General features: G+C 28.7%; 48 protein-coding genes and 1 tRNA gene (2 of these 49 running past the window's edge). All 49 read right to left on the bottom strand.

Annotated features, from left to right (window positions below; genetic code table 4):
• Nucleotides 1-97: the 5' end (the start) of a replication-associated recombination protein A gene (locus tag AAHM92_RS01870; RefSeq protein ID WP_500222873.1), read on the bottom strand. The gene continues 1142 nt to the left of window position 1, outside the view; only the first 97 of its 1239 coding nucleotides appear in the window; its start codon is at nt 95-97; its stop codon lies off the left edge, out of view.
• A gap of 64 nt (nt 98-161) precedes the next feature.
• Nucleotides 162-2543 (bottom strand): endopeptidase La, encoded by a 2382-nt coding sequence (gene lon, locus AAHM92_RS01865; protein WP_500222871.1) that lies wholly within the window; start codon nt 2541-2543, stop codon nt 162-164.
• A gap of 103 nt (nt 2544-2646) precedes the next feature.
• Nucleotides 2647-3936 carry a trigger factor gene (tig, locus tag AAHM92_RS01860; protein ID WP_500222869.1) on the bottom strand — a complete coding sequence of 430 codons (1290 nt, stop codon included), beginning with the start codon at nt 3934-3936 and terminating at the stop codon, nt 2647-2649.
• A gap of 54 nt (nt 3937-3990) precedes the next feature.
• Nucleotides 3991-4524, bottom strand: a complete 534-nt coding sequence (locus tag AAHM92_RS01855; RefSeq protein ID WP_041612578.1) for a hypothetical protein — start codon at nt 4522-4524, stop codon at nt 3991-3993.
• A gap of 131 nt (nt 4525-4655) precedes the next feature.
• The gene (locus tag AAHM92_RS01850) at nt 4656-6011 is read right to left on the bottom strand and encodes a hypothetical protein (protein WP_500222867.1); all 1356 of its coding nucleotides are present in this window, start codon (nt 6009-6011) and stop codon (nt 4656-4658) included.
• A gap of 88 nt (nt 6012-6099) precedes the next feature.
• On the bottom strand, nt 6100-7326 hold the full coding sequence (locus AAHM92_RS01845; protein WP_500222865.1) for a hypothetical protein: 1227 nt from the start codon (nt 7324-7326) through the stop codon (nt 6100-6102).
• 202 nt (nt 7327-7528) lie between these two features.
• A complete protein-coding gene (locus tag AAHM92_RS01840; RefSeq protein WP_500222864.1) occupies nt 7529-9337 on the bottom strand; it encodes a hypothetical protein in 1809 nt (602 codons plus the stop codon).
• Between the two features lie 207 nt (nt 9338-9544).
• Entirely contained in the window at nt 9545-11506 is a 1962-nt protein-coding gene (locus tag AAHM92_RS01835) for a hypothetical protein (RefSeq protein WP_500222862.1), read from the bottom strand.
• Nucleotides 11507-11515: 9 nt separating this feature from the next.
• A complete protein-coding gene (locus AAHM92_RS01830) occupies nt 11516-15952 on the bottom strand; it encodes an ABC transporter permease (RefSeq protein WP_500222860.1) in 4437 nt (1478 codons plus the stop codon).
• A gap of 1 nt (nt 15953) precedes the next feature.
• Complete coding sequence (locus tag AAHM92_RS01825) at nt 15954-18056, bottom strand: hypothetical protein (RefSeq protein ID WP_500222858.1); 2103 nt, start codon at nt 18054-18056, stop codon at nt 15954-15956.
• Nucleotides 18057-18342: 286 nt separating this feature from the next.
• Nucleotides 18343-18636: an MMB_0454 family protein gene (locus tag AAHM92_RS01820; RefSeq protein ID WP_500222856.1), complete on the bottom strand. Its 294-nt coding sequence runs from the start codon at nt 18634-18636 to the stop codon at nt 18343-18345.
• Between the two features lie 19 nt (nt 18637-18655).
• Nucleotides 18656-19213: an elongation factor P gene (gene efp, locus AAHM92_RS01815; protein WP_500222854.1), complete on the bottom strand. Its 558-nt coding sequence runs from the start codon at nt 19211-19213 to the stop codon at nt 18656-18658.
• 62 nt (nt 19214-19275) lie between these two features.
• Nucleotides 19276-20229, bottom strand: a complete 954-nt coding sequence (fmt, locus tag AAHM92_RS01810) for a methionyl-tRNA formyltransferase (protein WP_500222852.1) — start codon at nt 20227-20229, stop codon at nt 19276-19278.
• Nucleotides 20222-22312, bottom strand: a complete 2091-nt coding sequence (locus AAHM92_RS01805; RefSeq protein WP_500222850.1) for a DUF2779 domain-containing protein — start codon at nt 22310-22312, stop codon at nt 20222-20224. Before AAHM92_RS01805 ends, fmt begins: the two co-directional genes overlap by 8 nt.
• 61 nt (nt 22313-22373) lie before the next feature.
• Nucleotides 22374-23015 (bottom strand): hypothetical protein, encoded by a 642-nt coding sequence (locus AAHM92_RS01800; RefSeq protein ID WP_500222848.1) that lies wholly within the window; start codon nt 23013-23015, stop codon nt 22374-22376.
• Between the two features lie 58 nt (nt 23016-23073).
• Nucleotides 23074-24195, bottom strand: a complete 1122-nt coding sequence (gene mnmA, locus AAHM92_RS01795) for a tRNA 2-thiouridine(34) synthase MnmA (RefSeq protein ID WP_500222846.1) — start codon at nt 24193-24195, stop codon at nt 23074-23076.
• Nucleotide 24196: 1 nt separating this feature from the next.
• The gene (locus AAHM92_RS01790; protein ID WP_500222844.1) at nt 24197-25606 is read right to left on the bottom strand and encodes a hypothetical protein; all 1410 of its coding nucleotides are present in this window, start codon (nt 25604-25606) and stop codon (nt 24197-24199) included.
• Between the two features lie 194 nt (nt 25607-25800).
• The gene (locus AAHM92_RS01785) at nt 25801-26940 is read right to left on the bottom strand and encodes a DnaJ C-terminal domain-containing protein (RefSeq protein WP_500222842.1); all 1140 of its coding nucleotides are present in this window, start codon (nt 26938-26940) and stop codon (nt 25801-25803) included.
• A gap of 56 nt (nt 26941-26996) precedes the next feature.
• Entirely contained in the window at nt 26997-28775 is a 1779-nt protein-coding gene (dnaK, locus tag AAHM92_RS01780; protein ID WP_023789131.1) for a molecular chaperone DnaK, read from the bottom strand.
• A gap of 17 nt (nt 28776-28792) precedes the next feature.
• Complete coding sequence (locus AAHM92_RS01775; protein ID WP_023789130.1) at nt 28793-29368, bottom strand: nucleotide exchange factor GrpE; 576 nt, start codon at nt 29366-29368, stop codon at nt 28793-28795.
• A 4-nt stretch (nt 29369-29372) separates the two neighbouring features.
• The gene (hrcA, locus tag AAHM92_RS01770; protein ID WP_023789129.1) at nt 29373-30392 is read right to left on the bottom strand and encodes a heat-inducible transcriptional repressor HrcA; all 1020 of its coding nucleotides are present in this window, start codon (nt 30390-30392) and stop codon (nt 29373-29375) included.
• A gap of 58 nt (nt 30393-30450) precedes the next feature.
• Complete coding sequence (locus AAHM92_RS01765; protein WP_023789128.1) at nt 30451-32598, bottom strand: ATP-dependent Clp protease ATP-binding subunit; 2148 nt, start codon at nt 32596-32598, stop codon at nt 30451-30453.
• Nucleotides 32599-32819: 221 nt separating this feature from the next.
• Entirely contained in the window at nt 32820-34178 is a 1359-nt protein-coding gene (locus AAHM92_RS01760) for a M17 family metallopeptidase (protein ID WP_500222839.1), read from the bottom strand.
• Between the two features lie 126 nt (nt 34179-34304).
• Nucleotides 34305-35117: a MurR/RpiR family transcriptional regulator gene (locus AAHM92_RS01755; RefSeq protein ID WP_500222837.1), complete on the bottom strand. Its 813-nt coding sequence runs from the start codon at nt 35115-35117 to the stop codon at nt 34305-34307.
• Between the two features lie 99 nt (nt 35118-35216).
• Nucleotides 35217-35981: a hypothetical protein gene (locus AAHM92_RS01750; RefSeq protein ID WP_500222835.1), complete on the bottom strand. Its 765-nt coding sequence runs from the start codon at nt 35979-35981 to the stop codon at nt 35217-35219.
• 53 nt (nt 35982-36034) lie between these two features.
• Nucleotides 36035-36538 (bottom strand): isochorismatase family protein, encoded by a 504-nt coding sequence (locus tag AAHM92_RS01745; RefSeq protein ID WP_500222834.1) that lies wholly within the window; start codon nt 36536-36538, stop codon nt 36035-36037.
• Nucleotides 36538-37644, bottom strand: a complete 1107-nt coding sequence (gene hemW, locus AAHM92_RS01740) for a radical SAM family heme chaperone HemW (RefSeq protein ID WP_500222832.1) — start codon at nt 37642-37644, stop codon at nt 36538-36540. The genes AAHM92_RS01745 and hemW overlap by 1 nt, the downstream gene beginning before the upstream one ends.
• Nucleotides 37629-39221, bottom strand: a complete 1593-nt coding sequence (locus AAHM92_RS01735; protein WP_500222831.1) for an MSC_0882 family membrane protein — start codon at nt 39219-39221, stop codon at nt 37629-37631. The genes hemW and AAHM92_RS01735 overlap by 16 nt, the downstream gene beginning before the upstream one ends.
• Nucleotides 39222-39251: 30 nt before the next feature.
• Nucleotides 39252-39515, bottom strand: a complete 264-nt coding sequence (locus tag AAHM92_RS01730; protein WP_023789121.1) for a TIGR04561 family membrane protein — start codon at nt 39513-39515, stop codon at nt 39252-39254.
• Nucleotides 39516-39679: 164 nt separating this feature from the next.
• Nucleotides 39680-40171 carry a hypothetical protein gene (locus AAHM92_RS01725; RefSeq protein ID WP_023789120.1) on the bottom strand — a complete coding sequence of 164 codons (492 nt, stop codon included), beginning with the start codon at nt 40169-40171 and terminating at the stop codon, nt 39680-39682.
• An 85-nt stretch (nt 40172-40256) separates the two neighbouring features.
• Nucleotides 40257-40991, bottom strand: coding sequence for an NAD(+) synthase (gene nadE, locus AAHM92_RS01720; protein ID WP_500222828.1), 735 nt, complete (start codon nt 40989-40991; stop codon nt 40257-40259).
• Nucleotides 40992-40994: 3 nt separating this feature from the next.
• Nucleotides 40995-42287 (bottom strand): GTPase ObgE, encoded by a 1293-nt coding sequence (gene obgE / locus AAHM92_RS01715; protein ID WP_500222827.1) that lies wholly within the window; start codon nt 42285-42287, stop codon nt 40995-40997.
• 3 nt (nt 42288-42290) lie between these two features.
• Nucleotides 42291-42638 (bottom strand): hypothetical protein, encoded by a 348-nt coding sequence (locus AAHM92_RS01710; protein WP_500222825.1) that lies wholly within the window; start codon nt 42636-42638, stop codon nt 42291-42293.
• A 9-nt stretch (nt 42639-42647) separates the two neighbouring features.
• On the bottom strand, nt 42648-43397 hold the full coding sequence (locus AAHM92_RS01705) for a DUF3196 family protein (RefSeq protein WP_500222823.1): 750 nt from the start codon (nt 43395-43397) through the stop codon (nt 42648-42650).
• Nucleotides 43398-43498: 101 nt separating this feature from the next.
• Complete coding sequence (gene rplS, locus AAHM92_RS01700) at nt 43499-43900, bottom strand: 50S ribosomal protein L19 (protein WP_051372151.1); 402 nt, start codon at nt 43898-43900, stop codon at nt 43499-43501.
• 8 nt (nt 43901-43908) lie between these two features.
• Nucleotides 43909-44640 (bottom strand): tRNA (guanosine(37)-N1)-methyltransferase TrmD, encoded by a 732-nt coding sequence (gene trmD / locus AAHM92_RS01695; RefSeq protein WP_500222821.1) that lies wholly within the window; start codon nt 44638-44640, stop codon nt 43909-43911.
• Nucleotides 44641-45147, bottom strand: a complete 507-nt coding sequence (rimM, locus tag AAHM92_RS01690; RefSeq protein WP_500222820.1) for a ribosome maturation factor RimM — start codon at nt 45145-45147, stop codon at nt 44641-44643.
• Nucleotides 45140-45388, bottom strand: a complete 249-nt coding sequence (locus AAHM92_RS01685; RefSeq protein WP_500222818.1) for a hypothetical protein — start codon at nt 45386-45388, stop codon at nt 45140-45142. Before AAHM92_RS01685 ends, rimM begins: the two co-directional genes overlap by 8 nt.
• A complete protein-coding gene (rpsP, locus tag AAHM92_RS01680; RefSeq protein WP_023789111.1) occupies nt 45388-45732 on the bottom strand; it encodes a 30S ribosomal protein S16 in 345 nt (114 codons plus the stop codon). Before rpsP ends, AAHM92_RS01685 begins: the two co-directional genes overlap by 1 nt.
• 130 nt (nt 45733-45862) lie before the next feature.
• A tRNA-Arg gene (locus AAHM92_RS01675) sits at nt 45863-45939 on the bottom strand.
• Nucleotides 45940-45991: 52 nt separating this feature from the next.
• On the bottom strand, nt 45992-47587 hold the full coding sequence (locus AAHM92_RS01670) for a hypothetical protein (protein ID WP_500222816.1): 1596 nt from the start codon (nt 47585-47587) through the stop codon (nt 45992-45994).
• Nucleotides 47588-47684: 97 nt separating this feature from the next.
• Nucleotides 47685-49010: a methylenetetrahydrofolate--tRNA-(uracil(54)-C(5))-methyltransferase (FADH(2)-oxidizing) TrmFO gene (trmFO, locus tag AAHM92_RS01665; protein WP_500222814.1), complete on the bottom strand. Its 1326-nt coding sequence runs from the start codon at nt 49008-49010 to the stop codon at nt 47685-47687.
• 39 nt (nt 49011-49049) lie between these two features.
• Complete coding sequence (locus AAHM92_RS01660) at nt 49050-51068, bottom strand: ABC transporter ATP-binding protein (RefSeq protein WP_500222812.1); 2019 nt, start codon at nt 51066-51068, stop codon at nt 49050-49052.
• Nucleotides 51069-51301: 233 nt separating this feature from the next.
• Nucleotides 51302-52054, bottom strand: coding sequence for a DNA-processing protein DprA (locus AAHM92_RS01655; protein WP_500222811.1), 753 nt, complete (start codon nt 52052-52054; stop codon nt 51302-51304).
• On the bottom strand, nt 52055-52360 hold the full coding sequence (locus AAHM92_RS01650) for a single-stranded DNA-binding protein (RefSeq protein ID WP_023789106.1): 306 nt from the start codon (nt 52358-52360) through the stop codon (nt 52055-52057). It abuts the gene before it with no gap.
• A 142-nt stretch (nt 52361-52502) separates the two neighbouring features.
• A complete protein-coding gene (locus AAHM92_RS01645; RefSeq protein WP_500222809.1) occupies nt 52503-54236 on the bottom strand; it encodes a dicarboxylate/amino acid:cation symporter in 1734 nt (577 codons plus the stop codon).
• A gap of 1 nt (nt 54237) precedes the next feature.
• Nucleotides 54238-55569, bottom strand: a complete 1332-nt coding sequence (locus AAHM92_RS01640) for a CoA-disulfide reductase (RefSeq protein ID WP_500222807.1) — start codon at nt 55567-55569, stop codon at nt 54238-54240.
• Nucleotides 55570-55655: 86 nt separating this feature from the next.
• Entirely contained in the window at nt 55656-57335 is a 1680-nt protein-coding gene (locus AAHM92_RS01635; RefSeq protein ID WP_500222805.1) for a phospho-sugar mutase, read from the bottom strand.
• Nucleotides 57316-57671: the 3' portion of a ribonuclease HII gene (rnhB, locus tag AAHM92_RS01630; protein ID WP_500222803.1), read on the bottom strand. 286 nt of this gene lie beyond the right edge of the window; the window shows 356 of its 642 coding nt (coding positions 287-642); its start codon lies off the right edge, out of view; it ends in the stop codon at nt 57316-57318. Before rnhB ends, AAHM92_RS01635 begins: the two co-directional genes overlap by 20 nt.

Below are 57671 nucleotides of genomic sequence, written 5' to 3'. Positions count from 1 at the left end.
TATAAATTATTCCGTTTTTTTTATTTAATAAATGTGTCTGACCAACTATATTATCCAAAGAATTTGGTCTCAACAAGAAACTAAGCGACTTAACCATATTTACCTCCATACACTATATGTATCATACCAAAATAAAAAAACCAATTTCTTGGTTTTTCTAATTAATGTGATGCTTCATCTGGTTTGTTTGAAATTGTTGCAATTGGTAATTCAGTTGTGAACTCTTTTGCTTTTACACCAAAAACGTGTTCATAAACTTGCTCATATTTTTCAACAGGAACAATTTCTAATTCATTTCTAACTTCCTCTGGAATATCATCTATATCCTTAGTGTTTTTAAATGGTATCAATATTTTTTTCAAACCACTTCTATGAGCAGAAATTGATTTTTCTCTTAATCCTCCAATTGGGAAAACTAATCCTCTTAGAGTTATTTCACCAGTCATACCAATATCTTTTGGAACCGGTTTATTTGTTAAGGCTGACACAATTGCTGATGTTATTGTAATACCAGCACTTGGTCCATCTTTTGGAACAGCTCCTTCTGGAACGTGGATATGGATATCGTTTTCTGTGAAAACTTCTTTAGGGATATCAAAGGCTTTATAATTTGCCTTTACAAAGTCATAAGCAATTGTTGCAGATTCCTTCATAACATCACCTAATTTACCAGTTAAAATTAATCCACCTTTACCAGGGAAATGATTTACTTCAATTGGAAGAATATCTCCCCCGAATTGAGTATAAGCTAAACCAGTTACTACACCAACTTGTGGTTGTTTTTCTTTTTCAGTGTGCTCAAATATTCGTTTTTTCAATAGCTCGTTAACTACTTGAGGAGTTACTTCAAGTTTTTCTAGTTCTTTATTTAGCATTTTTACTACAAATTTTCTTGTAATAGAAGCAATTCATCTTTCCAATTGACGTACTCCTGCTTCACGAGTATAATGCTTGATTATTTCACTTAAACTTTCCTTAGTAAAGTTTAATTGCTCTTTTGTAACAGCATGATCATCTAATACTTTAGGTACCAAATATTCATCTGCTATTTTTAATTTTTCTATTTCTGTGTAACTAGATAACTCAATAATTTCCATTCTATCGTAAAGAGCTTCAGGAATATTATCAGGATAGTTTGCTGTTGCAATAAATACAACATCACTTAAATCATATTCTTCTTCTAAATAGTGATCAGAGAATTTTGAGTTTTGTTCAGGGTCTAAAACTTCTAACATTGCAGAAGCAGGGTCACCTCTATAATCACTAGCCATTTTATCAATTTCATCTAGTAAGAAAACTGGGTTTTTAACTCCTGCTTTTTTCATACCTTGAATGATTCTACCTGGCATAGCACCTATATAAGTTTTTCTGTGTCCTCTTATTTCTGATTCGTCTTTAATACCACCTAAAGCAATTTTTACAAAACCTCTACCCATTGATTCAGCAATTGATTTTGCTAAACTTGTTTTACCAACACCCGGAGGTCCAACTAGAGTAATGATTTGTCCTTTAACTTTATTTGTATTTTGTTTAACAGCAAGATATTCGATAATTCTTTCTTTTACTTTTTCTAAACCGTAGTGGTATTTATCAAGTATGTCTCTTGCAAACTTCAAATCAGTTTTTTCTTCTGATTTTTCTCATCATGGAGTTTGCATCATTCAATCAATATATGACCTAATTATGTTAGCTTCACTAGAAGCTGCGGGAAGTCCCTCATAACGATCAATTTCTTGTAAAATTCTTTTTTTAATGTTTTCAGGAAATGGTTCATTATCAAGGCGTGAGCGATATTTTTTCATATCATCTCCTTCACCATCCATATCTCCTAATTCGTCTTTAATAGCCTTTAATTTTTCTCTTAAATAAAATTCTCTTTGTTGTTCATCAACTCTTGATTTTATTTTCTTGCTAATAGAAGTCTCGATGTCAGCAGATTGACGTTTTTCATCTAAAAAGTCATTAATAATTGTAATTCTCTTAACTGGGTCCAATTCTTCTAATATAGCTTGTTTTTTTTCTATTGGCATGAAAGGCATTAAATGTGCTGCACTATCAACTAAATAACTCGGATTTATGTGTGGACCAGTGTCTTTTAGTATGTCTTCCATTTCAGAAGGAAATTCATCTTGAGAAGTAATCATAACTTTTATATATTTTGTTATTTTATCTAATGCAGTTTTATCTTCGTTTTTGTTTAATTCTTTTTCCTCGTATTTTGCAGTGTAATAATCATTTAATTCGATTGATTTAATTTCTGTTCTTGAAATTGCTTTAATATTAACAGTTAAAGTACCATCTTTTCATTCTTTTTTAACGCTAACCTTCGCTAATACTCCAAATGTGAATAAATCTTCAATTTTAGGATCATCTTCAAGTGGTTTTTTTTGCGATACGATTAGGATTAGTCCTTCGTGATTAGCTACAGCTTCTTTAACCGCCAAGGTAGTTTTATCTCTACCAATTTCCAAAACTTGTTCAAATGTTGGATATACATAACTTCCACGTGTTACAAGTAACGGTAATTTTTTACTATTATTCATCTTTCTTCCTCCTATTTCGGTACAAAATTATATTATCACAAATTTTAGCACTTGCAAGGTTTAAGTGCTAAAAAATAAAAAAAAATACATTAAAAAATGTATTTTATCCATTATTTTCATATAAGAAAGTAACTAATTTTTCTCTTATAATTTCTTCTTTAACTTGTTCTTCAGGTAAGATAACATTTTTGATGTAATCTAACTCAAGATTAAATTGACTTGCTAGCAATTGATACTTAGCATCTAGTTCTTCTTTGGTAGCTTCAAATTTTTCGGTATTACGCACTTTATCAGTTACTAAATAACTACAAATTTTACGTTTTGCATCATCAAATAATTCTTCTCTAATGTCAGCATCAGTTAAACCTGTTTGTTTTTTATAGTCTTTCATTGTAAGTTTTTGACTTAAAACTTTACTTTCAAACTCTTTAAATAAGTTATCAATTTCTTTGTCAACTACTGACTTTGGTAATTGAATGTTTGATTTTTCAATGATTTTATCAATGATTTTATTTACAAAAGTATTTTTTTGAATATTAGTTTTTTGTTCTAAAATTTGTTTTTTAATACTATCTTCTAACTCTTTGTAAGTTTTAATATTTGGTAGATTTAAATCCTTTGCCAACTCATCGTCTTTATTTGGTAGAATTCTTTCTTTGATAGATTTGATATTTAATTCAAATTCCGCTTCTTTACCAGATAATTCCTTTGTGTAGTCAACAGGGAAAGTTACTTTTATTTTTGTTTTACCTAACTTTTTACCAATCATAGCATCTTCAAAACCAGGAATCATATTACCAGAACCAATTATTAATTGGAAATCAGTACCTTTTCCACCTTTGAAACTTACTCCATCAATAAATCCTTCAAAGTCAAACTTTACATTGTCCCCTTTTTTGATTTTATCTTCTGGTCCTCTTTCTTTTTCCATAACAAATTTTTCTCTGTATTGATCGATTGCTTTTTCTAAGTCTTCGTTTGTTACTTCAATTTTCTCTTTAACTAGGTCTTTTGATTTTAAACCTTTGTATTCACTAATCTCTATTTCTGGTCTTAAATCAAATACAAATTCAAGTTCACAAGAAGTTTCAGATACTTTTTTTGGTGTTGGAACCGGTGAATTAAAAGGTTGAATGTCAGTTTTTTGCTCTTTAGCAAAGTCTCAAGCCTTTGATAAAACTGATTGAACTGCTGCATTTAAGTACTTAACTGGTGTTAAATATTGTTCAATTTTCTCTTTGGGTGCCTTCCCAACTCTGAAACCAGGTATTTGAATCTTTGCTGCTGCTTTATTTTTACCTTTAGCAACTGCCTGTTTTCATTCTTCTCCATCAATTGTTACAGTTCATATACCTTGCACATTTTGTGCAGATTTTTTCGCACTAAATTTCATATTATTATTCTCCTTTATAATATTGACAAAATTAATTATATCAAAATAATACGATTATATAATAGTTTTAGCACCTAAGTTTAGCTCCGTTTTGTGAAGGTTTTCCTCTATATCAATAAGTTTTTCCTTGGTAGTTGCAATATAACTTGCATTTTCATCAACTACGGTTGTACGTATAAATAGAACCGCAATGTCACCAATTAACTTAAATAAAAAAGATATTCAGTTTTGAAACTCTATGTGAATTTCTTTTTTGATTTCTTCTGGTCCAAAATCTATATATAAGTTAATTAGTTCTATTAAATATTCTCATTCATTTAACTGAGCTCTTATCTTAAATCCAAAATCATTATCAACTTCTCTCGCTAAATTTAGAGACCCTAAGTTTTTATCGATGGAGTTTAAATAGTTTTTTGATAATAATTTATTATAAGATTTTTGATTTATTTCCATATCCTTTGATAATTGTTTGAATAACTTTTTAATATATTTTCCATGCTCGTTGCTTTTTATTAGATCATTAATATATGTGTTTAATTTTTCTTCGTAATTTGTTGTTTTCTTAAAGTTTTGAATAATAGAATGCAAACAGCATCAACAACATAGTTCAATATCACATAAATCCGATAGAATCACGCAATTACAACTTTGAATATATTTTGTATCACAATTACAACATTCCATAATGCTCCTTTTAACTTTTCTTTGTTTGAAAGTTATTAACCTTTTATATTATAAAGAAAATTTAGTACTTGTAAAATATCTTCATCAGTATAATCGTGTAAGTTCGAGTTTATTTCTCTTAGTGTTTTGATTATTTCATTTTTATCATCAAATGTAAGGAGCTTTGATATTAGTGTCATATCAACCTCAGATAAAGTTTCTTTTGGTTTCATTAATAGATTATTTTCCAGTTCTTGTTGATAGTAAATTATCAATTTCGCTAGTTTATTGAAATATGTATAAAATATAGTCTCAAATAGCTCCAATTTAGTTTTTATTTGTGGTTTAGAATCCGTGTTATTCTTTTTTAGAATGACAAAGTATTCTTCTAATAAAGCATAGATTAAAATGGGTAAGTTCAGAACCAACTTTTTTTCATCCATAGGTATCATTTTATTAATTGTTTTATGATCTTGTGTTATTGCAATAAGCATATTTCTTAATGGTATCTTTCCAGTATCTATTTCCCATCCCCCATTTGATCTAATCATCTCTAATGTAGAACCTCAAATAGAAGTTGTTTCTGATTTAATAAACTTAAAAATAAGAGTTGTAAAAAACACTCTGATAAGAATGTCAATTGTAACACCAAAATTTCAATATCTTGCGTCGTCAGGTAGGAACTCTATGGAACTCACGATATTTTCATATTTTAAGTAAATATCTATTGGTTGGCCTTGTAATAATTTTTTTAGTGCTATTGTTTCTTTAAACTTTTCGTATTTAATTAAGTTATAAGTTGTTTTTTCTAGATTATTATTGTCCATACTTGACATAAACTTGTTTATTGAATTCAACTCTTTGATCAAAATTTTATATTTACTATGATAATTTATTTCTTCATCTTCATTCATGCTTTTTAAGAGCGCTAATAAATTGTTTTTCAAATTTTCATCTTGTTTGAAATTATTATTATAGACCCACATTAAAAAATTAGATTCAATTAGTTTAATGGTTTTATTTCAATCAATGCTAGTTTTTTCAATTATAAATGTATTGTTAAGAGATTGATTATAAATTTTATTTAATTCTTTATTAACGTACTTATAATCTAAATAATAGTTTTTTGCTGGTTTTGTTAAATAATAATTTCGTAAAAGACTTTTAATATTGTCGGCAATTAAAATATCATTAGAAGCTTTTTTATAAGTTCAATTGAAATTTTCAAATGCATTAAAAACTTCTGCCTCAGTATTTAAGTTATTTTTATAAATAAAGCGATAAAACTCTTTAATGTCTAGTGTTATAAGTTCTTTTATAGATTTATCGTAATTAAAGGCTACTATCTCTGCTGAAAGATAACCAATAGTTTTATAAGCCAAGTTTATTGCTTCTGTTGCTGTATAAAACATAATTACCTCCAAGTTAGTATAATTATACATATATTTATGTACTTCAAAATAAAAAAAGCAATTGTGTGCTTTTTTTGTGTATTTAATTTTAATCTTGTTTTTGACTTTCTTTAGTTTCGACTTTATTATTTGATTTATTAGGAGCAACTTTTTTAGGAACGCCCATTTTTTTTTCTACCTTTTTTTGTAGTTTCTTACGTTTTTTTCATAATTTCTTATGCATTTTAGGAGTTGTTTCTTTCAATCAACTTGTTATATTGGAAACATGGTATTTATTTTTTATTGAATTTCAAAAAATGTAGTATTTATTTATTGGATTAATTAATTCATCAATTGGGTATCTGTGGCCATAAAGACTATAGTCTTCAAGTACTAGATCTTCAATTGTTGGTGTTTTATCGATTTCTTTTATTCAACTTTCTTTAGAAGTTGTAGTTGGCTTATCACCAGATTTTTGATCTCTTGGATTACCGTAAAGTTCTTTTCACAGCTTCTCTTTTTCTCTTTGTTCTTTTTCATAATCTCTTTCCACTGGAGTGAATTGATTATTCTTTGCAGCAAATATCTTTTCTTCGTAACTCAAAGGCTTCTTATTATCATTTTTAGCTTTTGTTGTAGTACTTGAGGTTTTTTTCTCAACAGATTCAGCTTTATTATCATTATTTAAAGTCTTTAGTTCGTTAGAAGAGTTTTTATCTTTTATATTGGAATTATTAGTTTTATTCTTTTGAAGCTCTTCTCTTTTTTTCTGATTTTCTTTTCTTTTTTGTTCTGCAAGTTTTTTTGCAGCTTCTTTTTTAAGTAAGGCTTCTTTTTCTTTTTTTTGTTTTGCTAACTTTTCTTCTTTTTCACGTTGTAGTTCACGTTCACGAGCTTCTCGCAACATTTTTTCTAATTTATCATTTATCTTTGGTGTTTCAGGTTTATTAAGTTTTGCTTTTTCAGCTGCTAATTTTGCAGCTTTTTTACGTTCTTCGTCAACCTCTTTTTTTATTAGAACTTCTTGGATTTTTTTGATGTTTGATTTTTTTTCACTGAATTCCATTTTTCTCATTTCTAAGAGTAATCTGGTTCTTGTATCTAAGTGTTGGGTATCTTTAGATTTAATTTCAGCTTCTTCTTTAGAAATTAAGAATAAAATAAACTCCATAATTTCTGATCTAATTGCAGGTTCATATAACTCATACTCTTGCGCAAATAAAGCGATGGTTTGTGTAGTAAGTTTTTTCTCAATCAAACCTTTGATTCTTAATTTAGTTTTTTCTGTTATTAATGTGAAGTCCTTGGGACTACTTTTCTTATCAATGACTATCATACTTTTATACCTCGGTTAGTTCTTTCTTTTGTAAAGATAAATTAAAAATGATTTTTTTAAAATGTTGCTTTTAAATATATACTTCATTTTTAGATTAATATTATTCTAATTATAAACTAATAAAATAATAATTACATTCTTGTTGATTTCATAAGTATGTTATAAAAAAATGGGTTTGTTTAAAACTTTTACCCATCTTTTTCTATTTAAGATTTTCGTTAAATTTTTTGCTAATTCTTTCAACTTTTTCTCTTCTTTTTCTTTCCTCAATTTGTAATAGTCTTTCTTCTTCATCATCTAATCTTGAAAGTTTTTTAGCTTTTTTAGCTAATTTTAATGATTCATCAAATAACTTTTCATCGTGAACTCTTGTAAAGTAAGCTTTCATTTTTAACTCAGTGTTTTTAATTAACTCTTGTTCACGTCTTATTTCAGCATCTATAGATGCTATTTCTGATCTATATTTAGCGTCTCTTTCTACTCTTCTATCACGTTCAAGTTTTAAGACAGTTGCAACTCTTTTTTCTTCAGATCTTCTCATTTGTCGCTCACGCATTAACTCAATAAGTTTTTGGCGTTCTTGCATCCTTCTTAATCGATCTGCTTTTTCAATTGCTTTTAAGTTTAACTCGTCACGTTTTTTGATTCTTCTTAATTCACGTTCCTCAGCAAGTCTTCTAGCACGCGCTACTATGTAACTGTTTGCTCTCTCAACTTTCATCATATTAATTCTATGACGTCTCTCGTTACGAAGTTCACGAAGATATTCGATTTTTTCAGTCATTTCATCAATAGCTTTACCTTCTCGTCTATTTGACTCAAGTAACTCTTGCATTGAAGGTCTTTTCATATAATCATAATTCATGTTGTAATGACCAATTGGTTTTATTTCATGATAAGGTTTTGATGATTCGCCTGTTTTGATATCAAAATTTTGTTTCCCATCAATAGAATTTCTTTCGGTATTAATAAAAACTTCAAATCCATCTTTTGGGATAATGTTTCTTTTATCAGGTTTTATAAGTTCATCCTTTTCATTATATGCGATAGGCTGATTTTTCTTTTTTAGTGTATGAATAGAATTTGGTTGAATTTCAGAATAGTTTTGAAAGAAATCAATTCCAAGTTCTAGTGCTGAGAGATCTTTTTCATTTTCATCTCTGATTGGTTCCACAGCTTCAATATTATTTCTAATATTGAACTCTTCTCTTGACATATTTTCATTAGCAACATAACCATTAACATTATTTTCAGTTACTTTTGACTCAGTTTTTGTCTCTTCTGATTTATTTTCATTATCTAAACTACCATTAACAAATGCTAATAAATTCGGATCTGGCTTAGCTTCTTGCGTCATTATCTCGGTCTCTTCATCAACAAATTTGTTTTCTTCGACATTTTGATTGTTTTTAAATGAATTATCCAAAATGCTTTCGGGCTCGATGATTTTTTCTTCTTCTTCAACTTGCATAGTTACATCATTTAAAATATTCTCGATTTCATGTAAGTTTTTACCAGTTTTAGGAGTTGCTGTAAAATTGAATTGTTCACTAGTTACTTTTGATTGATAACCAGCTCTACTCATAATTTCTTCTTTTGTTAATCTTCCAGAATTGTTTGCTCCTGGAGAAAGTCTAGACATAAAGTCTTTTCTTTTTTCAGCAGGAGATGTAGCAAGTGGTTTAACATCTAGACGTTCTTTTCAACCAGAAATTCCATCTGTAGATTTTTTTTGACCTCTTGTATAATTTTCTCAAAAGAATTTAAACAGTCTGTTAAATTCAGCTTCTCATAGTTGTACCAAATTTATTTTTCTTGGGTCTTCATCAGGTAAAGAATCAATTCTTTCAAATGAAGTTATTAATTTTTTATAACTCTCATCAGTTTGTAAATTATATTTATGAATAAGAGCTAAAGACTTTGGACTAAATGGTTGAAATATATATCCAAAACTTTCTACAGATTCTGAATTATTAGTTTTTTTTGATGCCGATTTTTTTGTTGCTGCCATGCCTTATTCCTCCTAATTATTTATAAACAATATTATTATACACTATTTTAGGTCGATTTTCCGTGTTAAGTTAGGTTTGAAGCTATAGCTTATTATATTATTTTATACTAAATGAATTCTTATAACCAACATAAATTGAACATAGTTATTTAAGTTTCTTTAATTTTAAAATAAAAAACTCTCTTTATAAAGAGAGTTTTTAAAGTTTTATTTTTTTCCATCTTCATCAGAGAAAATTAAATCAAAAGTAATATCATCTTTTGTCATTGTTGTGTATGATACTTCTCCATCTATCATGTAAGATACTTTAAATTGACAATTTCTAAATTTCAGTTTAAAACTATTGTATTTCTGGAAATCAGAAGTTGAAAGACCATAATTGGTTGGGACTCAGTTTTCATTTTCTTTTGAATAAAACAAGAAAGAATACTCCCCTTTTAATAATTCAACGTTAGAGTTATCTAAATCATTTTGGGGAACTCCTAATGACACTAATATTTGTTTTAAACTTTTATTTAGTAGTGTGGACATTTTTAACTCAGGAATTATTTTGTTTAAAGCTTCATTAGCGGTTGACAAGACTTTTTCTCTAATTGTTCCTGCAAATGGCTTAATTAATCCTTTAATGAAATCACTTAGATCAGATTCATCGATTAATTTTATTGCATCGACATCTTCAATAAAATTAACATTCATGTTAGGTGATAAAATTGAGTCTTCAATATTAGTAGCGCCTGATTTCTTAGGTGTAATTATAGAATTAAAGATGTTTAAAGCAATATTTGTAGGATTAAGAAGAATCTTGTTTAATAAATTATCTAAGTAATCATTAATCATTCTATTTCTTCCTGCTACTTCTACTGTATACCAAAATTCAAGTTTAAGGTACCAGTTTCCATTAACACCCCTTTTATTTTTATTAAAACCTATCAGTGCATTAAATAATAAACTATCAATATTTGTCTTAGCTCTTGATACACTCAAATTATCTTCGTTATTTTTTTTATTTATAAGTTTTAATGCATCACTCATATCATTAAAAAAATAACTTATCATGTTATATACAAAATTATGACTTTTTTTATAATTATCGGTTGAAAATAAGTATTTCAATAGTTCACACATATTGGGTGCAGCACTAATTAGTACATTCATAAGACTTAAATTATTCTTTCCATTAGTATTTCCAATTTCTAGTTTCATATCTTCATTACCTAATGAAGATAAATCTAAACCAAGAGTATCTATTAGATTAATATTTAGAAGGTCTTTAATTTTTACTTTAGTTTTGTTATCCCCTTTTATATTAGGTATTTCGATCTCTTCAGGAAGGCCAAAAGATATCAATAGATCGCCTAATTTTTTAACAAATTGCTTCAAGTGATCTTTGAATTCATTTTCGAAAGACTCATATTTATTTTTACCGGCCACAGAAGATGGATCAACTTCTGTTAAATTATTCAAATTCATATTAGAAATGCTTTTTATCGGTTTCATAATTTCATCCACCAATGGTATTTCGAATGATGACAATCTATCGAGTAACTCAATGAAACTATACAATGTTCCAAGAGTTATCTTAGTTACTGACCCACCAATATTGAAAGAAAATATAGCTAAATCAACTTTTGCCGAGTTGTAATTACCAACAGTCTCTAAACTATTACCATTTATTAGATTTATCATACTCATATAGATATCAAAATAACCAGTTGATCATTGGATTGAATTTGTTTTTAGGAGTGTATCTAAATAGTATAAATTAACTCTAGCTTTCCCATATTCAATTTTTATTTCTTTTTTTGTTGTACCATTTGCTTCATAACCTTTCATTATAGGCTTAGTGAATGAGTTATCTTCAACAATTTCTAAATGAAACTTATTATCTTCTAGAATAATTTTTTGTTTTAATTCCTCCAAAAGAGTTGCTTTTAAACCAGCTTCTGATACACCTTCTACTTTAGAATTGACAGTAAATAACTTAGAAGACTCAGCATTAAACTTGTCAACTACTTTTTTTGATGATTCCTTTATATATCTTCCGTCATTTTTCTCATTTTCATCACCAAAGAGACCATTATAGTCATTTTTTGTACCACAACTAGTTACTATATTTAGTGGTGCAGCAATCAAAGTCATTGATGTAAAATGTAATAATATTTTTTTCATAATTACCTCCTAATTATTTATCTGCAACACTAATGTCGGATTAACCCTTGAAATTTGTCTATACCCAAACAGAACGGTAAACAAATAAATAGACATTACTATCACAATTACTAAAATTGGTCATAGATAATAAAAGTTAAATGGTATTACAATAAAGGAATTACTTGAAATTGCATTTATTACCGAGTAAATTGAGAACCAAGCAATCGCAAATCCAGTAAATATTGTGAATGTTAAAGGTGCTAAGTATAATCACAAAACTTGTCCAACTACGTATCTATTTGTATAACCTAGTACTTTCATAGTTGCAATAAATTGTGAGTTTTCGTTAATTATTAAAATAGTTGTTAAGAGAATTATAATTGTCGAAATGAATAATGATATAAAACTAAGAATGTAAGTCATCATTTCAAGTAAACTTCCAAGTTGGTCTAATTTTGCTTTTTGATCATTCAAGGAGATAGTTTCTAGAACACCGGGTTTCTGATAACCCTCTTTAAAACTTGATGTTTTAGTACCATCATTGTTATAGATGGTAGTTTCTTTTCCAATAAGTCCCTGAGTACTATAATCACCAAGCTCTTGTGTTCTTGAAGTATTTATCCTTTCATCATTGAAACCGTTATTCAAAGTATACTTGTAATTGAAAACGGGGTATTGGTTTTTAAAGATTTTTCAAAGAATTGAAGCCCCTTCTTTATAACCGTTTTTGTCATTATAGTCTTCTGGTAAATTTAAGAAAGTTTTACAAAAGTCATCATAAGGATTTTTAGCGTCTGTGTTATAGATACCGTTTCTTCAAGAAATAACATTATCATCGAAATAAGTTAGTCAATTAATTCATTTTTCAGGAGTTAGATCTTCAAATATATCGATATTGTCAAAGTTTTTCAAAGCATCTTTTTTATATCATTCATTTATGAAGAAATTATTGAAAAAGAACTTTTCAGCTTCATCATATCCAAGGATTTTATTGGCATTTTCATTAGAAATTCATGATTTAGGTTCACCATATCCATCTTGTATACCAACTACAACAAATTTCTTTTGGCTACTTAATAGCGATGATTTTATATTTGATTTAGAAGCAGCTTCTTGTATTTCGGTTTGATTACTAATTTCAGATAGTGATTTTGGAGCTATACTTTTATCACTAATAGTTGCTGTTTTTATAGATTCATTAGTACTCCACCCAGTATCTGTCTCGTTATATGCATAATAATTTTTGTTATACTCTGTTAAATATTGATTATCACCATTCTTATTTTGAATACCCATTTTTACCGCTTCAAGTGAAATAGGTTCATTTGAATTATTTGTGATTAACTTTTGATTTATAGTTATTTCTAAATTATCTTTCACATTAACTGAGAGTTTTTTAGCAAAAGTTTGATTAACAATTATTGGTATGTACTCCTTATAATTATCATTAAGATTTTTAAATAAGTTTTCTTTAATGTCTCTATTTTGTGAATCTATTAGTGAGACCGCCTTAGTTGAAGGTTCTAAACCAATAATATTAATATTATTTTTACTATTACCAACTTCAACAACACCATGCAACATAGTTCCTAACTCGTCGTTTTCCTTATCAAAAGGAACAACATTATAGGTGATGTTGTAATCTTCATTTTTTAGAAGTGCTTTTTTCATATTGTCTTGAACTTGACTTGTTTCTTTTTGATATATAGATTGAATAAAAGAGGTTCCTATCTTACCTTCAAAATGAATTCAATATCAGAGTACCAAATATGTATTGATTTCTTGTAACTCATCAATATTTAAATTCTCAAAATCTGTATTTGAAATAGGTTTTCCCTGAAATGATAACTCACTAGTTTTTGAAGAGAAATCGTTTAAGAAATTTTTCAAGAGTTTTGTTCATTTAGTGTTTGTATTATCAATCAACAAACCGACATCTTCAGTAGATGCAAATTTGAATGGTGTTTTAATTTCCTTATTGATAACATCAAAATCGTCAATAGTCAGAATTTGAGTATTGTAATCAATTTTTTCTAGCAACTCTGCACTCAATGCGCCATCTTTTATAAAGTTAGAGTTAACTTTTAAAGGTAATGCATTTATGCTTTTTTTATAAAAGTTTATCAATTTTTGAGAAAGTGCAATACCTGCTAGTTTTTTATATTTTGGATCAATAGTATCTTTTACTTCATTTGATTTTTCATAAACAATATTCACTAATTCAGAATAGTCACTTCATTGATTAAGTATTGACGCTATTGCTTTATAAGGTCCAGGGAAATTATTAGAATCTGGTATAGAAATATTGTCCAAGAGTTCTAAATACTTGATTGATAAGTTTTTTCAGTTAGCGTAATTATTTTTTGATAATTCGTTTAACACCAGTTCAGAATCAGGGTTACTTTCAACAATTGGTATATTATATGAATAATAATTTCGACTAACATCACCAACTATTAAATCTTTTAATATTTTATTGAAATCATAAGTTGGTTTGCCTTCGATATCGATCAAAGGATAAGAAGTTATATATTTTTGTTTTTTCTTATTTGACTCACTAAAGTCTTCAACAATATTCTTACCATTTAAATAACTTCAGTCATCTTTTTTGTTCGGGTTATATGTTTTCAAAAAAGTCGATGGGTTATTTGCAATTGGGTTTGTATATTCAACAATATCTTGATAATTTAAACCTTTAAATGATTCTTTTTTATTATTAGAAACTATTGTTGGTAACATTACAGAAAATGAAATCAATATTGACGAGATAAGTAGAATCAACGTTGAACCTAACACTTTAACCTTAGAACTAATCATTAGCGCAGCATGTAGTTTTGCGCTTTTACTTGATTTTTTATAGAATCCTTTATAAAACCTATCAATTCAAGAAAGTTTTTGTGATGAATCACCAACAAGTAAAACGATGGCTTTATTATTCAAAACAAGAAATGCGTTATAAAAAGAAATTAAAACCAAAATCACTATTGCCCCCAATAAGATTACTGGGGCATATTCGGCACAATAAGTAAATTTTCCATAACTTATATTAAAATAACTCGAAAAGGCATTTACAAATACTTCTTGGAGTCCAACCATCATTAAATAAGCAATTATAAAACCACCCAAAGCGACTATGATTGGTGTAATCAAGAAAAAATTTATTAGGTTCATATTGCTGCAACCCAAAGCTTTAAATGTTCCCATCTTACTTTTTGTATCTGCGAGTTGCTTTTTGATAAGTAAAACGGTAACAAACAAACAAACTAAACTAATAATAACCGTTGTAACAGTTGATAATACTTTATAAATATATAAAACATTATTCAAGATTGTTACTCTTGAAAAAAACTTATACGAAGAGTCTTTATTCGAATAAAAAAGTTTCAAATTGTCAGTTGAAATATTACCACTCTTAACTCATTGATTATTAAAAGCAGAAATTTGTTCAATGGTGTTTTTTTCTCTATCTATAAAAGAACCTGAAAAATATATTTCACGTTCACTTTCTGAGTTTGCAACTAGTTTAGCTTTTGAAAAATTATAACTATAGAGATAATATTCTTCTGAAATACTTTCCAAAGTTAATCCAAAAACTTCTGGAGATAGGTAGGCAATCATCTCCTTAGAATTATTGGGTAATGATTTTGTATTATTGATAGATGGATACACAAAATCAATTGATGAACCTGTTCCGATAACTTGGAATCACATTATACTTTTATAAATTGATTTTTCTATTCCATTTATAGGGTCGTTTATATCCTTACCAATTCCGAATGGTAAATCATGAACATCTTTTTTCACCAATAATTGATTTCCATATTGGTCTGGTACTAATCTGATAATATCTCCTAAGAAAATATTGTTTTTCTTAGCAAACGTATCTTGAATTATTATTTGATGCAAAGCTAAACTTTTATCATTAGAGAAATTTTGACCTGAATAAACCACTAGTTTATCAACGTTTATATGCTCCTCTAACTCCTTTTGTTCATTAACTTTAACTATACTTGTTTTGGTAACACCCTTGATATTAAGTTCTGTCTCACCATTCTTTATATTAGTAAATAGTCTACTTTCTGTTCTTGATCAATCAAAAAAGTTCTTACCTTTTATTTCACCTTCTTCAAACTTTTTACCTTTGTTAGATATTACATTTAATAAATACTGTTGATATAAATCTTGATTTGAGTAATTTAAAATTGTCTCCCCACCGATAATATCATTTTCGTTAAATGATATTTTAGGACTTTTTTGAGAATCAACAATAAAATCTCTTAAATTAGATTGAGTTGATAAATTATGATAATTTTTTTCAATCCGTTGGTAAGCAACATTCATAAAAAGACAAGCAATTAAACTAATGGCTATTAAAAAACTAAGCCCAATTAATTGCAAGGGGTTTTTAAATGAGTTTTTAAAACCAGACTTGATTACTAGTCAACTTAAGTTAGATTTTTTCATATTAACTCATATCTATTGATTCGATAGTTATTTTATAACTAATATCGATATCATCACATGTAGTATAGTCATCAAGTTGATTAGAGACAAGTACCTGAAACTTTATTTTTTCATTTTTGTCAGACCCGTTTTCTTTTCAAAAATTAACTTTAAAAGTTGTTTTCAAATTTAATGAATCATAATTACTTGTACAAGCACCGTACCAAGCTCTTTTTCTATACGGAATTTTTATTGGATTGAATTCTTGCATTTTGTATTCTTTTTTATTACCATTTATGTCATTCAAAGGAACACTCAAAACTTCATTACGAGCTTGTTTATATTGATTAGTGTCTATTTGTTTTGAAGAATTTATTTTTTCAGTTTGAATTGAGTATTTAAATTTCAAGCTAGTTTTTTTAGCTAAATTTTTAACATCGTTTAATGTTAAAGGAAATTCATATTCACCAATGAAAGTTTGATCTCCGTCATCGTCTTTTCTATGACTTGATCCTATAGTTGGTGAGGAAGAAATTCTTGATTTAGTTTTTGAGCTAGTACCTTGAGGAGTTGTATTTTTAAAATCAGAAAAATTATAGTTATCTTCTTTATAAAAGATTGTTACAAATTTAACAATAACTTCTCCAAAATATTTTAAGGAATTATCTAACGCTGATAGTTTTATTTCTGAATAAGTTGGATTACCTATATTAAGGTTATTTTCATCGAAGTTTTTACCGTTCACATCTTTAATTTTGTTTATAATATCTTGTCTATTTCTTCAAAATACCTTATTAAGATTATCTCTTGGTATCATGTTTTTAATATCTTTTCTAATAATCTTGAAGTTCATTTTTTCGTTACCAGTCATATTTTTGATTCTTAGGTCAAATCTAGTGTTAATTTTAGAGTCTAACTTAGTAAATTTGTCTTTAACAATATTGAAAATATTTATATCGAAATCACTTTTAATGTAATTTAGTAACGGATTAGCTTGTTTTAAATTTGCCAGAATTTTTTCTTTAGAGTTTGAATCATCATAGTCATCAATTCCACCAATATCAGTTGTTTTTAATATTCCGCTTAGTTTATTACATTTATAAACTACGTTGATTTTACCCTTTAAAGCAAAATCAGAAATATGAAATGTTGAGTTATCTAACTCGATTTCTTTTTCAAGAACTAAACTCTTGTTTTTTTCTTGTAAATATTTATCTAATAAAGGATTTTTTTCTTTTAGTTTACTTAAAATTGTTGATTCATCAACTTTATCCACTTCTCCTATATTAGTTACCGGGATAATAGCTGCTATATCATCAATTGAATAATTAATTACTGATTTAGAACCCTTTTCGAAAGTTATGTCTTTTAAGTACAAAGAAACGTTATTTAAAGTTTTTGAGTCTTGGTTTAACATTACTTGGTTTTTATAATTTTTAAGAATTTCATTTTTTTCAATTACTTTACTAATGATCACATTATCATCCAAGCTACCAATACTTGATTCCAATGTTCTTTCTAAAATAACACCATCCAATGAAGTTGGTTTAAAATCTATATTTACTTTGTCACTGTAACCTTTTGCAGATAACACACCTTCATATATATTAGATAGTTCTAGACTTAAATCTTGATTTATATTTACATTTCTTAAGTTTTTATTCATTTTAATTAGTTTATTAAATATGGTTTCTGACTTGATGTTTTCTACACTTCCAATAGATGAAACCTTGATTATTTTTTTAAGAGAAGAACATCTAAACTTTATATTAATAAAGCCAGAATAGTTTTTTATAGTTATTTTTCCGCTATTTAAAGTCATTGAATTCAAATATACTTTCTCTTTTACTCCCTGATTTGCTTTCTTAAAGCTAGTTAAGATCTCTTCTTCACTAAAATCACTTATCAAACCAATATCAGTATACAATTTAAGGTCTTGTATTTTTTGATAACCTTGGTTGCTTTCTTCTAATTCCTTTGATTTCTCATCTTCTTTTTCTGAATCAGGTGTGATATTTTCATTTTTGAAATTATTGTCTGTTGTATTAGCAACATAAATACAAGGTGTGACAGCTGCAGAAGAAGAGAATGTCATCATGCTTATAAATAATAATAGCTTTTTCATAAATAAACTCCTTTAAATATTGATATTCAATTCATAACCTTACAAATGAATGATTACCTTGAATCTAACAAATGTCAGTAACTAATCTTATTGATAACTACATGTTTAATTACCAAACAAAGTAGTCTTTATTAGTTAACCTTTTCAGTAATCTACTTCATTACCTTTGTTATAGTGAATTTAAAGAATAAAATCAACTCTTTTGGAGATTTGTATTTTTCTTTTATAAAATAAAAATTTTTTTAGAGAAGAAAAAAAACAAGCCAAGCTTGTTTTAAATAGAAAATTAACGTTTTATATAGGCAAAAGCCACGTTTTTAGGTCTTATTAATAAAGTTTTATCCATTGAATCAAATATTAGGGAACTTAACTTTTTCTCACTTGTTGATAATTTGTCAATTGAATCTGTGTAAATTTTTACTAAAATGAACAATATATTATCGTAATGCAAGTTAACACGAGCTTCTACTTTAACTGGAGTGTTTACATTATTCGTTACAACATACTCAATAATTTTTTTAAGTATTTTTTCATCTATTTCAAGATTTCCTCTTGTATTTCTTTCCATTACAATATACATCAATTTTACCCCTTAGTTGCTAATTAGCTCTTCCTGAATATTTACCGTCATTAGTATTTACAATTATTTTTTCTCCATTTTTAATAAATAGCGGAACTTGTATTTCTAAACCTGTTTCAAGTTTTGCCTTTTTTTGGGCACCACTAGTTGTATCACCCTTTACGGCTGGTTCAGCTTCAACAATAGTAAGTTCTAGTTTTTCAGGAATAGAAATACCTAGCACTTCTCCTTCATATTCTGTTAATTTAACCATTGTTCCGTCTGTTAAGAATTTTAACTCTCAAGTTAATTTTTTCGAAGGTATTTCAACTTGGTCATAAGTTTCTGTGTCCATCAATACACAATTAGTTCCATCATTGTAAAGGAATTGCATATCTTTCTTTTCAATCATAGCTTTATCGACTTTATCACCACCGGTGAATGTTAATTCAACTCTAGCCCCTGATCTTAGGTTTTTAACCTTAACAGTTACTTTACCTTGTTGTCTTCCTGTTTTAGAAAATGAATTTTCTAAAACAACAAAAATATTACCTTCATATAAAAACGTGCTTCCTGGTCTTAAATCATTTACTTGCATAGTATCTCCTCATATATTAAAATCTACATTAATTATATCTAAAAAGATTAAACTTTAAAATATTAACCTAAAATTAAACCCATTTTAAATGGTGAATTAGGTTGGTTGTAGCTACTTGCCGCAACCATTTTTTTACCTGCTATTTGTAGTTCAAGAATTATGATAAATCCATTATTCGAAGCTACTACAATACCCTTATTATTTACTGAAGCTATTTCTCCTGGTTGAAAAATTTTTAATGGCATCGGAAATATATCATTTTCATCTAACAATCGCGCGGATTTAATTCTTAACCTTTCATTACCTAGGAATGTAAATGCTATCGGTTTAGGGCTTAAAGCTCTTATAAAATTGCAGATATTTTCGGATGTATCATCTCAATTAATTTTCTCTTGTTCATTTGTTAAGTTATAGGCAAATGTAACTTTTTTCTCATCTTGTTCCATTCCTTTGATTTTGCCTTCTAGAATGTTAAATAAGTGTTCTTCGATAATTTTTTTACCTAATATAGCCATTTTATTGAAGAGTATTCCTGAATCATCATTTGAGTCAATCTCAATTTCTTCTTGAACATAGACTTCACCAGCATCCATTTTTTTTATCATTTTCATTAAGGAAATACCGGTTTTCTTTTCGCCTTTCATAATAGCATATTGAATTGGACTTCCGCCTCTATATTTTGGCAATAATGAGGCATGTACGTTAATGGAGTTTTTAAATAATTCTAAAACATTTGAAGGAATAAATTGCCCAAAAGCGCAAGTTATTAAATAATCCGCATTCAAGGCAACTATTTCATCATAAACATCTATTACTTTTGCTGGCTGTAGAAGTTTATAACCCTTTTCAATTGAATATGATTTAACTGGAGAAAAAGATAACTCTTTTTTTCTTCCAATAAGTTTATCTGGTTGTGTAATTACCCCAACAATTTCTATATTTAATGACTCTAGCCCTTTCAAAATACTGACAGCTATTTCTGGAGTTCCACAAAATATTACTCGATATTTATTCACTTAATCTCCTCTTCTCTAATATTTTTTCAATTTCTAATAGGTAATCCTTATCGTAGTCTTTAACATATTCTATAATTTTTTGTAAAACAACTACCATAGCTAATGTGTCTCTATCACAATAAGCAAGCATATCTGGTTTAAAAAGTTTGTCTCATTTTTCTTGACTAAAAGAGCCATCGATAAATTGTCTAAATACCTGGCTAGCTTTGTCTCCTTTATTTATTCTCAAATCTTTATAACTTAATTTATCATCTAGCACTGGTTGGGTTCTTTTTATAGAAGAACTTCCCTTGAAATCTGGATGATAAATTAGTCAATTGTCTTGACTTAAATTAAAAAAGTCTCATAAATCAATAGTGTTTTGTCTAATATATTTTAAGGGTTTAGAATATTTAGGATATTGGAAAATCAATGATTTTAAAACCATTCTTTCAAAGTGTTTATTATACGCTACATACTTACCGGGACCATAAGAAAAAGAGTCTTTAATGAATTTTTTTACAAAATTAGGTCGTGGGTCTCTCTGAAAATCTTCAATATGATTAAAGTGTTTCATTGTTTTATTAGGTTTTTTAAAATCAAATTTATCATCCAAAATTACATGTATAGAATATTGAAAAGGAATTTGTTGGTAAGTTTTTGATTCATTAAAATTCGGCATTGCTCATTTTGAGGTTTCAAAGTCATACATATAAATCGGATATTCATAATAATGACTTAATAAATCTAAAAGTGTTTCATACCTTGTTAGGTCTATAATATCAAATGAATTTATTGTTTTGGTCTTAGCATACTTATTTGTCATTTTAATGATTCTGCAAATGACGTTATTAAAATATTTTTTTCCTTTTGAATCAACCCATTTTTTGTCTCATGGATCTTCAATATCTTCCATATACACTATATTTTTGGTGAAAAAGATTTCAGCAGCTTTTTGTTTAAAGCGCGATATATCAAATAAAGTTGCTTTATTTTTGTCAATTCAACGAATAACATGGTGACAATAGACCTCTTTTTCTTTGAAGTTAGCGTTTTTGTAGTCTATACTGTATTTACCACACTTGATATTTGCTAATATCTTCTCATTTTCAAAAGAGTTTGAAATTTCAGAAAACAAATCTTCAACGTCCGTCTCATCGATAAAATTTAGAAAAAATTCTATAAAAGATGATTTATATTTCTTATCATAGAATCTGTCCACAATGTTAAAAAGTAAATCATAATCTATGTCACTTACTTCCTCATATTTTTCATCCATAACTATATTATCGAGTATCGGCTTTATATTATCATCATAACTAATAATTTCTTCTTCAACACTTTTATCAATCTCGTCTTTATCAACTAATCCTACACCTCTATAATAGTCTTTGTTTATTAAACATAAACTTACTTTGTCAACAAAATAACCAGCTTGAGTTAATACATAATATTGATAAAATAAATCGAAAATATGTTCTGTTTTTCATTTTGAGGATGCTTTAACCTCTATAATTTCAACTCGATTGTTTCCCTTGTTTATCAAAATGTCACATCTTACTCGTAGATTACCATCACATGCCTCGAATGAAGGTTCGAAAAGCATTTTACAATTTGAGTCATTTAATAAATCTCTTGTTTTTTGGATTGTATCTTTGTATCCTAATGATTGAAAATCAAAGTATGAATAAGAAGTATTTTCTGCAATATTTTCTTTATATAGTTTTTCAATGAAATACTCTCTTGCAGCTTGACCAATTTGATTACCATCAATGATAGTTTCAGCATCCATCGGCAATAACTCGAGTCCGTTAATGCTTTCCATCTCTTTCAAAATCAAATCTCTTTGTTCTATTTCTTCTTCAGACAGATTATCACCTTTTAATAAGTGTTCATATAGACTTAATGGATCAAATCCACTAGAATTCTCAAAATCATCTTCATTGTTTATTTCATCATTCAAATAGCATTCATAAACTTTATTTTTTTTAAGTTTTAAAAAGCTATTAAAGTTTTCCAAACTATGATAGATTCAAGCAACTTTATTACAAGTTGTGAGATACCTTTTAAAATCTTCTTTTGTTACTAGGCCCTTTAATTGCATTAAAATTTCCTCCTATAGTTAATGATAATGAAAAATAACATACTTTCATTACGAAAATATGTTATTTGTTTCTTTTAGGCACAAACTTAACTGTAGTTGCTTTCACAACATCATCAATTTTGTTTGTATTATCTTTACGTTGTTTAGCTTTTTCTTCGCGTAAAGCTTGCATTTCTTCTTTTTCTTTTAGTTTTTGTTCTTTTGCTTTTTTAGAGTCTTCAATTTTCATTAATTTTCTTTCTTCTTTAGAAAGTTTTATTTTTTTCTCAGCAATTGCAATACGTCTTTTTGTATCTTCTAGATCCAATTCTGTATTAACTTGTCATGAAGTTGTGTATGATTTTTTACTAGCTTTAGTAGTAATTCCCTCAACTTCATATGCTCTTGTATACATTAATTTATTTGTTTTTGGCTCATACATTTGAACAACAACATCAAATACATCACGATATTTATACTCTGGTCCTTTTCTTGCGTATACTTTTTCATATTCTAATTTGATATTTTTCAAACTTTGTGTTTTTGCTAAATAGAATTTTATTTCATCTTTTACTACTCTTTTTCTATTTGCTTGCTCTTTTTTTTGCGCTTTTTTACTTGTTATCGATGAAACAATAACAAAAACTATTATAATAACAGCTACTACCCCAATAATGATTGAAGTCATCATGCTTGAAGAAAATAAATTTGGTGAAAAATTCATGTGTTTACCCCTTTATTCTACAAAGTAATTTTATCTTACTTTAAATCATTTTTATTGTTTAACTTATAACTTTATCAATAACACCGCCACCAATACAAATATCGCCATAATATAAGACTGCTTCTTGCCCTTCAGTTACAGCGCGAACGTCATCTTCATAATCCAGTTTAATTTTTTTGTCATCCAAAATAGTAACAGTAACTGATATATCTGGTTGACGATACCTAAATTTAGCAGTGCAGTTGAAAGTTTTTTCTTCAAAATAATTTTTGTAATCAACAATAAAATTCATATCAGTTATAATACACTGTTTCGACTTTAAATATCCATCATCAGACAATTTTGAAACGTAAAGTATTTTATTATCTATATCCTTACCTGCAACGTAATACGGTTCTTTTTGACCACCTAAGTTTAATCCTTTTCTTTGACCAATCGTATAGTACATTACACCAATATGCTTACCTAAAACTCTTTTATCTTTTATATCAACGATGTCTCCAGGTTGGTTTGGAATATAGTTTTGTAAAAAACTTGTAAAATTTCGCTCTCCAATGAAACAAATACCTGTTGAGTCCCTTTTTTCAGCAGTGGGTAAATTATATTTCGATGCCAACTCTCTAATTTCTGATTTTTTGTAATTATACAAAGGAAATAATGTTGATTCTAACTGCTTTTGTGTTAGTTGACACAAAAAATATGACTGGTCTTTATTATTGTCTTTTCCGCGGAGTAATTCAAATTGACCGTAACTATTTTTTCTAACACCTGCATAATGACCCATTGCAATATAATCTGCTTCTAATTCTACTTGAGCATAATTGAGAAACTTATCAAATTTAATATATTTATTACACAGTATATCAGGATTTGGAGTTCGTCCTTTTTTATATTCATCGATGAAATACTCAAAAACATAATCTCAATATTCTTTAATAAAATCAACTCTGTGAATTTTGATTTTCAATTTATCAGCAACTGCCTTAGCATCATTATAATCTTGTTCTTGGGGACATATATCACCCTCAAATTTATTCCCTAGAACGTCGTTATTTAAGGTACTATCTCAGTTACGCATAAACAAACCTTCAACATCATATCCTTGTTCCAACAAAAGAGCGGCTGTGACACTCGAGTCAACTCCGCCACTAAGACCAACTATGACCTTTTTTTTCTTCATTTTATTTACCTTTAATTCCTTTAGCTAATTTTTTTCTTTCTTTTCTTGATAATTTATTATTGTTTTTAACACTTTCAAACCATTCTTCAAAGTCATCAAAACTTGGTTTGTCGAGAGTTGCTTTATTTATATTTTGAGCATCAACAACTAGCTTATTAACTAATTGAGTAGTTTCCCCAGTTTGGTCAAAAAATTCTTGTTTTTGTTTTTCTTTATTAGGGTTAGTGTCTTGAGATTCAACAGCTTTATTGAAATCATCTGTGCTAAATGAATTATCGTAATCTAGATTATTAACTACTGGTTTAGGTAGACCTTTTTTGAGCGCTAAAAAACTATTGACTAAATCCATTGTCATTGATTTCTTTTTATCATTTACTATATCAAAAAATTGATCGATTTCAGTTGTTGTTGCTTTATCTCTTAAAGCTTTTTTGAAGCTTTCTTTTCTTAATTGTTTTTCCAAAAGTCTTTGTTTTTTTAATTCTATATCTTGGTTATGCTTTTGTTCTAACATAGCTTGTTTACGACGTTTTTCTTCGAAGTCCCTCAAACGTTGTTGTTCTAAAAGTTCTTCTTTTTTTCTTAATAATGCTTCTTTTTGTCTCTGTATTTGTTCTTTTTTTTCTTGTCTTTGTAGCAACTCCTGATTTTTATTAAGTAACTCTTTTTGTTTATTTATTATTTCTTGTTGATGCCTTATTGCTTCAATCATTTGAACTTCAGCTTCTTTGAGTTTACGTGCCTCTTCAAAAACACCCATTGCTTCTCTTTCAAGTGTTTCTTTATCTTCTATTCTTGAGAAACCTTTTGTTTCCTTTTTATTTCTATGTATATGTTTGTTGGCAAATGTACTGTCATTACTTTTTGAGCGAGGTAAATATAATTCTTCATTATTAAGATGATTTTCCAGACTCTGGTTTTTATTTAACTCTCTGTTTTCATATTTATCATATTCTCTAGAAGTAAGATTATAATTTTTATCAATACTTTCTTGATTTAAGTTAACATTTAATTTTTCAAGTAACTCTTCTTTTTGCAACTGCTCTTTTTGGTAACTTAGTTCTCTTAATTTTAATATTTCATTAGGTAGGTTAGATGGTCTACTATTGATACTTCGATCTAAAATATTAAGTGACTCAAATGTTCTGTCTTCAATATCATCTTTATTAAAATAAATGCTATTAGATTTATTTTTCTTCAAAAAATGTGAGTTTGCATTTTGCACTAATGATATTTTAGGCTCTGCCTTTTTTTTCTTTAAAGCAATTGTTTTATCAAAATCTAAGGAGATAGAAATACTGTCAGAGTTATCGTATCAAACATCTTCGACTGGATTAAAATTTTTTTTATTTGCGTTATCGTCATTGATTTCATTACGTTTGATTTGTAATACTTTTATTTTATCTGCCATAGTTTTTGTCTCCTTTTATTATTATACAATACATATTTATATTTTAGTCCATTAGTAAATAGGATAAACTTTAGTAATTTTACTTAAAAATATTGAGTGATTTAAAAAACCACTCTATAAATAAAATAAATTAATATTGCCAAATAAATGTTTGTTAAGAGAGTTAAAAAAATATATCCGTTATGGATATATTTTTAATTTTTGATATTATTGGAAGACTTGAACTGAGATATTTTTTGGATATCTTCTAAAAGTTCTTTTTCTTCTTTAGAAACTTCTTTTGGTATAACAATGTTGATTTCTAAAATCAAATTACCACGACTTGATGATTTAACACCTTTGAATAACCCGTGATTTTTCAAAATTAGTGTATCAAAGTTTTTTGATCCTTTTGCTATTTTCACATCCAATTGGCCATCTAAACTATCAACTTTTATAGTATTGCCAAGTAAAGCATCCAAATATGAAACGTTTAGTTTTGCTTTAATATCATAATTATTAACTATTTTTATATCACCTGTTACAGATAAATCTATATTAGCGTAAAGATGACCTTTTTCTCCACCCTCAACACTATAATTTCCAACATTTCTTAAAACAATTTGTTGACCCGGAGTTAAACCTTTAGGTATAGGTAACTTGATTTTTTCGCGTTTTAAGCGAGCTCCCTCTCCCTTACAACTCTTACATGGGTTTTTAATTGATTTCCCTTTTCCTTTACACTTAGGACAAGTTTGTTGTGTTTGAAATTTAGCTATACCCATGTCTTGCAGGATTGTGACCACTCCGTGACCATTACATACCTCACAAGTGATAATATCGCTTGATGATTGGGCCCCAACACCATTACATTCATCACATTTACATACAAGTTGTAATTCTACTTCTTTGTCTACACCAAATAACAACTCGTTTAATGTTAAAGTCAAATCAACAACTACATCTTGACCACGTGCTTTTTTAGAACTGCGTGAGCTAAATCCTGAACTGCGTGAGCCTCTACCAAAAATATTAGAGAAAATATCTGAAAAGAAGTCATTGCCACCACCCATATTTGAGAAGAAGTCACTAAATCCTGAGAAACCACCGCCAAATCCGGCACCCATTCCTTGAACTCCATCGTGACCAAACTGATCATATGTTTTTCTTTTTTGCTCATCAAGAAGCACTTCTGCTGCTTCTGTAGCTTCTTTAAATAACTCTTCGGCATTTTCTTCTTTACTTACATCTGGATGATATTTTTTAGCTAACTTTCGGTAAGCTTTTTTAATTTCATCTTCAGTAGCTGTTTTAGAAACCCCTAGAATTTCATAGTAATCTCTTTTTTTAGGCATATTGGGCCTCACTTCCTATCTTTAAAAAACAACTTTTGCGAAGTTGTTTTTTAAAACTATTTTTTATCTTCTTTATTTTCATCTACTGACTTTGTTTCTTCAGTTGTTTGTTGAGCTTGAGCGGCTGCCATTTCAGAAGCCATTTTCATAGCTTGCTCTAATTCATTCATTTTTTTCTCTAAGCCATCGTAATCTTCTTTTGCAATAAGTTCTCTAATTGATTTAGAAAGTTCTTCAGATTGTTTTTTCTGATCTTCTGGCATATCTTTTGTTGAATCTTCGATTATGTTTAAATAACTTTCTGCTTTGTTTTTTAACTCGATATTTTTACGTTTTTTGCTATCTGATTCAGCATTTTCTTCAGCTTCTTTAACCATTCTTTCAATTTCAGCCTCACTTAGACTTCCAGAGTTTGAAATTGTAATTGTTTTTTCTTCATTTGTATCTTTATCTTTTGCAGTTACCGAAACAATTCCGTTAACGTCAATTTTAAATGTTACTTCTATTTGAGGTACACCCTTTGGAGCAGGTTTAATTCCAGTTAATTGGAACTGTCCAAGAGATTTATTATCTGCAGCCATAGGTCTTTCACCTTGTAAAACGTTAATGTCTACTGCTGGTTGATTATCAGCTGCTGTTGAGAAAACTTGTGATTTTTCTGTTGGGATAGTTGTGTTTCTTTGAATTAAAGGAGTCATTACACCACCCATAGTTTCAATTCCTAAAGTTAAAGGGGTTACGTCTAATAGTAAAACATCAGTTACGTCTCCAGCCAATACTCCACCTTGGATTGCAGCTCCCATAGCAACAACTTCATCAGGGTTAATTGTTCTGTTTGGTTCTTTTCCTAATAATGATTTAACCAAAGTTTGAACAGCTGGTATTCTGGTTGAACCACCAACCAATAAAACTTGATCGATATCAATTGATTTTAGTTTTGCTTCTTTTAAAGCATCTTCAACAGGTTTTCTAGTTCTTTCAACTAAATCTTTAGTCATTTTTTCAAATTCACTACGTGAAAGTTTTGTACTAAAGTTAACTGGTCCATTTTCATTCATTGCTATAAATGGCAAGTTAATTTCTGTTTCTAACTGACTTGATAAGTTAATTTTTGCTTTTTCAGCTTCGTCTTTAAATCTTTGTAATGCCATTTTGTCATTAGAAAGATCAATTCCTGATTCTTTTTTAATTCCTTGACCAATTCAGTCCATGATTTTTTTATCAAAATCATCTCCACCAAGATCATTATCTCCTGATGTTGATAGTACATCATAAGTTCCATCTGCTAACTCTAGAATTGAAACGTCAAATGTTCCTCCTCCTAAGTCATAAACTAAAACTTTCATTTCTTTATCTTTTTTGTCGATACCATAAGCAAGTGCTGCTGCTGTTGGTTCATTTATAATTCTTTCAACTTCTAAACCTGCAATTTTACCTGCATCTTTAGTAGCTTTACGTTGTGCATCATTAAAGTACGCTGGTACTGTAATAACGGCTTTATTAACCTTTGTCCCTAGTTTATCTTCTGCATATTTTTTTATGTATCTTAATATTTCAGCTGATATTTGTTCAGGTGTATATTCTTTACCTTCTAATTTAACTTTTTTAGAAGTTCCCATGTCACGTTTAATTGATATCGCTGTATTTGGGTTTGTAACCGCTTGTCTTTTAGCTGCTCCACCAACTATAATGTCACTATTTTTAAATGCAACAACTGAAGCAGTAGTTCTTTGTCCTTCAGGGTTTTCCAATACTATTGGTTGTCCCCCCTCCATAATTGCAACAACAGAGTTTGTTGTTCCTAAATCGATTCCTATAATTTTTTCTTTTGCCATATTTTTATACCTTCCTTCTATTTTGCTACTTTAACAGCAGCATGTTTGATAACTCTATCATGTAATTTGTATCCATTTGATACCACTATTGCTATTTTTCCGCTTTCAACCTTGTCTGTTTCAACCTGTTCTATTGCAGAGTGAATTTCAGGATTTAAATCGTCACCAACATTTACTGTAATCATTGATACACCTGCATTCGCTAATGCTTGATCCATTTGATTTATAATCATTTCAAATCCCATCAAGTAATTTTTAATTTCAGGATTATCAGGAGTTGATTTCAAAACACTTCTAAACATATCGATAGCAGGAATAATTTCTGTGGCTATTTTTTCACCACCATATTTTCTTACTAGTATGCTTTCATTTTGAAATCTTTTAACCGTATTTTGATTGTCTGCAATTGCCATTAATCTAGATTCCTCTAGCTTTTCAACTTTATCGATTAAGTTTGCAAACTCTAACTCAAGTTTATCTAAGTTAGAAAGTTCTTTTTCCTTTTCATCCTTTTCCTTGACAGGCTCAACTTTAAATTCTTTTTTTATTTTTTTAAATAAATCCAAAACGTTCTTTTGTTCGTTTTTGTCCATCGTATTATTCTCCTTCTTTGAATTTGTCTTCTATTTTTTTGCTAATCCATTCTAAAAGATCAGAAACTTTATCATATTGAATCCTTTTAGGTCCAATTAAAGCCAGAGTACCTTTTCCCCCACCTTCTGTGGGGAAGTTAGTACCAACAACTGCTATATCATCGTTTCCTAGACCCGTCTCAAAACCAATTGCTACTGATGCCTTGTTGGCATTTTTATTTTGAGAATTAAACCATGCAAATGGCGAAGTACTCTCTATAAACTCTATAATTTTTTTTATTTTTATTGGGTCATTGAATTCAGGATTCTCAAGTAAATACTTAACACCGCTTGTTTTAGATTGTGAAGTACCTGTATGTAAAAGTGCATTGATAAAAGTTTGGAGAATGAATTCATACTTTTTAACCTGTTGTTTTAAAACTGGAATGATAGCTTTTGATTTAAATTCTATCTCTGAGATTTTTGAGTTAACAAGTCTTTCATTAAAAAGATCAATTGATATTTTTAACTCTTTCAAAGTTACTTTATCTAAGTTAACAATCTTATTTTCGATTTGACCATTTGACAAAACGAAGACTACTATTGAACTAGAACCAGACAATGGTACTAATTCTACTTTAGATAATACAACTTCTGTTGTGTTTCTAGATGTTGCTACAACAGTTGCTAACTTTGTCATTTCACTTAATATCAATGAAGTTTTTTCTAGAACTTGATCAATAGTAGAACCTCTTGTTTTAAAAATATTTTCAATTTGAAGTTTTACTTCTTCCATATCATTCGACTTCATGAGGTGATCAACATAATATCTATAACCCTTTGTAGAAGGAACTCTACCAGAAGAAGTGTGTGCTTTTTCTAAGTAACCTTGTTCTTCCAGAAATGCCGATTCATTTCTAATTGTTGCAGAAGATATGTTAATTGATAGTACTTCTTGAATTCTTTTTGATCCAACAGGAGAAGCTGATTTAATATATTCTTCGATAATGGATTGTAGAATTTGTTCTTGTCTTTCAGTTAACATATTAACCTCCTTAACAATTCTCTTTAAGTTTATCAATAGCACTCTAAATATTCAAGTGCTAATTTAATTTATTTGATGTAGAGATAACAAATCTACCATCTTGTACATCTATAACATAGTTTCTTTTTGGTTGTATGTCATTTGATACAATTGCTCTTGCTATTACTGTCTCGATATTCTTTTCTATGTATCTCTTAAGTGGTCTAGCACCATATTCTCTAATATAACCTTCATCAGCGATTTTTTTGATAGATTCCTCAGTGAAGTTTATTATATATTCATTATTTTCATAAACTCTATCTTTGAGTTCACTTAAAGTTTTTTCTATAATTTCTCTGATGATGTCTTTTGATAATGGATTAAATCTTATTACATTATCAATTCTATTTAAAAATTCTGGTCTAAAGAATTTTCTTAATTCTCCTTCAATGACTTTTTCATCTACTAGTTCGTTTTCTGTTGACATAAGATATTCTGAACCAATATTTGAAGTCATAATTATTATTGTATTTTTAAAATCAATAGTTTTACCTAGTGAGTCAGTTATACGCCCATCATCTAAAACTTGTAGTAATACATTAAATACATCGGGGTGTGCCTTTTCAACTTCATCAAATAATACTATTGAATAAGGTGTTCGTCTAACAGCTTCTGTTAATCTACCACCCTCTTCGTACCCAACATATCCTGGTGGAGAACCAATCAATTTAGAAACAGATTGTTTTTCCATATATTCACTCATATCGAGTCTTATCATTTTTTTCTCACTACCAAATAACAACTTAGCTAAGCTTCTAGCCACTTCGGTTTTTCCAACACCAGTAGGTCCTAAAAACAAGAAACTTCCTATAGGCTTACTTGGATCTTTAATCCCACTTCTACTTCTTAATATTGCATCTGCAACAGCTTCTATTGCTTGATTTTGTCCTTTTACCATTTTTCTTAAACTTGTAGGCAAGCCTAATAGTTTTTCTTTTTCAGATTCCATTAGATTTTCAGTAGCTATTCCAGTTCACTTAGCAATAATAGATGCTATTTCTTTTTCTGTTACTTCCTCAGAAAGTAACTTGCTTTCATCTTCAACAATAGCTTGTTTCAATTGTTTCTCAATCACAGGTAAAAGTGAATATTGAATTTCACCAGCTCTTTGGTACTTACCTTCTGATTGAGCTTGTTCAAGTTCTAATTTAAGTTGACCCATTGTTGAGCGTAGCTGATTAATTTTTTCATGAGCTTTCTTTTCTTCTTCTCATTTATCATTTAATAATTTTTGTTTTTCTTTTAAAGCAAATAATTCTTTTTCGTTAATAGCTGCTCTTTCAAGAGACTTTTCATCAGTCTCTTTAGATAATGCAGCTCTTTCTATTTCTAATTGAACTACTCGTCTATTTATTTGATAAAGTTCAGTTGGAACAGACGCAAGTTCTGTTTTGATTGTTGCGCTAGCTTCATCGACTAAATCGATTGCTTTGTCTGGTAAAAATCTATCTGAGATATATCTATTACTCAATTGAGCAGCTGCTACTAAGGCGTTATCGTGAATACGTACACCATGATAAGTTTCAAACTTCTCTTTTAATCCTCTTAATATTGAGATTGTTTCCTCCACTGTAGGTTCTGAAACATACACTTTTTGAAACCTTCTCTCAAGAGCTGCATCTTTTTCTATATATTCTCGGTATTCTTTAAGCGTTGTTGCTCCAATGGCTTTTAATCCACCTCTGGCAAGTGATGGTTTAAGAAGGTTAGAGACATCCATTCCACCGCCTCCACCAGTTTTACCTGCACCAACTATAAGATGTAATTCATCAATAAATAGTATGATTTCACCATTTTCTTTTTGAATGGCATTCACAATTCCTTTAATTCTTGCTTCATAGTCACCAAGGAAGCTTGCACCAGCCATAACACTACCCATATCTAATTCTAGAATACGTTTATTTTTAAGTACACTTGGAACATCTCCTTTATTAATTCTTTGAGCAAGCCCCTCTGCAATAGCTGTTTTACCTACACCAGGCTCACCTATTAAAACTGGGTTATTTTTTGTTTTTCTACTTAATATTCTGATGACTCTCATTATTTCATCATCTCTACCTATAATAGGGTCAATTTTTCCTTCTTTCGCGTCCTTTGTCAAATCCCTAGTATATTTACTTAGTATTTCAGGATCATTTAAAGGGTCTGGTCTTTGTGTAAAATCCATAATCTATTCCTCCTGATTAGCACTCTTATAGTGATATTGCTAATCATTAATATATTGACATTTTGTTTTAGCATTGTCAACAATTAAGTGCTAATTTTTTTTTTTTTTTTCGCCAATCTAACTAGAATAATAAGAAAACTAGCCAGATATTCTTGCAAAATCACAAAAAAAGGCTTATGCCTTCTTGTTTTTTTCAATAACTTATAGATGATATTGATATATTAATCAAAATTAGGGTTAATATTCAAAGAATCATTGTAAAAGGTATTAATTAATCCTCTAACTGAGCTTCCGGTTGCTCTATTTTCTAAAGAATGAGTTCCTGAAATATCTAAATGTATAAAGATAACATTCTTTGGAACAAACTCATTTAAAAAAGCCGCTATAATAGATGGATTATTACTATCTATATTTTTTGGACTACTTGTATAGTCTGCTAGAACAGAATTTTTAATTGAGTTTTTAGTACTCCAATGAATTGGTAAAATCCATAAATCCTCACCAACTAAGTTGAAATACTTCTCATAAATTCTTGCTCTTTTAATATTATTAGTGAAACACCCTGTTATATGCTTTCCTAAAACGGTTTTCATAGAGCTTCCTAAAGTGGCGATTGTAATTATTTCCCTTGGCTTGTATTCGGTGCATGCAAACGAAATTAGATCAGCAAGCACTATTCTTCCTTTTAAATTATTATCTTCAATTTGAATAGTTTTTTTATTGTGTGCAATAACAATATCACCCGACTGTATAGAGTTTATGTTATTAATTTTCTGTAATATTGGAATCAAACAAACAATATTTAGTTTCAAAGATAATTTACTACAAGCATCGATTACAGCAAATGCATTAGTAGCACCACTTTTATCTAACCTTAATATAAAGTCGTCAATATTATATATGTTTATAGATTCGTCACTAGAAGTAATTCCTTTGCCGATTATAACAATTTTTTCCTTAGAACAAGTGTCACCATTGTATTCAATTACAAGAACCCTAGATTCTTTGTTTATGGCTAATAAACTAGCCATTCCATAATCTAATAACTGTTTTTCATTATAGGTCCTTAATGAGAGATTTTTGTTTAAAATACAAAGTTTTTGGAGGGTTTTGTAAAAAATATCTGTATCTCCTTCTAAATTTAAAACACTGTCTGCTAAATTACAGGCTAAATTTTGAGCTTCATAGCAGACTTTTAAAAAATTAAAATAAACAAAGTTCTCTTCAGTAAAGTTGCTTTTATAAAATCAAAAGTTTTTAGGTTTATTCTTGTTTATGGTTTTCTTTGAATATCTTTTTCCATAATTCGAATAAACCAAATTAAATAGTACCGCAAAAGTAGAATTTAAATCTTTGTCTGCTATCAAATTAAAATCCAGCACAACATTAGAACTAATATCCATTACTAGATCATTAATAACATTATATTTTTCAGATAATGTTTTATTTTTTAAATAACTTAAATTGAAATAATTAAGATTATTCTTTTTATAAAAAACAAATTCCTTTAAATCCGCATCTTTTTGAAGAATAACTTTTTCTATATCTGATGGCAAATCTTTCACAATAAATATTTTCATAATTTTCTCCTTGACTCAAAAGTTGAGCAAAATGAGGATTGATTAGTTCCTTTAAAAAAATAAAGGTTGCTTAATCAAACCTGTCAAATTTAGTTCCTTTATTAATAATTGGTTTAAATAATATATTTAATCGTGCTTCTCAGGTAAGTGATTTAACAATGAGGCAAATACAAGATTCAAGATTTGAAATAATCCCTCACCTCTCAAACTATATAAATTTCAAAGCTGACTTTCATTAGATTCAAAAGTTAACATCATATCTATATTTGGATCTTCGAGTGAGTTTTTCTTTGTACCTATATGAAGTCATTTTGCATTGTTACTTTTGGCCAACTTACCAATAGAAAGAACAGATTTATTCAAGTTTGATAGAGAAATAGTAATAAACAGGTCATCTTCATTAGAAATATTCCCTAAGGAAATTAAAGTTCTGTAATCTTGTTCTAAAAAACAATTTAATCCAAGAGCAACCAATTTATTTTTAAAATCAATAGCTTGGTTGTAATTAATATTAGAAGCTGCTATGATTATTTTTTTCGCATTTTTAATAAGAATAGACGAAGCTTCAATTTTGTTTTCATAAATTAGTGACTTGATAGATTGTTTTTGAAATTTTAAAATTGAGAAATAAAAATCATAAAATTCATCTAAATCTTTTCTGTATAAATTACGGATTACTATTTCATGATTGGAATATATATAGTTATTATTTAAGTCGTTAACCACTTTTCTAAACTCTGCAAATCCTTGAAAGCCAAGGTTTCTGCAAAACCTAAAGATAGTGGCTTTGCTTTGACCAGTACCTTCAGATATTTCTTTTAAGTTTATTTTTTCACTGTTATCTAAATTTTCTAATAAATATTTAGCTATCGTTTTATTATGTTGATTCATATCAGGCATACTAATTTTAATAAGTTTAAATACACTTCTTAACTCCATCAAACCACTTCCTTGCAAACATATATTAACTAAATATAAAAAAAATACCTACTATTTTTTTAAAACTTAGAGTTTTTTCAATAGTAAGTATTTGTAAATTTATTTCAAATATGCTTTTTTTATATTTTTTCTAATGAATAAACAAATCATTTGCATAAAAGTAGAAAAAATAATCTTGTCCATCTTTTTTCTTTTTCTTGTTAAATTTTTTTCTTTCGTTAATAATTCTTTTTCCAATAGAAACATTTTTATTGGTAAATAAGAACCTTGATTGTTCATCAACCGCTCATTCGTATCTTCAAACGAATCAATCATTTTAATTTCTAGAAGATCCTTTAGTACTTGTTTTTCTTTTTCAATGAAAACAATTCCCATATCTTTCAATATATCAAAATCAAGTAATAGTAGTGCCATGTTTCAATCAAAATTATCTTTATTTTTTTTGTTATGCAAATTATGCCTTTCTTTTTTATCAATTGTTAATCAAAGATTAGGGTCATAGCGTATTTGATTAGTGAACAGTTTACAAGCTGCTTTTAATCTCACGAACTCTGCTATAAGGTCCAAACCTTCAAAATGCTTTTCAAATATGTTAACCGTTTGTTTTTTAATTATATAAAGTAAACCTTTTAATATGAAACTATTTTCAAAATCTTCGTTAATTGCTTTACTCACCTTTTTAAAACAAACATTCTTGATAGCGTCTAACAATAATAAATCATATTTTTTTTCTATCCTAGTTTGCGGTTCGTTTAAAAAATCAAGTGTTAGTGGTATTGGATTTGTCTTATTATTTGTTGTTAATAAATGTAAAAATATATAACTACTTGATAAATTTTCATACGTATTTATATTTTTCTCCATAATAAGCCCCCTATAATTACTATCGTGACTTTACAGATATGTTAACAATATTTTTATGGAATAAATTTGAAGTTTTTATCTAAGGGTTTACATAAGTTCTCATTAACTATTGAATTATATCCGAACTTTTTCGCATCTAAATATGTTTCTTTAACACAAACATCGAGCGCCAAACCACAAATTTCTATAAAGTTTACATTTCTTTCAATAAGTCAATCATTCAAAGTTGATTCAACATTTTCAGAAACATAAAAAGCGGAATAACTATCCGAGAAACGATCAGTCCCTTTTTTAATTATCAAGTCTGCATCACTAGCATCAACATAAAAGTTTGAACCATTTTGGCCAGCCAAACAATGCTTACCTCATAAATTAAAAGATACATGATTATTTGGATGGAAGTCACCTGAAAAAACAATGTAATCGTTGGAAGATTTGTAATCTGCTATTCTTTCTAAAATTCCATTTTTTAAAGTTTCACCACCATCAACATATAATTGTCCGTTAGGATCAGCGAAATCAAATTGATAATCTACTACAAGCAATACTTTTTTCATTATAAAAAATCTATTAATATCTCGTTTAAAATATTAAATCCTTTCGTTGTGCATCTTAATTTGTTATCTACAATTTCTAAAAGATTTTCTTTAATTTTCTTTTGAATTAAATCATAAAAATGTTTATAGGCATCAATGTTTTTGCTAACAGTAATATCAATGCCGTCAATCATTCTTAAACCCATCATTAAGATTTGAAAATAATAATCATCGGTGGTAAGTTTTTCATAGTTTTTGGAATACTTATCTACTTTCCCCTTGTTGGAAGTTAAATAATAATCACCATCAATTTGTTCAAAACCCGTAGCACCTACTCCAACACCAACAAAAAGGGAGTTGTTTCAATAGCTTGTATTGTGTTTAGAATATGCTCCATTTAATGCGTAATTAGAAATCTCATATCTTTTATAACCTAATTTAACTAAACCTTCATTAACAATATCGTCAAATAATTCATCATTATCTGGTAATTTAAGTTGTTTTTTTCCTCATGCTGAATCTTCTTTCATTATCAATGAATACCAAGATATATGTTCTGGTCTTAAAGATTTAATATAGTTTAAATCATTTTCAATATGTTTTTTTGTTTGATCAAATAAGTTGTACATCAAATCAATACTAATATTGTTAAAGCCAAAACTTCTTGCTAACTTAAACTTTTCTATCGCCATTTTATTATCGTGGATTCTACCTATTTTTTTTAATAACTTATTGTCAAATGTTTGAACTCCTATACTTAGACGATTTATATGATAGTTCTTATAAATCTCTAGTTTCGATTCTGTTAGGGATTCAGGGTTAATCTCAATAGTATATTCAAATTCAGTCTCTTTGACAAGTGGTTTTAATATCTCACATAACTTAATTGTTTGCTCCTCGTTTAAGCAACTTGGTGTTCCACCACCAATATAGATGGTTTTAATGAATTTTAGTTTCTTTCCATAACTATTTATTTCAGATTCTAATTTCTCTAAGTAATTAAAAATCGCCTTTCCCTCTTTTGGTTTAATAACCTTTACAAAATCACAAAAAAAGCAAATATGTTCACAAAATGGTATATGAACATATAAGCTTTCAATTTTTCTATTTTCTATTTTGCTGCTCATGGTTTAAGTGATAACCCTTTTTTCTTTCTAAATATCAGTCAAGGAATAACAATTACAAATAATATTAAAGCCATTGTAACACAAAATATAATTAAGCATCTTCTATTAGCTCTTTTTTTGATTTTAGTTATTTCTTGTTGTGGAATTATTTCATATCCATAATATGAAATAATATTATTCTTTCTAGATCTTGATGTGATTATATTCAAAATATGTGCAGATAGCATTACCAATAAAACAATTATATTAACAGTGATATCTGATGAAAATGATTTTGTAACTTTACCGATTTCCCAGAAAAAGAAATGTAATGGTTTATCACTATCATGCATAGCTTGGAAACCGTATAAAATACCCAAACTTATTGAACCACAAATATAAGTTGAGAATGCAATTCAATTAATATAAATACTTCTTGATAATAAAGAACGATAATTTCTAGTTATGAAATAAGGTACTTTTTCGATTCCATAAAGTAATCCCTGTTCATATTTCTTGACATTAGAATGAAGCAGAGTGTAATCAGATGTACTGATACCAAAAAAACATATCGATATGATAAGAAAAAAAATCGAAAAGAACGGATACATAACTTTTTCATAGTTAAATCCAAGTCATTTTGAGTCTTTTACACCAATTGTTTTGTAATAAATAGCTAACATAAATGATGTGACAATTATGCCAATAGTTCCTAATAAAAATAAAGCAAAGATTCGTAGCTTCTCACTTCTTATTTCACGGCCAATTGCCGCTGGTATGATGTTAGCTTTTTTCATTCTTGCTTTATAACTTAAATCATTGTACTGATTATAGTTATTTGAGGGTTGCATGTTATTGTTATAATTTTGATTATATCCGTATTGATTATTTTGGTTATAAAATTGTCTATTATTTGTGAATTCTTTATAACCATAATTCATATTATTGGCTGCATAATGTTGACTATCGTATCTTATTTGTTCAGGAAAATTAGGTTGAAATTGGGGTTGAGCACCATAAATTAAATTAGGTTGTAATTGATTATGGTAGATATCATCTTGAACATATCTATTTTGATAAGGTACATTTTGAGCATAATTATTTGGATTGTAATCATTTTTTTGTAAAGTGCTTGCTTCATTATTATAAAAGTTATAGTTTTCTTCAACTGGTCTTGGTGGTATTTGACCTCCATAAACATCTTGTCTTGGTTGGTAGTAGTTATAAGGTTCGTAGTTTAGATTCTGTATATTAGCATTTTGGTAGTTGCTTGGAGGTGTCATTTGGTTGACATTTGCATATTGTTGCGATGCATTGAACTGTTTATTATATGTGTCAACTTCTTTTTCTCTCAAAGTGTTATTTCTTGGTAAATAATAACCATCGGTCATATTTTTTTGATTTACAAGGCCGTTTTGGTAATTAGCAAGTTCATTATTAAAAGTGCTATTAAACTGAGGCGTTGAGTTATTAATTTGTTGAATGTTTTGATTAAATCCATATCCATTATTTGAATTAACGTCAAAAGCACCAACATTATTATGTTGGTTCTTACTTTCTTTGTCTACAGTAGATTTAAAAACATTGAATAAACTCATAAAAAACCCCCTTTTATGAGCTGTAATAAATTATTTTTGAGATTTCATATATTTTTTTATTTTAGCCAACTCAATTTCAAAGTCATTTCTTAGTTGTTCAAACTTTTCTAATCTTTTAAAATCCTTAGCGGTTACTTCAGTTTTTTCGTATAAATACTTTCTATTTTTTTTCAATAAAACGAAAATATATAAAATTAAAGAAGTTAAACCAATTATAGCGAAAATTAACAAAATAACCCATAATTGAACTTCGAAATTTAATACTTTAAAAACAGTACTGCTAGCTAATCACATATACGATCACCTTTATATTAAAGCCCATAATTGCAAACTACCCTATCTACAATCAATAAAATATTAACATAATTGAAGTTCATATTTCTATAAATTCTATCAAAAAAAATAGTTTTCAAAGTTATCAACATCAAATAAAAAAATTCCATAAATATGGAAATTTTTTACTCTCAACTAGCTACTAATGCATCAATAATATCGTTTTTTCATTCAATAACGTCTAGGTCATTAACAAAGAAATCAATGAATTGATCTTTAAAAGTAACGATTAAGTTAGCTGAAAAGTCTGATGCTTCTATTTCTAACTCTTTTAATTTATTAATTATTTCTTCTGGATATTCAGGATTAAATGCGATTGATTCAACACAATCTTCTGCGAAGTCCTCTGCATTATTTTCATCCTCTAATGCTCCCATTAATGCTGCATAAATTTCATCTTCGCCAACTTCATTAGCTTTAACTTCTTTTGCGATATCTTCTAAAGAACTACCGCTTTCTTTTAGTTTTTCATAAACATTTTCTATTTCTTCTCCGAATAAAACGACTGCAAAATACAAACTCATTCCAGCAATTAATTCTTCAAACATTTTATCAGCTGTTTCGTCAGGTAGACTGTCGATATACTTGCTAATTTCATTTGCTTGGGTTTCTGTCATATATAATTCTCCTCATATGTTTTATTATCTAATAAAAATATAATTTAGTCTATCAATTTACCAAAATATATTTTGTTACGCACAATTAAGGTCGTTTTAAAGTTGGAGGAACGGGTGCACTAGTTCTCTTATGACTAGATATTTTATGTAGATATTTTATTCGTTCCTCAACATCCATCGGAACAGGTTTGCCAAGTAAATAATCGTCTATTAAATCATAACCAAAGCCTATTTCTTCTTCATCTGTTTGATTTTCTCATAAACTAGCTGTTGGAGCTCTATTTATGATACTTTCTGGAACTCCTAATATTTTAGCAGCTTCCTTAACTTCCCTCTTCAAAAGATGAATTATTGGTAATAAATCAACCCCACCATCTCCGAATTTAGTGAAGTAACCTATATGTCATTCATCGGCATTATCAGTACCTAAAACCAAATAATTTTTGGTTTGTGCTATTGAATAAAGTGTTGTCATTCTTAGTCTTGCTTTTGAATTTGCTAATGCTAAAATACTTTGTTCAACCCCACTAGCATTAAGAGCTAATTTGATAGTTTCAAAAGTATTTGTCAAATTTACGTCTATACAATTTAAGTCGAGTTTTTCTATCAACTCATTTTTACAATTTTCATCCAACACCGATGAATTACATGGCATCCACACTGTCAAATAGTTATCTGGAAAAGCTTTTTTAGCTAATGCTGCAACAACTGCACTATCTATACCACCACTAATTCCAACAACTAAGCCAGAAACTCCTGTATTTTTAACGGTCATTCTAAGTCAATCTACTACTTCATTTAAATATTTTTCTAAATACATAATTTAATCCATCCATTCTAATTCAATATCATAAATTTTAACCAAATCACCTTTTTTAGCGCCTTTTTCTCTGAGTAAATCATAGGCCCCGATACGCTTTAACTTTTCATTGAATAATAATAAATTATCGTGAGTGGAGATAGGAGTTTTTTGGTGTATTTTATAAACATCTTCACCTTCAATCATTCATTTTCTATTACCTAAGTTTTTAACCTTAACGTCTTTGGTATCTCCTTCAAAAGTATAAAGTTTAAAGTCAGCTTTTTTTTCATCGGGAATTAACCACAAGGGTTCATCTTTCACAACTTCTAACAAAGAACCGATTTCCATTAATAATTTATCGATATTATACTTATTTAAACCCGAAACTTCAATTATAGTTTTATCTTTATACTTTTCTTTGAAATAAAGTAGATTGATTTCAGCTTCTTCAATATCCATTTTGTTTGCAACTATGATCTCAGATCTCTTTTCAAGATTTAGGTTGTAATTTAGAAGCTCCTTTTTTATCAATTCGTAATTTTTTATGACATCTTCAGAAGCATAATTACCAGACATATCAATAACATGACAAATAATTTTACATCTTTCAATATGTCTCAAAAATTCATGACCTAACCCTTTACCAAGACTAGCACCTTCAATAAGACCTGGTAAATCAGCCACTGTGAAGGTTCTACCTTTTTTATCTCTTGTAACCCCTAGCTGTGGGTTCAATGTTGTAAATGGATAATCAGCTACTTGTGGTCTGGAGTTTGAAATTGCTCTAAGCAACGTTGATTTACCAGCATTTGGTAAGCCAACAAAACCAACATCTGCTAAGACTTTTAATTCTGCTTTGATATTTATATTAACTCCTGGGTCACCGGCTTCAAAAATTGTTGGTGCTTTATTACGTGAGTTAGCAAATCTTGCATTTCCACGGCCACCCTTTCCACCTAAAGCTAATACTTGTCTTTGTTCGTTATGGTCGAAGTCTGCTATTATTTCGTTTGTATCTGCATTGAACAAAACAGTTCCAACCGGAACTCTAACTACTATATCTTTACCATTTTTCCCATGCATATTTTTAATATCACCCTTGTAACCATCTTCAGCAATATAATACTTTTGCAATTTCAAATCTAATAGTGAAGATTTTCCTTCATCTGCAACAAAAATCACATCGCCACCTTTTCCACCATCACCACCGTTTGGTCCTCCGTTTGCAACATATAATTCATGACGAAAAGAGACGGCACCATCACCACCTTTTCCAGATTTGATATTAAAATAAGCTAAATCTACAAACTTCATTCTTTATTCCTCTTCAATTGAAGAAATTTGTATCTCTCCATCTATTAATTGTTGATAACAATTATCGCAAGTAAAAGTTGGCATCCCGATAGATGCATTGTAATCATCAACTTCTTGTCATGCTTCTATTGGATCTTCCATCAGTTTATCTAGTTCTTCATCCGAAATGCTTGGATTATTTTCTAAAGCGTCAAAAGCCAAATCCCCCAATGATTTTGGTGAATTTGATGCCACATATCCTATTTCATCAATTCCACAAACTGAACAAGTTATTCCAAATAATTGCATCATTATATTTTTTGTGTCGTGAAACTTTATGAAGTCTTCTTCGTTAAATGTTGTTTTTTTCATGTTTTTCTCCTAAAATAAATTATCAAACTCGTTTAATAATATCATTGCTTTTTCATAATTGTAATCAATATTTTCGAAATCTTTTAATTCGTTATTTATTCCTAATGATTTTTTTGCAGTCATAATTACGCACACCAAAATTTCATTGATTCCATAACCTTCAAACTCAAAGTTCGGGAATATGCTGTAAAGATATGATTCTGCAATGTGTTTACAAATATTATATAGTGTTGGATTTTTATCATAAACCAAAATATTTAATTTTATATCGACCTCGTTGATAACCTGATTAAATTTTGAAACATCAAAAGTAGCGGGGTTTATATTAAATGACTTAGCACCTTTTTTTACAACTAAATCTACATCTAGTTTTTGTTCTAATAAAACCAAAATTAGAAAAGTTTTGAACTCATCCTTAACAAGGTCAGAAACTAAATAATCTTTAATATCAGGCAGTATCATTCTTGCATTAAAACTACGTAAAGCGTCGAAAGCTAGTAATTGAATTTCTTGGTCTAATACTTGCTTCATTACAGAAGATATTTTATTTAATGTTCAAATAGAACCATCGTTATTTAGTTTTGAAGATAGTTCGCTCTCAAGATCTTTCAAATAATTTTGCAATTTACTTTCTATATCGCTAGGTATGTAGGGTACACTTAGTTCTTCGTTTATTAATTCCAGTGCTTTCTCAAAATCTCTGTTCTTGATATTCTGTTCAATCATTAAAATTAGATTATCGTAAAAATTTGCACTCATCAAACCACCTACTAACACAACATATTATACAATACTAATATCGATTAAGAAATAACATACTTAAAAAAGAAAAAACCATTTATCATGGTTTTTATAGTTAATTACTTAACTGCTTTTTTCATAGAGTTTTTTAATGCAGCATCTTTTGTTTTAGAAGTAACAACTTCTTTAATACGAGCAGCTTTTCCTGATAATTTTCTTATATAGTAAATTCTTGCTCTTCTCACACGTCCACGTTTTAAAACGTCTATAGAATCAATAATTGGTGAATGAACTGGAAAAGTTCTTTCCACAAAAACACCGTTAGAGTTTTTTCTTACACAAACTGAGAAAGATATTCCACTTCCTTGAGTTTTAATTACAACACCTTCAAATGCTTGAATACGATACTTTTCACCTTCTTTAATTTTTACATTGACTCTTATTGTGTCACCAGATGTGAATTCTGGTAAATTAGAGTTTAATTGTTCATCAATTAAAGATTTTGTGTTTTTTGATAACATGTTCATAACTAATTTTCTCCTTTCGTATTTTTTAGATTATCGATAAATTCGATATCTGTTTTTGATAAATTTTCATCCTTTAATAGGTCTGGTCGTTTAATATAAGTATTTCTTAATCTGCCTTCTTGACGAAACTTTTGAATGTTTGCATGATGGCCGCTAAGCAGTACATCTGGGACTATTTTGCCCCTAAAATCCACGGGTTTAGTATAAACTGGATGATCTAATAGATTATTTTCAAAACTATCATTAATGTGTGACTCTTCAGAAATAACACCCGGAACCACTCGAGATATTGAATCAATCAATACAAGACTAGCTAGTTCTCCACCAGTTAATACATAATCTCCTATAGAAACTTCTATATCAACGTAGTCAAGAACTCGTTCATCAAAACCTTCGTAATGCCCACAAACTATTATTAGATGTTTATGCTTTTCTACATAGTTTCTAGCAAATTCTTGTTTCCAAGTTTTACCTTGAGGGCTTGTTAAAATTACTAACGAATCCTCAGTTTTACAAGCTTCAATCGCATTTACAACTGGTTCCACCATTAAAACCATACCTTTTCCACCACCAAATTGATAGTCATCTACTTGATTGTGATTATAGTTTGTGTAATTTCTTAAATCAACTACTTCAATCTCTATCTTTGTTTTATCTAAAGCTCTTTTTATAATAGATTCAGATATATAAGATTTAATCAAATTTGGAAATAAGGTTATTATTGAAAACTTCATTTAGATAAGCTCCGTTATATTCTTTAAAGTAATTGTTTTTGACTCGTAATCAACTTTTTCGACAAACCTGTCTACACAAGGAACTCATATAGATTGATTATCATTATTCAAAACTTTAACCAAATCCTGTGCTCCATTATACATAACATCAATAACTTTTCCATAACTACTATTTTCAAATAGTACATGAAAATCTATCAATGAAGTATATAGTTCAAATAAATCATCTTCTTTTAAAAAGTAAACTTCTCAGTCTTTATAAGTTAATGCCGTATTGATATTGTTGATGTCTTTTAATTTTAAAATATGCTTGTTATTTGAAATATGAAACTTTTCAACACAATAAACTTCAATACTATTTGACTTATCTTTCAAGAAAATCTTTTTATTGAGTAAATCCTTCTTTATTGATAAGTCACTATTAATTCATATCTTAAGTTCACCTTTAATACCATGTGTTGAAATAATTTTTCCAACACTAATTAGTTTTTCTTCAAGGTTACTCATAAAACTCGACCTCAATTTCAACTTTTTTTTCTTGAATCGAGAGATTCAGATTCATCGAATCTTGTAAAGATTTAATTATTCCCAAAATAGTTTCTCTTAAATTCATTTCAATTTTATCTTCGATAACTAAAATGAATTCGTAGGTTTTCTTAGTTTCAATTTTCTCTTTTAGAATATAGATAATATCTTTGGGTAAAAGATCCGAAATAAAATCATTCAAGATCTCGTATACAATTTTCATTATTTACTCTCGTCTTTTTTAGCTACTTTAGTTTTAGCCACTGTTTTTTTAGCAACTTTTTCTTTTTTTGGTGCAGCTTTCTTTTGTTCCAATTTTGCATTGTGCAAGTCTGTCATTACACCTTCTTTTGAAAGAATGTTTCTAACAGTATCGGTTGGTTGTGCTCCTTGTTGCATTCATTTTAGTGCTACTTCTTTTTTAAGATCTACAACACCATTTATTGGGTTGTAAGTTCCTATTAACTCGATGTATTCACCATCACGTTTAACACGTGAATCTGAGGCTACAATTCTGTAAAAAGCAGCTCTTTTTTTACCAGCTCTTTTTAATCTTAGTTTTACCATAAGTTCCTCCTTACTCTATATAAATACATTAATAATAATATATTAATAAATTATGTTGTCAAGTATTTTTACTTAACAAAGTATTTTATTTGAAAACAAAAAAAACACCAAAGGTGTTTTGAATTCATAATGGCGCCCACGAGAAGATTCGAACTTCTGACCCTACGCTTAGAAGGCGCATGCTCTATCCTACTGAGCTACGTGGGCATCAACAAGACAAAAATATAATAACAAAAGAAAGTTATTTTTGCTATCTTTTTTAGTCTTTTTTTCAATTTAATAATTTTAGTGGTAATTCAAGTGATGATTGAAACTTCAAAGTTAAATCATCACTCTTTGATTTTTCACCTTCATAATTTAAACATAGTTTTTTGAAATTTGCAAAGATATTTTCAATTAGAGTAGTTGTTTGTACAGTGTGTCCTAATGGATGTGGTCCAAAAAGTATAATGACATACTTTATCAATTCTTCCAAATTGTAATCAAAAGATCTTGCAGTTTCTGGTTCGATTGATAATAAAAATGTTAATACTTTTCCAAGTTTATGCAAAAGAACATTTTCTTGTAATTGTTTAGAGTTATCAAATTCAATTTGTGAGGCTTCGATCAATTCATCCTCACTCATAAAGAATGTCCCTTCATTCATATTTTCAAAGTTTATTCTTTCTTTAAATTTATTTTCCTTAACCTCTGTAAATAATTCTAAGATTTCGACATAAAGCTTTCGTTTCTGTTGAACATGATTATTAATAACTTTAGGTAAATACTCATGAACCAAAAGCATTGTTCTAATTTCAGAAAAAACATATCAAACAATTTCGTGAATTGTAACTAATTTATTGAAATCTACTTGTATATGTCTAGTTCCCTTTGATCTAATATATGTTTTCAAAATTTTGTAGTTCATATGTTGATGAGAAAACGGTGATAATACATCTTTAGATTCTGATGTATAGTCATCCAATATTTTGTTGTTTGCTTGAATTTTGTCTAAGTATAAAAAGTAAGGTAAATAATTTTCTAGCATCTCAAATACCTCTCCACCATCCGAAAGCATTGTAACAGCTGTTATTTCATCTTTCATTAAAATTGTTGTAACCTTAGTTAACTGGAAAAGTGCTTTGAAACGCTCTTTCATGTCAAAATCATCTCATTTAGATGCTGTAAAATTACTTAAAAATAAACTTCACTCTTCATCATTTTCAATCAATTCAATTGTTTCTTGAAGATATTCAACTTCTTTTGGTTTTCAGTCTCTGCCAGATTTATATTTTCTAATCAAATTATCTCTTTGGTAATATTTATGGACTCTTTGAAATAAACCTTGTTTTTCACCATTTTTTATTAGATTCAATGTAAACAAAAATGGATATAATGCACTAGTCTTAAGTTTTCCATCATCAGATTCATGATTAATGTCGTATTCATAATTAAACAAAGCTTCTCTTACATAGGCTTTTGATATTTTAATCAAATCTTTTGGTTTTCTAAAACAATAGTTATTGATATAAGGTAAAAGTAGACCTGAAATCAGTTCATAAACTAAATTTTCAGTTTCTTCATCTTTAATTACTAACTTTTTTGGTTTTTCTTTAACAAATCTATATCTTACTTTATGTAATTTTTCAATATTTTCAATAATATATTCAGCATATTCCTTAGTTTCTTCTAATGGAATTTCACTGATTTTTATACCTCTATAAAGGGTATATTGTATGACTCCAAAATATGTTAAAGGATATAAACTAGATATTAAGTCTTTTTGTGTAACAATATAGTATTTTAATTCTGCGTTATTCTTTGCAATGATATGCAAACCATATCAAAACAAACTTTCCTTTTCAAAATTTTTCATTTTCACCTCTAAATAGACTTGATAATTTTAGACCAAAGTTGTGTTCAATACAATTATTTTGTATAAATAAACTAATAAATGAAATTATTACCCAAATTTACAAAATATTATTTTTCTTTATAAATTCTTTCATACTAGAAATTGCTCTTTGTGAGTATAATTCTCTCTTTTCCTCTTTTTTAAGTTTATTATCAATCACCATATTTTCGACTAAACTTCAGTTTGCTTTCATAGGTTGAAAGTTTTTTTCACTAGTTGTTATTATATAGTTTTGTAAAGCACCCATAACTGTATCTTTCGGGAAAGAACAAAGCGGTTCATCATTAATCATTTTATAAATATTAATTGCAGCTATAATGCCACTACTACAAGACTCTACATATCCCTCAACCCCTGTAATTTGTCCTGCAAAGAATATATTTTTTTTAGTTTTCAATTGATTGTAGTTATTCAGTAATGCAGGAGAGTTAATAAAATTATTTAAATGCATAACTCCATAACGAACAAATTCAGCTTTTTCCAAGCCTGGAATTAGTTGAAAAACTCTTTTCTGTTCTTTTCAAGTTAAATTAGTTTGAAATCCTACCATATTATACAAATCATCTTTTGCATTATCCTGTCTTAATTGCACAACTGCAAAATTTTTGCTCCCATCGATATTACTCAATCCCGCTGGCTTTAGAGGACCAAATCTAAGAGTGTTGAAACCTCTTTTTGCCATAACTTCGACTGGCATACACCCTTCAAAAAACTTTAAATTCTTTTCTTTATCTAAGTGCTTTTCAGCCAACTGAGCATTTACCAACTCATCATAAAATTTTTTATATTCTTCTTCAGACATCGGACAGTTTATATAATCTTCCGTTTCTCCTTTATCATAACGATTTTTTCTAAAACAAATGTCCATATTTATAGTATCTTTTTTTATTATCGGAGCAACTGCATCATAAAAATAAAAATACTCTTTACCAAGTAACTTTATAATTTCATTCTGGAGATTATCGGTAGTTAGTGGTCCGGATGCAATTAATGTTATCTCATCATCATCCAAAGTGACTTTTTCCTCATCCAGAATTTCGATATATTTATTTGTTTCAAGTTTATTTGTTATGTAGTTTGAAAACTTTTCTCTGTCAACAGCAAGACTTCCTCCAGCTGGTATTTGAGCATAATAAGCCGCTTCTAAAATCAATGAGTCAAATAGTTTCATTTCTTCTTTTAAAGTACCAACAGCATTCTTATTATCTAATGATCTAAGTGTATTCGAACAAACAAGCTCTGCAAAAGAATCGAGTTTTTGCACTGGATTTTTTTGCACTCTTTTTATTTCAAATAATCTTACGTCAATTTCTCTTTTTGCTAGTTGTCAAGCAGCTTCACAGCCCGCAAGACCAGCACCAATAATATTAATTCTCTTTTTCATTACTTAATTATAGCAAATAAAAAAATGGCATAGCCATTTTTATTCCATTAATCCAGCTTCGTAAAGTTTTTTGAAGTGTCCTTCTTTAGTTTTTAGCTCGTTGAATGTACCTATTTGTACAACTCCTACATCTCTGGCTAAAACAATTATTTGGTCGCAATTTTTTATAGTACTTAACCTATGAGCGATTGATACGGTTGTTCTATTTTTCATAAGTTTATCTAGTTCATTTTGTATTTCTTTTTCAACAATATTATCTAGGGCACTTGTTGCCTCATCTAAAATTAATAACTCTGGATCTTTTAAAATCATTCTAGCAATTACTAAACGTTGTTTTTGACCACCAGATAACATAAACCCTCGTTCACCTAAAATAGTGTTATAACCGTCTGGTCAAGTCATTACTAACTCATGTAATTCCGCCTTTTTAGATGCTTCAATAGCTTCCTCTTCAGTTGCATTGAAATTTCCATATTTGATATTGTCTAGAACAGTTCCAAATAATATTTGTGGTTCTTGTTCAACATAACCAACTTTATCTAAGTAAGTAGAAAGTTTAACTTCTTTTAAATCTATATTATTGTTTATTAAAACCTTACCTTCACTAGGGTCGTAAAATCTTAACAATAGTTTAGATATTGTGGATTTACCACTTCCTGTTTCCCCAACAAAAGCATAACTCTTTCCATGTTCAAATTTGAATGTGAACTTTGGTAATATGATTTTATCTGGTTTTTCTGGATATCTAAATTCAACATCTTGTAAAATAATGTCTCCACTAATTTTATCTATTTGCATACCTTCTTCTGGTTCATAATGTGGATCTAATATAGATTTAGATCTAATAATTTCATCAATTCTGAACGAAGCTGTCGATGCTTGCACAACCCCAGCAGTAACTCTAGCTAGTTGCATAATAGGACCAACCATTGTACCAACACCACTTATAAATGATGAAAGTATAATCGAAAGCAATTGCGTTTGGTCATTGTATAATAGTGCCGCTGAGATTACAACAACCATTTGGATTGAAGAAATACCAGCAATCATAACAGTAATAATAGTCGACTGCATAGAGATAAGACTAAAAGATTTTTTATAATAATCATTGTGAATTCGCTTAAATCTTTCAGTTTCATAAACTTCAGTACCAGAAGCTTTTATTAGTCTAATAGTTGCAATTCTATCTGTAACATCACCGTTTATATTTGTTATAGAGTCTCGAACTTTAAACATAAGTTTTTTTACTATTCCAAAAGTTGAAAACATTGTTATTAATATTATTAACATCAATGCTACTAAAATTCCTGTTAATTTTAAATCTATTGTTAATAACATTCCAAGAGAACCAAAAAATGTAAATATAGCTGATAACAATGTAACAGGAACTTGTTGCGCTTGGTCACCAATAATTTGTGTATCTGAGACTATTTTTGTAAGAATTTCTCCTATTTTTTTATCAGAATAATAACTCATATCTTGTTTAACAAGTTTTTCAAGTGCTTTATTTCTTAGTTCTATTTCTATATTTTTACCCATAATACCAGCAATAAAATTGGAAATAAAAGTAAATAGTCCTAATGCTACAAAAAGTGCTAACTGAAAGTAAATTCACTCTTGTCAACCAAGTTGTAATCCAAAAAAGTCTGTGTAATAATTCTTTGAATCTAATAATTGAGAATTTTCGTATCCATTACCTCTATAATGAACACTTAATGAGTTTTCACTATTTTTTTCTAAAATCGAATTCAAACCATTTTCATCAATACTTCCACTACCAATGCGACTAGCAACGATAGCAGGAATCATAAGGCAGGCCATCATGTTTTGTATTATTTTTGGTCCTACAACGGTAGTTACAGCAGACAATCCAGTGATTATAAACAAACTAAAGGCAATTAAAGGGTGTCTTTTCAAATAATTGAAAACTATTCCAAAAAATGTTTTACCACTTCCTTTGTTTTTTTTAGTTTTAAAAGTTGGGTTTGAGGATGTTTTATCAGGGTTTTGAGTAACTAAAGATTGAGAGTTCGAGCTATTGTTATCATTATTATTCATAAGAACCTCCGCTTTCTTTCATATTTAATAATTATTATGAACCTATTTGTAGAAAATACAATTGAATATTAATTTTTATTAAAAATAAAAAAAAGAGATTTAAAATCTCTTTTTTCAATTATTAAATAAATCTATCATTTGTGTGTCGGGAATAAAATGATTAGTTAATTTAAAAATTATTAGGTATAAACCTTACAAGTGTGATATTTCTACCACGAAATTATTATACCACTTTAAATGTCGTTTACTATATCTTTTGCAGTTTCTATCAACTTTCCACCCATTTTGATCAATTTATTGGTTCCATTTAGCTCACCAGACACAGATGGTATAGCAAAAATATCTTTCCCTTCATTGAGAGCACAGTTGATAAGATTATTAAAATTATCAGCTTCTTTAAATTGAACGAAAACAATACCCTTAGAAAGTCCACATAATAATCGGTTTGAATATTCAATATAATCATCTGTTTTATCTTGACTAACCTCATAACACTCGCAAATGAATAGTATGTTTTTATGTTCTATATCTAATGTTTTATCTAAATAATCCTTGATTCCAGACTTTAAAATGAATATAGTTTCAAGTGACTTCTCTTTGCATATATCAAGAACCTCTTCATTTACACCCTCATTCTCGTTAGTAATTATTAATTTATTTTCTTTTTTCAAATCAGGCAATAATGTCGCTATTCTTGTTTTTCCATAGTCATCTATCTCTTTTCCACCAACTATACCAACATTTTTTGCATAATTACTTATCAAATTTATATCTCCTTTATAGAAAAGTACAAATGGTGGCTTATGTATATATTTTAATGAGTTTGGATAAAATGGGCTAAGAATCGTTATAAAATTACAATTTATTTTTTGCAATACATTTGTTATTTCTTCCTTTGAGATGCGTTCCTTTGTATCTAAAGCTTTGTAAATCTTATCTCAGTTTCCACTATATTTTAGTGAAAAGTATAGCAATACATTTTCCATTTAAGCTATATGTATAATCTTGTTGGCAACTATTTCATTACCATAGGTAACGCTATCAGTTGAACCAAAAGATATTATCCTTCCTTCAATTCCAACAAAAGATTGATCATAATATTCATACTCATCACCCAAAACATTACTTCATACTTTAACATTTATAAAATCGTCTGTTATTATTCCATCTTTATTTTTATAATTTCTTGGAACTCTTAAAATAAATTTAAACAGCTTTTTCTCTCCATTTTTTGAGTTGAAAACTAGCTGCGGAGTCCCCTCTATTTGTCCGATTATATTTACATTATTCATAATAATTTCCTCCCAATGAATATATCGTCTGTAAGCTTTGAAATATAGCAGGAAAATAAAAAAATCATTTGGACTTGGTAATAACTCAAATCTAAATGACTTTTAAAATACTGATATTTAAAATAAGCGTTTATCTGTTCACCTATTCTATATTTTCACCTTTTTTGTAGGAAGCAATTTGATCGATAAATGCTTCTTTCAAGTTTGCTCTATCAACATTATAAGAGTTTTCAAGTTCTTTTAATGCCTCTAGTTTTTCTAAATTATATTGTTCTTTAAGATCTTTTGTAATTTCTTTGTCTGATACTTTAGTTGCATAAGTTTTCTTTATATTTTGCAAGTTTTCGATATATGCTTCTTTCGTTTTTTTCTTAGACAAGATCAAATTTTGTTTTAGTATACCTTTATATCCGAGTAATGGCGAGTCTTGTTCTATGAGACCTTCGGACTTCGCTACAATTGGTGCAACAGCAACAGCACCAAGAACATTAGCCCCAGTTCTTCCCATGTCAAACAAACCATCTAACGGTGCTATGAAGGCTAAAACAGAATCAGTAAACCCAGGAAAACCAATACCACCAATTACACCAACTGTAACTACTGTAGCAGTACCGGGGACTCCAGCAATACCAAGAGAAGCAATAATAGTTACTAAAAGAGATATTAGGAAAAATCCGATGAACCCCATTTCATGAACTACCGAACTTGAATCCGTACCTGTTCATAAAATACTTGTTGCTAGGCCAGCTTGGACACCTGCACAAGCTATTAGACCCATTGTTGTAGAAATAGGTCCGATAGTATTTGCGGCAACTTCACCAACTTTTAAATCATTTTTAATAGTATCAATTGTAACTGGTAATGTTGCGTTTGATGATTGAGTTGCAAAACCTTGTATAAGCGGTCTTCAAGCACTTTTTCATCACCCAGAAACTTTCATACCAGATAAGAAAATTAATAATGTTAATCAACCAATAGAGATTAATATCCCTAGATAACCAACACCAATTACTTTACCAATTACAGCAAGCATACCTATCGGTCTAGTTACAATCGAAACAGTAATCATAGACATAACTGCTAATGGCATAAATTTCATAAATGTCATCAGAATTGATATGATTATATCTCATCCAGTGTCCATAGCTTTTCTAACAGCTTCCATCTCAACACTTTTTCTTTTAGATAGTATTTTTACAGATAAACCAGCAAGTGCACCAACAACCATAACTGGAATTATTGAACTTGCAGCCATTGTTGAGAAAAAGTTATCTGGTAAGTATCCTCAAATTATTGATGGCAAAGGAACTAAGCTTTTTCCTTTTTCAGAATTAGTATTATTATCAAAAACAGATAACCCTTCTACTTTACCGACATTTGTTAACATTCCAAGCGCAAATGTTACAACAAAAGCAAAGGCTACATTCAATAGAAGAAGTCCTATACCCTTGATTGTAATTATACCGACATTTTTAGATGAAGGTTTTGCTGTAATTTTAAACATTGCTATAAATACGATTGGTATAGTTAACAGTTTTACCCCGTTTATAAATATTTTACTAAAGAATTCAGCTCAAACTTTTAGTTCATATACTCAATATAAATTATGACTACTATTTTCGTAATCCTTATATGCATTTTGATTAGGGAATCCAATAATTGCTTGTAAACTTAAACCATAAACAAGCCCGATACCAAGTCCTATCAATACACGGTACATAAATTTTAATTTTATTTTTTTCAAGAAGATTCATAATGAGATTTGTAACGTTATAAAGATTAATATTGTAACAGCCGATTCTCATCTACTAATTGCTAAAAAATCCTTTAAAATATCAGTCTTTTCTGCTAAAAACATATTATCCCTTTCTTTCATTTTATTTTAATATATTAGATATTGCTATATGTATTATGTCAGTTGTTTTTGAGAACGGCGGCGAATAAACTAAATCAACTTGTTCCAAATGTTTATCGATAATGGTTTTATTCCAAATCATAGCTGCTAATGCATTAATTCTCAAAACAGCTTTATTGCTACCACACATTTGTGCGCCAATAATAGTTTTATCTTTATTATTCATAATTAATTTAAGATAAAGGTCGCTTTGCCCATTAACATAATGAGTGAAGTCTTTATCTTTTATAAAAATTGATTTTACATCCATATTTTTTTCTTTGGCATATTTTTCTGTTAAACCAGTTCTTGCCACCTCTAGATCAAAAATTCTAATAATAGAACTTTGAATTGAACCTTCAAAACTTATATTATTACCAACTATATTATCAGCTATAACCCTTGAAAATTTGGAAGCTACGGTTGCTAATGGGGAATAGATATCTTCACCTGTTATAAAATTTTTAGAAGTGGCACAATCTCCACCAGCATAAACATCTTTTATATTAGTTTCTCCCAGTTTATTCACCAATATAGCTCCATTATTAATTAATTTAAGATCGGTGTCTTTTAGAAACTCTGTGTTAGGTTTAAACCCTACACATAAAAGAACTGCTTGTGTTTGTATAACTTCGCCGTTTTTCAAGACTACACCAGAGACATTTCCATTCTCATTTAATATTTCTGTGACCTGTGCACCTAGAAAAACTTCAATTTCTTTCTCTATTAGTTTGTCTTTTATTAATGTTGTTATCTCAGAATCAAAACTTTTTGAAGATAATTCTTCTTCCATTTCTATAAGATTTACTTTTTTACCTATTTTAGATAATGTTTCGCACATTTCAAGGCCTATAAATCCTCCACCAACTATGGTGATCTTTTCTATGCTATCGTTATTTAAAAGTGCATTTTTAAGGTTTTTACCATCTTCTAAGGTTGTTAAAGTGAATACATTGTTTGTGTTTATACCTACAATGTTAGGAACTATAGGTTTTGCGCCAACAGCGATAGTTAAGTAATCATAAGAGTCTTCGCCATCTTCTAATATTACTTTTTTGCTTTCGAAGTCAATTTTTTTTACTTTTTTATTTGAATGAACTTGTATGTTCATTTTTTCGAAGTCATTGATAGTTCTTGCCAACATCAAGTTTTCATTTTCAAACTCGTCGGCCACATAATAAGGTAGTCCGCATGCTCCAAGTGAAACATAACTTTTATCTTGATAAACAGTAATATCTATTTTTGGATCATTACGTCTCAATCTTGCAGCGACTCCCATTCCTGTAGCACTACCACCAATAATTATAACTTTCATATCCATACCCCCTATGGTCTCCCTAACAATTATTATTATATCTACATAGGTAAAAAAAACGAAAAAAAAATATAAAATTTTAAATTTTATATTTCTAAAAACATTTTTAAGTTTTTAATAAGGTTCTTGCATTTTTCCTTAGCATTCTCTAAAGTTTTATCAATTGTAACAAAATAAATCTTTATTTTTGGCTCAGTACCACTAGGTCTAATGGCAAATCAACTGCCATCTTCAAAACAAAATTTCATAAGATTTTGACCTGGCATATTATATAAACCATTGATATAATCTTCGGCATATTTTAATTCTAAATCTCCAAGTTTTTCAAAATACTCACTTCTTAGTTTTTCCATAATTGGTTCAACTTTTAATTTAATTTCTTCTGGTTTGAAGTTCAAGTTTTCTGTATAAGTGTAAAAATATCCGTATTTTTCATATAGTTCAAAAAGAACATCAATTAAAGTTTTATTTTGTTTTTTATAGTATCAAGCAGCCTCAACCAACATAGTAGTTGCTTGGATGCCATCTTTATCTCTAGTTGAGGAATCCAATACATAACCGTAACTTTCTTCGTATGCAAAGACAAAATTTAAGTTCCTTTTTTCTTCTTTTAAAATTTCTGAACCCATTCACTTGAAGCCAGTTAAAGTTTTAATTACACTGACTCCATAAGTTTCACTAGCAATTCTATCACCTAGGTCACTAGTAACAAAACTTGAATACATTGCAGGATTTTTTGGTAATTTATTATGTTTTTTTAGTTGACTCAGTTTTCACTCAATTAATAATGGTCCTGTTTGATTACCATCAATTCTTATTCATTCCCCATTATGGTTAATTGCACAACCAATCCTATCTGCATCTGGATCTTGAATAATCATTATCGATGCATCGTTATGTTTTTTTCCATATTCTAATGGAATAGTTCAAGCTGGTTCAAATTCAGGATTGGGGTTACCAACGTTTTTAAAAGTTGGGTCTTCAAAAGAATGTTCTGCAACTTCGATCACATCATATCCAAACTCTCGTAATAATGGGGGAGTAAACTCAGTTCCTGTACCATTAACAGCTGAGTAAATAACTTTGAATTTGTTTCTATCTTCATTTTTGTAAAATTGCAAATTCTCAATCATTTTTTTGTAATTGACAATTACTTTTTCATCTACAATTGTCATTAATGATTCATCGCACTTATAGTTTCAATTAAGTATATCCTTTATTGTTGACATCTTATCTGCGATTACTTTTGTTTCTTCATCTATTAATTGGCAACCAAACTCGTCATATATTTTGTAGCCGTTATAATTTGCTGGATTATGACTGGCAGTTATCACAATTCCACCAATAGCATTCAAATCCTTTGTAGCGAACGATACAACTGGTGTTGGTTTCATATCATTGTTTTTAAATAAATAAGCTCTTATACCAAAACTGGTTAATATTTCAGCTGCTAGTTGAGAAAATTCTTTTGAGTTTTTTCTATTATCATGACCAATTACAACCCCTCTTGATAGAGAATCAGGGTATTTTTTTATTAATAATTTAGCGTAACTTATTGTTACTAATTTTATAGTATATGAATTAAATCTACCTGGTCCTGGTCCCAATATTCCTCTAATTCCAGCAGTACCAAATTCTAATTGTAAATTAAAAGCATTTTCTAATTCATAATCATCCGCTGCTAACAATTGTTCTTTTAACTCAGGATCCATATTTTTAGCATTTATTCATTGTGAATATAATTGACTATTTTTGTCGAACTTCATTTTTTTTCTCCTTTATATTAGCCACTGGTTTGTAAGATATCCGATGAATATCTAAAACTCCATATTCTTCAAGTCTTTGAATGTGTTCTTTTGTGCAGTAACCTTTATGTTTTTTAAAATTATACATAGGATATATTGTATCAAAACCCTCCATCAAACGATCTCTATACACTTTTGCAATGATGCTTGCAGCAGCGATTGTTTGACTAAGATTATCACCCTTAATAACTTTATACGTTTTATACCCACTTAATTGTATATCTTCTCCATCAATTAAACAAACATCTGGCTTTATTTTTAAATCTTTTATGCTTTCTAGCATTCCTAAAACACTTG

It is taken from the genome of Spiroplasma endosymbiont of Melanargia galathea, assembly GCF_964031075.1.
GTDB lineage: Bacteria > Bacillota_I > Bacilli_A > Mycoplasmatales > Mycoplasmataceae > Spiroplasma_A > Spiroplasma_A apis.
This window is presented reverse-complemented; position numbering and strand designations above follow the sequence as displayed.